General features: G+C 59.0%; 42 protein-coding genes, 1 tRNA gene and 3 pseudogenes (2 of these 46 running past the window's edge). 35 read left to right on the plus strand and 11 right to left on the minus strand.

Translation table 11 applies throughout. The features are described 5' to 3' along the window. From tviB to CR159_RS22230, 8 genes and pseudogenes are all read left to right on the plus strand, one after another. Nucleotides 1-1,045, plus strand: partial view of a Vi polysaccharide biosynthesis UDP-N-acetylglucosamine C-6 dehydrogenase TviB gene (gene tviB / locus CR159_RS10265; protein ID WP_102073858.1) — the 3' portion only. Its footprint begins 230 nt before the window's first position; the window shows 1,045 of its 1,275 coding nt (coding positions 231-1,275); the start codon falls outside the window, past its left edge; the stop codon is at nucleotides 1,043-1,045. A 23-nt stretch (nucleotides 1,046-1,068) separates the two neighbouring features. Continuing rightward, nucleotides 1,069-2,094: an SDR family oxidoreductase gene (locus CR159_RS10270; RefSeq protein WP_102073859.1), complete on the plus strand. Its 1,026-nt coding sequence runs from the start codon at nucleotides 1,069-1,071 to the stop codon at nucleotides 2,092-2,094. Between the two features lies 1 nt (nucleotide 2,095). After that, nucleotides 2,096-3,445 (plus strand): murein biosynthesis integral membrane protein MurJ, encoded by a 1,350-nt coding sequence (gene murJ, locus CR159_RS10275; RefSeq protein WP_102073860.1) that lies wholly within the window; start codon nucleotides 2,096-2,098, stop codon nucleotides 3,443-3,445. A 50-nt stretch (nucleotides 3,446-3,495) separates the two neighbouring features. Next, nucleotides 3,496-4,590, plus strand: a complete 1,095-nt coding sequence (locus tag CR159_RS10280; protein ID WP_102073861.1) for a glycosyltransferase family 4 protein — start codon at nucleotides 3,496-3,498, stop codon at nucleotides 4,588-4,590. Nucleotides 4,591-4,592: 2 nt separating this feature from the next. Beyond that, nucleotides 4,593-6,509, plus strand: a complete 1,917-nt coding sequence (gene asnB / locus CR159_RS10285; protein ID WP_102073862.1) for an asparagine synthase (glutamine-hydrolyzing) — start codon at nucleotides 4,593-4,595, stop codon at nucleotides 6,507-6,509. After that, complete coding sequence (locus CR159_RS10290; protein ID WP_102073863.1) at nucleotides 6,506-7,639, plus strand: glycosyltransferase family 4 protein; 1,134 nt, start codon at nucleotides 6,506-6,508, stop codon at nucleotides 7,637-7,639. The genes asnB and CR159_RS10290 overlap by 4 nt, the downstream gene beginning before the upstream one ends. After that, a pseudogene (locus CR159_RS22225) lies at nucleotides 7,636-8,655 on the plus strand (glycosyltransferase); the annotation flags it as partial. The gene CR159_RS10290 and the pseudogene CR159_RS22225, both read left to right, overlap by 4 nt. Nucleotides 8,656-8,856: 201 nt before the next feature. Continuing rightward, nucleotides 8,857-9,993: a glycosyltransferase family 4 protein gene (locus CR159_RS22230; protein WP_369406250.1), complete on the plus strand. Its 1,137-nt coding sequence runs from the start codon at nucleotides 8,857-8,859 to the stop codon at nucleotides 9,991-9,993. A gap of 64 nt (nucleotides 9,994-10,057) precedes the next feature. Here CR159_RS22230 and CR159_RS10300 read toward each other — a convergent pair whose 3' ends face one another. Continuing rightward, complete coding sequence (locus CR159_RS10300) at nucleotides 10,058-11,473, minus strand: phosphomannomutase/phosphoglucomutase (RefSeq protein WP_102073865.1); 1,416 nt, start codon at nucleotides 11,471-11,473, stop codon at nucleotides 10,058-10,060. 125 nt (nucleotides 11,474-11,598) lie between these two features. Here CR159_RS10300 and CR159_RS10305 point away from each other — a divergent pair, with 125 nt between their 5' ends. Then, on the plus strand, nucleotides 11,599-13,014 hold the full coding sequence (locus CR159_RS10305; RefSeq protein ID WP_102073866.1) for an FAD-binding oxidoreductase: 1,416 nt from the start codon (nucleotides 11,599-11,601) through the stop codon (nucleotides 13,012-13,014). Between the two features lie 499 nt (nucleotides 13,015-13,513). On the opposite strand, the gene fahA is transcribed toward CR159_RS10305, so the two are convergent. From fahA to mutM, 6 genes are all read right to left on the minus strand, one after another. Beyond that, entirely contained in the window at nucleotides 13,514-14,833 is a 1,320-nt protein-coding gene (gene fahA / locus CR159_RS10310; protein ID WP_102073867.1) for a fumarylacetoacetase, read from the minus strand. A gap of 21 nt (nucleotides 14,834-14,854) precedes the next feature. Then, on the minus strand, nucleotides 14,855-16,156 hold the full coding sequence (gene hmgA / locus CR159_RS10315; RefSeq protein WP_102073868.1) for a homogentisate 1,2-dioxygenase: 1,302 nt from the start codon (nucleotides 16,154-16,156) through the stop codon (nucleotides 14,855-14,857). Between the two features lie 22 nt (nucleotides 16,157-16,178). Then, entirely contained in the window at nucleotides 16,179-16,385 is a 207-nt protein-coding gene (locus CR159_RS10320; RefSeq protein WP_102073869.1) for a DUF2783 domain-containing protein, read from the minus strand. Then, the gene (locus CR159_RS10325) at nucleotides 16,382-18,079 is read right to left on the minus strand and encodes an FAD-dependent oxidoreductase (protein WP_102073870.1); all 1,698 of its coding nucleotides are present in this window, start codon (nucleotides 18,077-18,079) and stop codon (nucleotides 16,382-16,384) included. Before CR159_RS10325 ends, CR159_RS10320 begins: the two co-directional genes overlap by 4 nt. Before the next feature lie 56 nt (nucleotides 18,080-18,135). After that, nucleotides 18,136-19,089 (minus strand): MBL fold metallo-hydrolase, encoded by a 954-nt coding sequence (locus CR159_RS10330; RefSeq protein ID WP_102073871.1) that lies wholly within the window; start codon nucleotides 19,087-19,089, stop codon nucleotides 18,136-18,138. Between the two features lie 143 nt (nucleotides 19,090-19,232). Beyond that, nucleotides 19,233-20,060, minus strand: a complete 828-nt coding sequence (gene mutM / locus CR159_RS10335) for a bifunctional DNA-formamidopyrimidine glycosylase/DNA-(apurinic or apyrimidinic site) lyase (protein ID WP_102073872.1) — start codon at nucleotides 20,058-20,060, stop codon at nucleotides 19,233-19,235. A gap of 86 nt (nucleotides 20,061-20,146) precedes the next feature. Here mutM and CR159_RS10340 point away from each other — a divergent pair, with 86 nt between their 5' ends. The 17 genes and pseudogenes from CR159_RS10340 (at nucleotide 20,147) to CR159_RS10415 (ending at nucleotide 43,041) form a co-directional block, all read left to right on the plus strand. Then, entirely contained in the window at nucleotides 20,147-21,925 is a 1,779-nt protein-coding gene (locus CR159_RS10340; protein ID WP_102073873.1) for a tetratricopeptide repeat protein, read from the plus strand. Further along, nucleotides 21,922-22,509, plus strand: coding sequence for a lipoprotein insertase outer membrane protein LolB (gene lolB, locus CR159_RS10345; protein ID WP_102073874.1), 588 nt, complete (start codon nucleotides 21,922-21,924; stop codon nucleotides 22,507-22,509). Before CR159_RS10340 ends, lolB begins: the two co-directional genes overlap by 4 nt. Nucleotides 22,510-22,520: 11 nt before the next feature. Then, nucleotides 22,521-23,447, plus strand: coding sequence for a 4-(cytidine 5'-diphospho)-2-C-methyl-D-erythritol kinase (gene ispE, locus CR159_RS10350; RefSeq protein ID WP_102073875.1), 927 nt, complete (start codon nucleotides 22,521-22,523; stop codon nucleotides 23,445-23,447). Between the two features lie 2 nt (nucleotides 23,448-23,449). Then, nucleotides 23,450-23,526: transfer RNA gene (locus CR159_RS10355), tRNA-Gln, on the plus strand. Nucleotides 23,527-23,639: 113 nt separating this feature from the next. After that, a complete protein-coding gene (locus tag CR159_RS10360; RefSeq protein WP_199173285.1) occupies nucleotides 23,640-24,590 on the plus strand; it encodes a ribose-phosphate pyrophosphokinase in 951 nt (316 codons plus the stop codon). Between the two features lie 103 nt (nucleotides 24,591-24,693). Continuing rightward, complete coding sequence (locus CR159_RS10365) at nucleotides 24,694-25,299, plus strand: 50S ribosomal protein L25/general stress protein Ctc (RefSeq protein WP_102073877.1); 606 nt, start codon at nucleotides 24,694-24,696, stop codon at nucleotides 25,297-25,299. A gap of 110 nt (nucleotides 25,300-25,409) precedes the next feature. Further along, complete coding sequence (gene pth / locus CR159_RS10370; RefSeq protein ID WP_102073878.1) at nucleotides 25,410-26,006, plus strand: aminoacyl-tRNA hydrolase; 597 nt, start codon at nucleotides 25,410-25,412, stop codon at nucleotides 26,004-26,006. After that, a complete protein-coding gene (locus CR159_RS10375) occupies nucleotides 25,999-26,751 on the plus strand; it encodes a CPBP family intramembrane glutamic endopeptidase (RefSeq protein ID WP_233208251.1) in 753 nt (250 codons plus the stop codon). The genes pth and CR159_RS10375 overlap by 8 nt, the downstream gene beginning before the upstream one ends. Before the next feature lie 70 nt (nucleotides 26,752-26,821). Beyond that, nucleotides 26,822-27,913, plus strand: a complete 1,092-nt coding sequence (ychF, locus tag CR159_RS10380; protein ID WP_102073880.1) for a redox-regulated ATPase YchF — start codon at nucleotides 26,822-26,824, stop codon at nucleotides 27,911-27,913. A 242-nt stretch (nucleotides 27,914-28,155) separates the two neighbouring features. Then, a pseudogene (locus CR159_RS22325) lies at nucleotides 28,156-28,821 on the plus strand (tyrosine-type recombinase/integrase); the annotation flags it as partial. Nucleotides 28,822-28,842: 21 nt separating this feature from the next. Then, nucleotides 28,843-29,340, plus strand: coding sequence for a tyrosine-type recombinase/integrase (locus CR159_RS21850; protein ID WP_233208252.1), 498 nt, complete (start codon nucleotides 28,843-28,845; stop codon nucleotides 29,338-29,340). Between the two features lie 347 nt (nucleotides 29,341-29,687). Then, on the plus strand, nucleotides 29,688-30,749 hold the full coding sequence (locus tag CR159_RS10390) for a Fic family protein (RefSeq protein WP_102073881.1): 1,062 nt from the start codon (nucleotides 29,688-29,690) through the stop codon (nucleotides 30,747-30,749). After that, a complete protein-coding gene (locus tag CR159_RS10395) occupies nucleotides 30,746-34,060 on the plus strand; it encodes a helicase-related protein (RefSeq protein ID WP_102073882.1) in 3,315 nt (1,104 codons plus the stop codon). The genes CR159_RS10390 and CR159_RS10395 overlap by 4 nt, the downstream gene beginning before the upstream one ends. After that, nucleotides 34,053-37,994 (plus strand): Eco57I restriction-modification methylase domain-containing protein, encoded by a 3,942-nt coding sequence (locus CR159_RS10400; RefSeq protein ID WP_102073883.1) that lies wholly within the window; start codon nucleotides 34,053-34,055, stop codon nucleotides 37,992-37,994. The genes CR159_RS10395 and CR159_RS10400 overlap by 8 nt, the downstream gene beginning before the upstream one ends. 47 nt (nucleotides 37,995-38,041) lie before the next feature. Then, on the plus strand, nucleotides 38,042-39,598 hold the full coding sequence (locus CR159_RS10405) for an AAA family ATPase (protein ID WP_143705456.1): 1,557 nt from the start codon (nucleotides 38,042-38,044) through the stop codon (nucleotides 39,596-39,598). A gap of 117 nt (nucleotides 39,599-39,715) precedes the next feature. After that, nucleotides 39,716-41,587: an SIR2 family protein gene (locus CR159_RS10410; RefSeq protein ID WP_102073885.1), complete on the plus strand. Its 1,872-nt coding sequence runs from the start codon at nucleotides 39,716-39,718 to the stop codon at nucleotides 41,585-41,587. Next, a complete protein-coding gene (locus CR159_RS10415) occupies nucleotides 41,584-43,041 on the plus strand; it encodes an argonaute/piwi family protein (protein WP_102073886.1) in 1,458 nt (485 codons plus the stop codon). Before CR159_RS10410 ends, CR159_RS10415 begins: the two co-directional genes overlap by 4 nt. Before the next feature lie 4 nt (nucleotides 43,042-43,045). Here CR159_RS10415 and CR159_RS10420 read toward each other — a convergent pair whose 3' ends face one another. Both CR159_RS10420 and CR159_RS10425 read right to left on the minus strand, forming a co-directional pair. Then, nucleotides 43,046-43,909: an integrase domain-containing protein gene (locus CR159_RS10420; RefSeq protein WP_102073887.1), complete on the minus strand. Its 864-nt coding sequence runs from the start codon at nucleotides 43,907-43,909 to the stop codon at nucleotides 43,046-43,048. A 601-nt stretch (nucleotides 43,910-44,510) separates the two neighbouring features. Then, a complete protein-coding gene (locus tag CR159_RS10425; RefSeq protein WP_233208253.1) occupies nucleotides 44,511-45,662 on the minus strand; it encodes an STY4528 family pathogenicity island replication protein in 1,152 nt (383 codons plus the stop codon). 475 nt (nucleotides 45,663-46,137) lie between these two features. Between CR159_RS10425 and CR159_RS21855 the strand changes: the two genes are divergently transcribed. Both CR159_RS21855 and CR159_RS21860 read left to right on the plus strand, forming a co-directional pair. Continuing rightward, a complete protein-coding gene (locus tag CR159_RS21855; RefSeq protein ID WP_233208254.1) occupies nucleotides 46,138-46,599 on the plus strand; it encodes a DUF1016 N-terminal domain-containing protein in 462 nt (153 codons plus the stop codon). A 4-nt stretch (nucleotides 46,600-46,603) separates the two neighbouring features. Further along, nucleotides 46,604-46,822, plus strand: coding sequence for a PDDEXK nuclease domain-containing protein (locus CR159_RS21860; RefSeq protein ID WP_233208255.1), 219 nt, complete (start codon nucleotides 46,604-46,606; stop codon nucleotides 46,820-46,822). On the opposite strand, the pseudogene CR159_RS10435 reads toward CR159_RS21860, so the two are convergent. Further along, nucleotides 46,737-47,186: pseudogene (locus CR159_RS10435) on the minus strand (alpha/beta fold hydrolase); the annotation flags it as partial. The gene CR159_RS21860 and the pseudogene CR159_RS10435 sit on opposite strands and share 86 nt — an antisense overlap. 190 nt (nucleotides 47,187-47,376) lie before the next feature. On the opposite strand from CR159_RS10435, the gene CR159_RS10440 reads away from it, so the two are divergent. The 7 genes from CR159_RS10440 (at nucleotide 47,377) to serA (ending at nucleotide 57,529) form a co-directional block, all read left to right on the plus strand. Then, on the plus strand, nucleotides 47,377-48,885 hold the full coding sequence (locus tag CR159_RS10440) for an ABC transporter substrate-binding protein (RefSeq protein WP_102073890.1): 1,509 nt from the start codon (nucleotides 47,377-47,379) through the stop codon (nucleotides 48,883-48,885). 24 nt (nucleotides 48,886-48,909) lie between these two features. Beyond that, nucleotides 48,910-49,854, plus strand: a complete 945-nt coding sequence (locus CR159_RS10445) for an ABC transporter permease (RefSeq protein ID WP_102073891.1) — start codon at nucleotides 48,910-48,912, stop codon at nucleotides 49,852-49,854. After that, nucleotides 49,851-50,732 (plus strand): ABC transporter permease, encoded by an 882-nt coding sequence (locus CR159_RS10450; protein ID WP_102073892.1) that lies wholly within the window; start codon nucleotides 49,851-49,853, stop codon nucleotides 50,730-50,732. The genes CR159_RS10445 and CR159_RS10450 overlap by 4 nt, the downstream gene beginning before the upstream one ends. A 13-nt stretch (nucleotides 50,733-50,745) precedes the next feature. After that, complete coding sequence (locus CR159_RS10455; protein ID WP_102073925.1) at nucleotides 50,746-52,596, plus strand: dipeptide ABC transporter ATP-binding protein; 1,851 nt, start codon at nucleotides 50,746-50,748, stop codon at nucleotides 52,594-52,596. Nucleotides 52,597-52,621: 25 nt separating this feature from the next. Further along, the gene (locus CR159_RS10460; protein WP_233208256.1) at nucleotides 52,622-54,124 is read left to right on the plus strand and encodes an ABC transporter substrate-binding protein; all 1,503 of its coding nucleotides are present in this window, start codon (nucleotides 52,622-52,624) and stop codon (nucleotides 54,122-54,124) included. Nucleotides 54,125-54,300: 176 nt separating this feature from the next. After that, nucleotides 54,301-56,256 (plus strand): methyl-accepting chemotaxis protein, encoded by a 1,956-nt coding sequence (locus CR159_RS22160; protein WP_102073893.1) that lies wholly within the window; start codon nucleotides 54,301-54,303, stop codon nucleotides 56,254-56,256. A 73-nt stretch (nucleotides 56,257-56,329) separates the two neighbouring features. Continuing rightward, the gene (serA, locus tag CR159_RS10470) at nucleotides 56,330-57,529 is read left to right on the plus strand and encodes a phosphoglycerate dehydrogenase (protein WP_102073894.1); all 1,200 of its coding nucleotides are present in this window, start codon (nucleotides 56,330-56,332) and stop codon (nucleotides 57,527-57,529) included. 38 nt (nucleotides 57,530-57,567) lie between these two features. On the opposite strand, the gene CR159_RS10475 is transcribed toward serA, so the two are convergent. After that, nucleotides 57,568-57,671: the 3' end of an RrF2 family transcriptional regulator gene (locus CR159_RS10475; protein ID WP_102073895.1), read on the minus strand. Its footprint extends 352 nt past the window's final position; the window shows 104 of its 456 coding nt (coding positions 353-456); its start codon lies off the right edge, out of view — the gene reads right to left on this strand; the stop codon is at nucleotides 57,568-57,570.

A 57,671-nucleotide genomic window follows, 5' to 3' on the forward strand; every position in this document is an offset into this window, starting at 1 on the left:
CGTATTCATCGTCACTGTGCCTACACCCATCGACGAGTACAAGCAGCCGGATCTCACACCGCTGGTTCGCGCCAGCGAAACGATCGGCAAGGTTCTCAAGCGCGGCGACATCGTGATCTATGAATCCACGGTCTACCCGGGCGCCACCGAAGAAGAGTGCGTACCGGTTCTGGAACGCATTTCCGGTTTGCGGTTCAACGAGGATTTTTTCGCCGGCTATAGTCCCGAACGCATAAATCCGGGCGACAAATTGCACCGGGTCGCTACGATCAAGAAGGTGACTTCCGGTTCAACACCCGAGATCGCCGATCTGATCGATGCGCTCTATGCCGAGATCATTACCGCCGGCACGCACAAGGCGCCGTCCATACGCGTGGCCGAGGCGGCAAAGGTCATCGAGAACACCCAGCGCGACGTCAATATCGCGCTTATCAATGAACTGGCTCTCATCTTCAATAAAATGGGCATAGACACCCAGGCCGTTCTTGAAGCCGCCGGCACGAAATGGAATTTCCTGCCGTTCCGGCCGGGCCTGGTGGGCGGCCATTGCATAGGCGTGGACCCTTACTACCTTACCCATAAGGCACAGTCCATTGGCTACCATCCGGAAATTATCCTGGCGGGCCGCAGGCTGAACGATTCCATGGGCGGCTACGTGGTGTCGCAGCTGGTCAAGCACATGACCAAGCGTCGGATCCAGGTTCAAGGGTCACGTGTGCTGGTGATGGGGCTGGCGTTCAAGGAAAATTGCCCGGACCTGCGCAATACGCGTATTGTCGATATCGTGAGCGAACTGGGCGAGTACAACATCGACGTCGATGTCTACGACCCATGGGTCGATCCCGAAGCGGCCGTGCACGAATATGGCATTACACCTGTTGCAAGTCTGGAACCCGGGACCTACGATGGAATTATCCTTGCGGTGTCGCATGACGAGTTTGTGGCGATGGGATGCGAGGGCATTCGTGCCCTGGGTAAGGCCGAGCATGTGCTCTACGACCTTAAATATGTCTTGACCGCCAACGAATCCGATTTGCGGCTGTAATCCAGAAAGTGTAGAGGTGGACTATGAGTACTCGTTATCAAGAAGTCACGGCTAGCCTGCAGACCGATCCCAAGGTCTGGCTCATTACCGGATGCGCCGGATTCATTGGCTCCAATTTGCTTGAAACCTTATTGAGCATGGATCAGAAGGTCGTCGGGCTGGATAACTTCGCCACCGGACACCAGTACAACCTGGACGAAGTCCAGAAAACCGTTACGCCGGCGCAATGGGCCAACTTCCGCTTCGAGGAAGGCGATATCCGCGATCTAGACGCATGCCGCAAGGCGGTTACCGGGGTGGACCACGTATTGCACCAGGCGGCGCTGGGATCGGTGCCGCGTTCCTTGCAGGATCCCATCACGACGAACGACGTCAATATCAACGGTTTCCTGAATATGCTGGTAGCCGCGCGCGACGAAGCGGTCAAGTCGTTTGTTTATGCCGCGTCCAGCTCGACCTACGGCGACCACGAAGCCCTGCCCAAGGTCGAAGAAAATATCGGCCGTCCCTTGTCGCCTTATGCGGTGACCAAGTACGTGAACGAACTCTACGCAGACGTGTTCACGCGCTCCTACGGTTTTGGCAGTATCGGCTTGCGCTATTTCAATGTCTTCGGCAAGCGCCAGGATCCAAACGGTGCCTATGCTGCGGTCATCCCGAAGTGGGTGGCGGCCATGATACGTGGCGAAGACGTGGTTGTTAACGGCGACGGCGAGACCAGCCGCGACTTCTGCTTTATTGAAAATGTGGTCCAGGCCAATATCCTGGCCGCCCTCGCGCAACCCGAAGGCATCAATCAAGTCTATAACGTGGCGTTCAATGCGCGCACCAGCCTGACCGAACTCTTCGAGTACCTGGCCAAGGCCCTGGGCAACAACGGCATTGTTTACGACAAGCCTCCTGTTTACAGCGAGTTCCGTGCCGGCGATGTCAGGCATTCCCAGGCCGATATCAGCAAAGCGAAACAGCTGCTTGGGTACGAACCGGTGCACAATATTGTGCAGGGGCTCGAGGTGTCCATGCCTTGGTACACGCAATTCTTGCGTTAACTTGAAAAGCCTCAAACAGCGTCTTTCCGGCCTGCATTCCGACCACAGACGCATTGCACAGGGTGCAATGCGCGTGGCGTTTTTTTTGCTGCTTGGCAAAGCGGCGGGTGCATTCAAGGAAATGGCGGTCGCCTATCGCTATGGCGTGAGCGAAGTCGTCGATGCCTATCAGTTCACCATGACCATGGCGAACTGGCTGCCTGTCACCATTGTCGGCGCATTGTCGGTCGTACTGATTCCGGTACTGGTGCGTACGCGCGCGGAAGATCGCGCCAGCCGCGCGCGCTTCCTGGGCGAACTGCAAGGCTGGGTGATAGCCATCGGCACGGTGCTGGCCGTCTTTACTTACGTCGCATGGCCGTGGGTACTGGACCTTGCCGGCCAGGGCTTGCCGGCTGAAGCCAGGCAGATGAGTGCGCAGCTTACGTTGGCGTTCGCGCCGGCCGCCTTGTTGACACTTATGACCGGGATCAGCGCGGCACGGCTGCGTGCGCGTGAACGCCATATCAATACCTTGCTCGACAGCGTGCCGGCTGTGGTCATCTTGGTCTGGGTGCTGCTTGCCGCAACCGTCAATGACGTAGGACCGCTGTTGTGGGGAACGCTGGTCGGCTACCTGATCCAATCGGTTTGGCTGCTGTGGCTGGCGGCTCGTGCCGACGGCATGTGGGGCAGGCCGCGGCTGGGTCTGACTTCACACCAGTGGCCCGACCTGGTCAAGGCGGCGGGCGTGATGTTGATCGGACAAGTCGCGATGAGCTTTGTCGGCCCGATCGACCAGTACACCGCGGCCAATCTGGGCGCCAATGCCAACTCCACGCTGGGCTATGCAAGCCGCTTGCTGGCATTGCTGCTGGGCGTCGGTGCGGCGTCGGTAGGGCGCGCCGCTTTGCCTGTGCTGGCCGACATTCAAAGCCGCGGAGACGCCGGCCGGGCCAGGACTACAGCGCTCAAGTGGTCCGTGCTGATGTTGTTGGGCGGCGGCGTGGTGACCATTCTGGGTTGGTGGCTGGCCCCGTGGGGAGTTGCCTTGCTGTTCGAACGCGGCGCGTTCACCGCGCAGGATACTGAAACGGTGGCCCATGTGTTGCGGTGGGGCCTGTTGCAGATGCCGTTTTATTTCGGTGTGCTGATATTGGTGCAACTTCTGGCCAGCCAGAACCGCTACCGGATCATGGCTGCGATTGCCGTGGCTAATTTTATTTTGAAAGCCATCATGAACCAGGTCCTGGCTCCTGTCATGGGGCCGGCCGGCATCATGCTGGCAACCAGCATGATGTATGCCTTGTCCTATATCTGCTATGTTGTCGTGGCCTTGCGGCCGGCCGCCTTGACGGCCAAGTCCAATTAGTTTTTCCTACAGGTATTGTCTTGAGTTCTTCGCATTTCCAGCCTCATTTGATGATCGTTATTCACTCGCTGAGTGGAGGTGGAGCCGAACGTGTCGCGGCGGATCTCAGCGCTTACTGGGTGCGGCGAGGCTATCGCGTTACGGTGGTCACCCAGGCGGATGCCAGCACCGATGTCTACCCTTTGCACAATGCGGTCAAGCGTTATGCCCTGGGCACGGCGGCGTTCAGTACGGGCAAGCTCAGCGCCATCCTGGCCAATTTGCGCCGTGTATGGGCATTGCGCCGCCTCATCAAGCGCGAGCGTCCAACCATCGTGCTCGGCATGATGACGACGGCATCGATTCTGGCCATCGTGGCAGCCCGAGGCCAGCCTTGCCGGGTCATTGCCACCGAGCATACGCATCCGCCATCCCAGGAACTTCCAGAAATGTGGCTGCGCCTGCGCCGCTGGGCGTACCCCCAGGCCTCGGCGGTGGTTGCGCTTACCTCGGGCACGGCGGCATGGCTGGAAGAGCACGTGCCCGGTTCACACGTTACGGTCATTCCCAACGCCGTACGCTGGCCGCTGGATAATGACGAGCCCCGGCTGGTCCCGCCCGCCAGGGAGGGGCGTTACCGCTTGCTGGCGGCGGGTCGCCTGCATCCCCACAAGGGCTTCGACCTGCTCATAAAGGCGTTCCAGGCGGTTGCCCGGCACTTTCCGGAGTGGGACCTGGTCATACTTGGCGAGGGTGATGGCCGCGAAGCGCTGCAGGGCCAGATCGACGCCGCGGGGCTTGCCTCGCGCATCAGCATGCCGGGCCGGGCGGGCAATGTAGGCGAATGGTATGCGCAGTCCGACCTGTATGTGCTCAGTTCCCGTGTCGAGGGCTTGTCCAATACATTGCTCGAAGCCATGGCCACCGGCCTGGCGCCGGTCGCTTTTGACTGTGAGACCGGCCCGCGTGAAATCGTGCGCAATGGCATAGACGGCGTGCTGGTCAATCCACCGGAAGACGACGAGGCCCTGGCCGCCCATCTGTCCGACATGATGGCCCATCCTCAACAGCGGGAAGCCTATGCGCGTAGAGCCATCGACGTGCGCGACCGGTTTTCCACGACGCGTGTCATGGCGTTGTGGGGCCATTTGTTTGAAGCGAGCTGACTATGTGCGGAATCGTTGGTCTATGGGGCGGACTGCCCGACAAAGAAGACATTATCCGGAAAGGCTGTCGCCGCTTGCATCATCGCGGACCCGACAGCGAAGGCTACTGGGAAGACCAGGGCGCCGGCTTGGCGCTGGGCCACGTCCGCCTGGCCATCCTGGATCTGACGGCGGCTGGCCATCAGCCCATGGTATCGGCCTGCGGACGCTATGTCCTGATACTGAACGGGGAAATCTACAACCACCTCGACATGCGCGCCTCGCTGGAGAGCCGGGGCCACGCGCCCGCGTGGCGCGGCCATTCGGATACGGAAACCGTGCTGGCCGGATTTGCTGCGTGGGGCATCCAGAAAACCTTGCAGGCGTCCACGGGCATGTTCGCCATGGCCTTGTGGGACAGGCAGGAACGAACCCTGACGCTGATGCGTGACCGCATGGGCGAGAAGCCGCTGTATATGGGATTCGTGGCGGGCAACTTCGTGTTCGCGTCCGAGCTCAAGGCCTTGACCGATATCCCTGGCTTCGACAAACGCCCCGACCGCAGGGCGTTGTCCTTGCTGGTGCGGCACAACTATATTCCCGCGCCCTACAGCATCTATGGGGCTATCCGCAAGCTGGCGCCCGGTTGCTGGGTTCAGCTTTCCGAAGAGCAGCGCCAGCACGCCACGCTACCCGTATCGCAGCACTATTGGTCCGCGCAGGAAGTGGCCGACCAGGCACGCGCCCGTCCCTTGTCGTTCGGCACGGATGGCGAGGCAGTGGACGCCCTGGAGTCAGTGCTGGGCACCGCGGTGAAGGGCCAGATGATTTCCGACGTGGATCTGGGTGCCTTTCTTTCCGGAGGCATCGACTCGTCAATAGTCGTGGCCTTGATGCAAAAAAACAATGCGCAAGCGGTCAAGACATTTTCCATTGGATTCGACGAGCCGGCATATAACGAGGCCGAGCACGCCAAGGCAGTTGCCGGGCACCTGGGCACGGAGCACACTGAACTCTATGTCAGTTCCGCCGATGCCCTGGCCGTCGTGCCGGGCTTGGCGGCCATTTACGACGAGCCGTTTGCCGATTCATCACAGATTCCCACCATACTGGTCACGCGCATGGCGCGCCGCCATGTCACGGTAGCCTTGTCCGGGGATGGCGGCGACGAATTATTCGGCGGCTATTCCCGCTATTTCCGCGCCAAGCAGTGGTGGGACAAGCGTGAGGCCATGCCCGGCTTGTTGCGCATGCCTTTGGCTGCCGCGGCCGGTGTGGGCGCCGGCCTGCTGAGTGCAGGCCGCAGGCAGGACCAGTTCCAGAAACTGGCGCAAGTGCTGCGCGCTGATCACGCGGGTACTTTCTACCAGCAATTTGTGTCGTACTGGAATGATCCGTCCCAGGTCGTGATAGGTGCCGATGTGCCGGTCACCCCGTTTGACGAGTCGTCCGATGACGCCATTTTCGAGCGCATGATGCTGCTGGATGCGCTGACTTATCTGCCCGACGACATTCTTGTGAAAGTGGATCGGGCGGCCATGGCGAGCAGCCTGGAAACGCGTGTGCCGATGATCGATCACCATGTGTTTGAGTTCGCACAGCGCCTGCCGCGCGATTACAAGATACGCGACGGACAGGGCAAATGGCTGCTGCGCCAGTTGTTGTATCGGCATGTGCCGCGTCAGATGATTGATCGTCCGAAGAAAGGGTTTTCCGTTCCGCTGGCCGTATGGCTGCGCGGGCCGCTCAAGGACTGGGCAGCGGCTTTGCTTGACCCTGTACACCTGCGCCAGCAGGGTTTGTTCCATGCCGAGCCCATCGAGCGGAAGTGGCGAGAGCATCAGTCCGGTACACGCGACTGGAGTACCCACTTATGGAGCATCATCATGACGCAAGCCTGGCTTGAGCATACTCAGGCGTCCGATATGGGACAGCAATGAAAATACTGTTTTTCGTCAGTTCCATGCATGCCGGCGGGGCGGAGCGGGTGGCAGCGACATTGGCCAGCGCCTGGGCGCAGCGCGGTGATCAGGTCACGCTCGTACCCAGCTATACGAAGAAGGGCAGCCTTTTCTATCCCCTGGATTCCGGCGTGAGGTTGACCTGGCTGGCCGATCGCATGGGCTGGCTGGGCAAAACATGGTTCGCCAGTATTGCGAAATGGTTCGCGATGCGCCGGCTGATCAAGGAGACGCGGCCGGATGTCGTGATCTCATTCCTGACCAATGTAAATGTAATGGTGCTGCTGGCAGCGCGTGGGCTCGATGTGCCCACGATTGTGTGTGAACGCACCAATCCGTCGGTCAGCAGCAGCGCCGGCAAGGCCTTGGTCTGGCTTCGCCGGCACACTTACCCATGGGCAAGTCTGGTTACGGTGCAGTCCCAGGACAGCGTGACGCCTTTTCAGGAAATGGTTCCGGCTATACGGCGCATGACGGTGATTCCTAATCCCTTGCCGCCCGAATTGGCCGAGCCGGTAACGGTGCGCGACGCACCCGGACCCGGCCGGCGTCGGCTTGTGGCCATGGGCCGGCTGATGCCGGTCAAGCGTTTTGAACCGCTCATAAAGGCCTTTGCCACATTTGCCGAGGACTTTCCAGAGTGGGACCTGTATATCTGGGGTGATGGTCCGCTGCGGCCGGCGCTGATTTCGGTCGTGCAGGGGGCTGGCCTGGAGGAGCGCGTGTTTCTCCCTGGTCGTACCAGTTCGCCCTGGGAAGAGCTTGCCGTCGCGGATGTTTTTGTACTGGCATCCGAAGTAGAGGGGTTTCCCAACGTATTGCTGGAGGCGATGGCACTGGGCCTTGCATGTGTCACGGTCGATTGCCCCAGCGGACCGCGAGAGATCAGCCGCGACGGCAAGGACGCATTGCTGGTCCCCTTGGGCGACGATCAGGCCCTCGCCGGGGCCATGGTGCAACTTATGACCGACCCAGTATTGCGCGGCGTATTGGGCAGGCATGCAGCCCAGTCCGTTCGCGATCGTTATGCGTTATCTGAAATATTGCATCAATGGGACGGGCTTATTGCCAGCGTCCAGCAACCGAAAAGCCAGGAAGTCGAGGCATGAGTGATTACCAATACGTCAATCCAGATCCATTGCATGTGGTGCATATCATCACGGGTCTGGGGCAGGGTGGAGCGGAAACAGTGCTGCACCGACTGCTTACCGCAGATATCCAGAGCGACCGGCATTGCGTGATTTCCCTGGGCGGCGAAGGTGTCTTCGGTCCGCGCCTGCGCGAAGCAGGCATCGCCGTTTACGCGCTGAACATAAAATCGCCAATTGGGGCGGCCAAGGGCTTGTGGCGCTTGCACCGGTTGCTGCGGCATCTAAGGCCTGATGTCGTGCAGACCTGGATGTATCATGCGGACCTGTTCGGCGGAGTCGTAGCGCGCCTGGCTGGCGTCAAGGCAGTTGCCTGGGGCATACGCAATTCGGGTGCCGACCTGCACAAAACCAGTCGATCCGCCAAGGCCCTGGCATGGCTGTGCGCCCGCGTATCCAGGCTTGTGCCGGCAGTCATCGTGGCGTGCGCCGAGAATGCCGCCCAGCGCCATCAAAAATGGGGCTATCGGGCTGACCGCATGCTGGTTATTCCCAACGGCTACGATCTGACACGCTGGCAGCCCGATCTCGCCGCTCGCGCCGCCGTTCGCAATGAATGGGGCTGGACCGGCGATGAAAGCGTTATAGGCAGCGTGGCGCGCTGGAATCCGTTGAAGGACCATGCCAATTTGCTGGCTGCCTTCGCGCTCAGTGCGCAGCACGATCCGGCCTTGCGCTGCGTGCTGATCGGCCCGGACATGGATGCGTCCAACACTGAACTCATGACGTTGATCACCCGTCATGGCGTCGTCGACAAGGTGAAGCTGCTGGGCCGGCGCGAGGATGTGCCCAGGCTGATGAATGGACTCGATGTCCATGTGCTGTCGAGCCTTGCAGAAGGCTTTCCAAATGTGGTGGCCGAGGCAATGGCCTCCGGCGTGGCTTGCGTCGTGACCGATGTCGGTGATGCGGCGCGCATTGTCGGCGACACCGGCTGGGTGGCGGCGCCTCAGAATCCGCTGGCCCTGTCGCAAGCGCTGGACCAGGCTGCGGCCCATCTTGGTACCGAGGACATGGAACAGCGCTTGCGCGCGGGACGCGAGCGGGTGGGAAAACTGTTCAGCCTCGAGGCCATGGTGAATGCCTATCATGTGGTGTGGCGTCGACTGGCGGCCGATTATCCTGCCGCAAACCGCGCCACCCCGCGACCTTCCTATGCCCATGACGGACAGGCAGGCGTGGGCCGGGCGCCGCGATTGCTGTTTGTCGTCAACAATCCAGCATTTTTTCTTTCGCATCGCTTGCCCCTGGCGTTGGGTGCGCAAGAGGCCGGCTTCGACGTTCATGTCGCCACCATGGCCGGCGCCTCGGTGCCGGAGATCCTCAGTCATGGCCTCGTCCACCATATCGTTCCCATGTCGCGCAGCGGCAAGAATCCGGTTGAAGAGGTTCAGAGCATTTACGCAATATGGAAGCTGTTGAGGCGTGTGAGGCCCGATGTCATGCATGCCGTTACGATCAAGCCGGTGTTGTACGGCGGGATTGCAGCCAGGCTTGCCGGCGTGCCAGCCTACATTGCCGCTATTTCAGGTTTGGGGTTCGTGTTTAGCAAGCGCGATGGAGGTTTTGATTTCCTGCGGTCAGCCGCGACTGTGCTGTATCGCCTGGCATTGGGGCATCCGAATAGCCGTGTAATCTTCCAGAACGCCAATGATCGCGATGTACTGCAGGATGCCAAGGTGGTCAGGGCCGGCCAGGTCGTACTGATACGCGGTTCAGGCGTGGACCTGGATGCGTTTCAGGCGACCCCCGAACCCGAAGGGCCGCCTGTGGCCATCATGGCGGCGCGACTGTTGCAGGACAAGGGCGTAATGGAATTCGTGGAAGCGGCACGCCTGACGGCTGGTCATGCCAGCGGCTTGCGCTGGTTGCTGGTGGGCAGCCCTGATCCCGGCAATCCTGCCAGTATCAGCCAGGGCGAGTTTGACCGCTGGAGCAAAGAAGGGGTCGTCGAATGCCTGGGCGAGCGCTCCGACATTGCAGCCTTGTACCAGCGTTCGCATATCGCCGTGCTGCCGTCTTATCGCGAAGGCTTGCCCAAATCGCTGGTGGAGGCCGCGGCTTGCGGTCGCGCCGTGGTAACCACCGACGTTCCAGGGTGCCGGGATGCCATCGAGCCGGGCGTGTCGGGGTTGCTGGTGCCGGCGCACAATGCCAGGGCGCTTGCCGATGCCGTGGTCAGCCTGGCGTCGGACGACGCCCTGCGCCGCCGGATGGGGGAGGCAGGCCGGCTCTTGGCGGAACAGGAATTCGACATCCATAAGATCGTGCAAAAGCACGTCGACCTGTACCTGCAGTTGAGTCGGCCCGCGTAGGGCGCCCCGCCTAGGGCGGCCTGCGTAGGGCAGGCTGGCCCGGCGCGGGCCAGCCTGCCACCCTTTAGAAAGGCAGGGCAATGTCGGGAACCAGCGTGGTCAGGGCCGCGCGGAATTCCGCCTTGATCTCGTCCAGGGCTTCCTGCGTATCGCCTTCGAAACGCAGGACCACGACCGGTGTGGTGTTCGACGCGCGCGCCAGGCCGAAACCGTCTTTATATTCGGCGCGCACTCCATCGATGGTGTTGATGCTGGCCGCTTTCGGGAATTGCGCTTCCTTTTGCAGCCGGCTGATCAGGGCATGGGGCTCGCCTTCCCGCATTTCCAGCTTGAGCTCGGGCGTGGAGATGTCTTGCGGCAGCGCTTCAAGCAGGGTGGATGGCTGTTCATGGCGCGAGAGGATTTCGAGCAAGCGTGCGCCTGTATAGAGACCATCGTCAAAGCCATACCAGCGTTCTTTGAAGAAAATGTGGCCGCTCATTTCCCCGGCCAGCGGAGCACCGGTCTCGGCCAGCTTGGCCTTGATCATCGAGTGTCCGGTTTGCCACATCAGTGGCTTGCCGCCCGCCTCGTCGATGGCGCGCGCAACGTGCCGGCTGCATTTCACGTCGAAAATGATGGTGGAGCCGGGCTGGCGTTGCAGGATATCGAGCGCGTAAAGGATAAGCTGGCGATCCGGCCAGATGATTGCCCCCGACTTGGTCACGACGCCCAGCCGATCGGCATCGCCGTCAAAGGCCAGGCCCAGCTCGCAATCCGTTTCTTTCACGTGGCGGATGAGGTCTTCCAGGTTATGCGGGTCGGCGGGGTCGGGATGGTGATTGGGGAAGGTGCCGTCCACGTCGCAAAACAACTCATCGACCGTACAACCCAACGCCTTGAATAGCTGCGTGGCGACGACGCCGCCCACGCCGTTGCCGCAATCAATGGCAATCTTCATGGGGCGGGACAGTTTTACATCGCTACTCACGCGCTCCACGTAGGTATCCAGCAGTTCAAGCGTGCTGCGACTGCCTTGCGTGGCATGCGTTGCGCTTGCGTCCAGGCGCGTCATGATCTGCTTGAGCCCCTGGATATCATCGCCGTGCAGCGTCTTGCCGCCCATCATCATCTTGAAGCCGTTGTAGTTGGACGGATTGTGGCTGCCCGTAATGGCGACACCAGAGCCGGTTTTTTCGACGTGCGTGGCGAAATACACCAGCGGCGTCGGCACCATGCCGACGTCGATAGTATTGATGCCGCCTTGCATCAAGCCGTTTTGCAGCGCCAGGGACAAGTCTGGACTGCTTAATCGGCCGTCGTAGCCCACGACCAGCGTGGTGATGCCTTCGCTGCGCGCCCGCTCGGCCAAGGCCAGGCCCAGCAGATGGGCAAATTGGGGGTTGAGCTGTTCGGGTACGGTACCGCGAATATCGTAGGCTTTGAATACGGCGCTGGGCAGTGGCTGGGAGTCGGTCACGATGTATCCTTGAAAAATCATGTGTGTTGGGTTCGATTATGGCGGATTCCTGTCGCCGATGCCGGATCGCCACAGGCCTGGTCATAGCGCGAAGGTATCTGTCCTAAAATAGACGTCCTGGCATTTTATTCGCAAGAAGGTTGACGATGAGTCGAGTAGACGAACTAGTACAGTTGTTGGGCCAACAATACGTATTGACGGGTGACGATGCAGAACCCTATATCGTTGATTGGCGCGGTCGCTATAGCGGCAAGGCGCTCGCCGTCGTCAAGCCCGGCTCGACCGACGAGGTTGCGCAAGTGGTGCGGTGGTGCGCTGCCAACAAGATCCCCATGGTGCCCCAGGGCGGCAATACCGGCCTGTGCGGAGGCGCTACGCCGGATTCAACCGGCCAGGCTGTGGTCCTGTCGCTGACACGTCTCAACCAGGTGCGCAGTGTCGATACCGACAACGACACCATGGTGGTCGAGGCCGGCTGCGTGCTGCAATCCGTGCAGCAAGCGGCTCGCGATGTACAGCGTCTCTTCCCCTTGAGCCTTGCGGCCGAAGGCAGTTGTACCGTGGGCGGCAACCTGGCTACCAATGCGGGCGGCACACAGGTTCTGCGCTACGGAAACACGCGCGATCTCGTGCTTGGCGTTGAAGTGGTTACTGCGCAGGGTGACATCTGGCATGGCTTGCGCGGTCTGCGCAAAGACAATACCGGCTATGACCTGCGCAATTTATATATCGGCAGCGAAGGCACGCTGGGCATCATCACCGCGGCCACCGTAAAGCTGTATCCCTTGCCGGTAGCCCAATGCACGGCACTGCTCGCGCTGAACTCCGTCGAAGACGCCGTGTCGGTATTGTCGGCCGCACGCAATGGTTTCGGCGCGGCGCTTACCGGCTTTGAGCTTATCGCGGGGAACTGCCTTCAAGGCGTGGTCGAATGCTATCCCCAGCAGCGGATTCCTTTCGAAGGCGACGCCGCCCGCATGCCGTGGTACGCATTGCTTGAGTTATCGGACAGCGAAAGCGCCGAGCATGCGCGGGAACGTTTTGAGACCGTTGTAGGCGCCGCCATTGAGGCTGAATTGGTGCAGGATGCCGTGATTGCCGAAAACATTACGCAAAGCAAGGCGCTCTGGCACCTGCGTGAAAGCATACCCTTGGCGGAAAAAGCGTTCGGCAAGAGCATCAAGCACGACGTTTCTGTTCCCGTTTCACGTATGGCGGAATTTGTGCAAACCACCAATGCAGCCCTGCAGGCCAGTTTTCCGGGCATACAGCATGTCATCTTCGGGCATCTGGGTGATGGCAACCTGCACTATAACGTGGCCAAGGGCCAGGCCCGCACTGAAGAAGATCTCCTGGCGCAGCAGGATGCTGTGTACGAATTGGTACACGACAGCGTTCATCAATTTGGAGGTTCGATCAGCGCCGAGCACGGCGTGGGGCAGTTGAAGCGCGACGCCTTGCCGCGCTACAAGGATCCGGTCGAACTGGCGCTGATGCGGCGCATCAAGCAGGTGCTGGATCCGGACGGCCTGATGAATCCCGGGAAGATGCTGATACCGTAATTCTGGCGCCTAATGCGCGGTAATGCCGCGCGAAGGCATTGGGGACGGCTTTTCGTTCTTAAGAAAGGCGAGTGTGTCGGGCTCTGTTCCGGCTTCGCGCGCTACGCCCCTGTTGCCAGGGGTACCCGTTTCGGTCAGCCCCATCGAGGCGGCCGCGGAACTCGCCCGGTCGGGCCAGTGGCCCGACACCCGCCGGGCTCAAGCAGCCGCGGCCTTGCCTCCTCGATGGGACTGACCGAAACGGCGTGCGCGAGGCGCCTGCACAGCCCCCGACACACCCGCCTTTTTGCTTGAGCGAAGCTTAGACCAGTCCACTAACCACCGTGCACCTTAAGCCGTAAGGCCGGCAAGTTTCCTATTGCGCAGTTGTCCGGGCTGCCGCCATCCACCCCGGACAACGTCTTTAGAGCCAAACAACGTCATCAGAGCCGGGCAACGTCATCGGATCAAGACAACGCTACGAAAGCAATGTGCCGTAAACACTTGGACCCAAAGTGCACTAGAACTTGGCGGGCAGCACGGTGCCCGCACATTCGCCCAGGCTGATGGTCGGGTAGCCGGGCTTGCTGCATTTTGCCCGCAAGACGACTTCGTCGTTGTCCTGCAGGAAAAGGCGCTCTTCGCCCCACGGCAGCTTGACCGGTTCTTTCCCACCCTGATTCAGTTCCAGCAGCGAACCTTCCTGCCCCTGATCGGGACCGGACAGGGTTCCGGTGCCCAGCAGGTCGCCCGGCTGCAGATTGCACCCATTGACCGTATGGTGCGTGAGCAATTGCGCGATGCTCCAATATGCTTCCTTGAAGTTGCTGCGGCAAAGAAGGGCGGGTTCGGCATTGTCGGCGCGCGACTGTTGCGTGCTGAGCAATACGTCCAGGCCGATATCGAACGCGCCCGCCGCCTTGTTGTCGTCGGAAGTCAGGTAGGGCATGGGCTGGGGATCGTCGGCATTGCGCTGGAATGCGGTTCGGAAGGGTGCGAGCGCTTCCAGCGTGACTATCCACGGAGAAATGGTGCTGGCGAAATTCTTGGCAAGGAACGGGCCTAGAGGCTGATATTCCCAGGCCTGCAGATCGCGCGCGGACCAGTCGTTCAGTATGCAGAGTCCGAATACATGAGACTCGGCCTCGGTAATGGGAATGCGCTCACCAAGATCATTGCCCTGGCCGACAAATATGCCGAGCTCGAGCTCGAAATCAAGGCGTTCGCACGGCCCGAAACCGGGAGTGCCGTCTTCGGCGCCAGGGCGCGTCTGGCCTACCGGACGGGCAAATGCCTGGCCCGATACACCGATGCTGGAGGCGCGGCCGTGGTAGCCGATAGGCACCCATTTATAGTTGGGGAGCAGCGGATTGTCGGGGCGGAACTGTTTGCCGATGGCCGTGGCGTGATGCAATGAAATGTAGAAGTCGGTGTAGTCGCCAATATGCGCGGGCAGCGCAAATTCAAGGTCTGACTGATTGTGCAGCATCGGTTCAAGCGTGCTTTGCAAGGACGAGTCCGTTCGCAACGCACGCGAGAGTTCCAGGCGCAGTGCCGACCAGTGCGCCTGCCCGAGGGCCATCAAGGCGTTCAGCTGGGTTGCCTGGCAGGCGTCGAGTGCTTCCTGGGCGATGCCGGTAAAGGGCTGGATTCTGGCAAGCGCTGCCAAGTCGAGCGCTTGGTCGCCAATTGCCACGCCGGGGCGAAACGCCTGTGAACTGCCGGCTATGCGGAATACCGAAAACGGTAGGTTCTGAATAGGGAAGCCATTCTCGGCGACGTTGGCTGAAGCGACCCAGCTTTGCAGGGAGGGGTCGTGCGTTTCATTCAAATAAACCATGTAGGTAAATGTCCTTGATCGTTACGGTTTTGCCGGGTCGAAGTGTTTCTTGAATCCCGACCATGCCGTATCGTAATCACTTTGCAGCGTGCTTGACGACAGGGCGGCGGTCGTGGGCCGTATGACGCGGCGTGTTTCGAACATGAACGCCATGGTATCGCGTATGTAATGCGGCTGGCTGATGTCGGCGTTGGAGGCTTTCTCGAACGTGTCGACATCGGGACCATGGGGAGTCATGCAATTGTGCAGGCTGGCGCCTCCGGGCGAAAAGCCCTCGGCCTTGGCATCGTACACGCCCTGGATCAGGCCCATGAATTCGCCCGCAATGTTGCGATGGAACCATGGCGGGCGGAAGGTGTTTTCCATGGCCAGGACGCGCGGAGGAAATATGGCGAAATCCATGTTAGCGGCGCCCGGTGTGTCCGATGGTGACGTCAGCACGGTAAAGATGCAAGGATCTGGATGATCGTAGCTGATTGAGCCTATGGTGTTGAAGCGGCGCAGATCGTATTTGTAGGGGGTGTTGTTGCCATGCCAGGCGACGACATCGAGTGGCGAGTGAGGCAGCGGGGTACGCCAGAACGCACCTGTAAATTTGGCGATGAGTTCGAAATCGCCTTCGACATCTTCGTACCAGGCCACAGGGACCTGGAAATCGCGCACGTTGGCCAGGCCGTTGGACCCGATGGGACCCAATTCCGGGGGGCGCAACACCGCGCCGAAGTTTTCCAGCATATAGCCGCGAGCCGTCGCATCCCGCAGTTCTACACGGAAGCGCACGCCGCGCGGTATGACGGCGATCTCGCAAGGCTCGATGTCGATAAGACCCAGCTCGGTGGCCAGGCGCAGGCGGCCTTCCTGCGGCACGATCAGCATTTCGGCGTCGGCATTATAGAAATAACGATTTTCCATGGAACGATTGGCCGCATACAGATTGATGCTGACTCCGCTCAGGTCCTCGCTGTTTCCGTTCCCGGCCCAGGTGGCCATGCCGTCGAGAAAGTCGGTGGGTTCGGTGGGAATGTCGGCCGGGCTCCAGCGCAGTCGATTTGGCGTGACCGGTCCGTCGCCAAACTGCTGCGTCCAGGACCGGGCGCCGTCAAAAGGCTCGAACGGCTTTTGCAGCGCTGCGGGGCGTATGCGATACAGCCAGGATCTACGGCCTTCCGCACGGGGAACGGTGAAGGCCGTTCCCGATAGTTGCTCGGCGTAGAGGCCATAGGGGCAAACTTGGGGCGAATTGCGGCCTACCGGCAAGGCGCCCGGCAAGGCTTCTGTTGCGCAATTGTTGCCGAAGCCGGTTTGGTAATCGAGTGTACTCATTTGAATGGCTCCTGAGTGGGCTTTAATCCGTATGTTCAACAGTGGCGCGCGCCTTGGCTAGTGCGTCGCCGATCACATTCATATCGCCAATGTGATTCGAGAGCAGCAAGACCAGGGCGGCGTTCATGGCGTGACTTTGTTCGAGGCTAAGATCGCGGTGCGCATCGATAAGACGCTCGTAGAATTCATCCGGCACGGCGAAGTTCGACTGAGTGGAAAGTGGTGTCATTGGGTCACCGCCTGAAGCGTGCATGTGGCGCGCTGTAGCGCGGCGAGAATTTGCGGCGTATTGACGTGCCGCCAGCGCGCCGCAATATGCTGGTCGGGGCGCAAGAGATAGCAAGCGCCATCCCGGACGTCGTAGCGCCGGTCCAGAATCGCATCGTGGTCTATCACGGCCAGGAAGCCCGGGGGCGCCGAGGCGGCAAGATTACGGTGCAGTACCAGGACGATGTTCACGCGAACGGAGAGGTCTTGCAGGCTGGCAAGTTCCAGCAAAGCTGCGGCGCTGGGCACGGCGGTTTTGCAAAACACGGCCACTGTGAAACCGTCACGCAGATGGCTAAGCCACCAGCCTGGTTTGCCGTTGACCGATACAGGGCCATCCGGAGCGACGGATCCCGGCGCGACGGCTCCCAAGGGAAGGGTAGCGGAAAACTCGTCGTCGTCCGCGGTATTCAGGCTGGAATCACTATATGAATAAGGCAGGGAAAGCCGGCCGCTGTTGACGAGCTTGCGGGCGAATTCGTAATGATTCGCCAGCCTTAGCGTGGTATTCCTGAACAGCAGGCTGATTTCGCTTTTGGGTGTTATGAAATCGGTGGACCGTGAGGAACAAAGAATGTTTTCGTCCGCCGCCTGCTCGCGTTCGCTGGCGTAGGTATCCAGCAGTGATGCCGGCGAGAACCCGCGCAGCACCAAGTCCAGTTTCCAGGCAAGATTGTCGGTGTCTTGAACACCGCTATTCGCGCCACGCGCGCCAAAGGGCGATACGCGGTGCGCGGCATCGCCGGCGAAGAGCAGGCGTCCGTGGCGGAACTTGTCCATGCGTTCGCAGGCAAAGGTATAGACGCTGACCCATTCGAGCTCGAACTGGGCATCTGGGCCCAGTAGCGCACGGATGCGCGGTATGACTTTTTCAGGCTTGGTCTCTTCGGCGGGATCGGCGTCCCAGCCCAGCTGGAAGTCGACGCGCCATACATTGTCTGGCTGGCTGTGCAGCAGGACTGACTGATTCGGATGAAAGGGTGGATCGAACCAGAACCAGCGCTCGTGGGGGTAATCAGCTTGTGTCTTGATGTCTGCGATAAGAAAGCGGTCGCGGAATATCCGTCCCCGGCTTTCCTGGCCGATCATTTTTCGTATTGGCGAGCGGGCGCCATCGCAAGCGACCAGCCAGTCCGCGATTAGCGTGTAGGAACCATCGGGTGTGTCTACAGTGAGCTCGACATGGTCGTCATGGTTTTGCACCGCCGACGCCCTGTGTTTCCAGCGCAGCTCGATGTTGGGATTGTTGGCGGCCTGTTCGTAAAGAAAACCTTCGCAATAATATTGCTGCAGGTTGATGAAGGCAGGACGGCGGTGCCCGGGTTCGGGCAGAAGATCAAAGCTCCAGACCTCTTTGTCCTTGAAATACACCCGGCCCACATTCCACGATATTCCTTTTTGGACCATGCGCTCGCCTACGCCCAGGCGGTCCCAGATATCCAGCGTGCGCTTGGCGAAGCAGATGGCGCGAGAGCCGGCGGAAAGGCGGTTATCGTCGTCGATGACCACGACTTTGTGCCCGTGCGCGGCCATGTCCAGTGCCATGCTGAGCCCGACCGGTCCGGCGCCGACTACCACTATGCCGTGCCGATCGGGTGCCTGTGCCGGATGCGCCTTGTATTCAAACTCCAGGGCTTGATAGTCGATGTCTCCCACCGTTGCTCCTTGTGTTGGTGGCTGCTCGTTATTATTTTGACGCGTTCAGACGGGAATCAGCCTTCCAGCTGCTTCCACATTTCGATGTCGCGTTCCGCCGTCCAGATGCGTGGGTCGTCGTGGCCGGTAGCTTCGTCGTAAGCGCGTGAAACGTCGAAGGGCATGCAGTGGTCGAAAATGACCCAGTCGGCGTAGCGCGGCTTCATGAAGTCGTAGGTTTCACGGTAGATGGCTTTCAGGTCCTTGCCTGCCGCGACCCCACTGTTCACGCAGGAGTACAGGTCGGTGAGGAAGGCGCGCGTGCCGGCCAGGCCCTTGCGTACTTCATCGGCCGATTTCAGTGCCGGGCCGCGGCCAGGTACCATTTTTTCAGCATTGAACTCAGCCAGTGTGTCGAGGGTATGCGGCCATTCGCGAAAATAGCAGTCGCCGGCATAAGGGGTGGACTGATACTCGACCAGGTCGCCGGCAAATAGAATGCGCTGTTCCGGCAACCAGGCGATGGTGTCTCCCTTGGTGTGGCCGCGGCCTACCTGGAGGATCTGGACTTCGAGGTTGCCCAGATTTACGGTCATTTCACCATCGAAGGTAATGGTGGGCCATGTGAGGCCCGGTGGTACCGATTCGACATTGCGGAACAGGCGTGGGAAACGGCCGATTTCGCTGGCTTTGTCTTGTTCGCCGCGCTCAACGATAAGGTCGTAGGTGTCACGGCTGGCGATGATTTCCTGAGCGTTGTAGGCCGAGGCACCCAGTACGCGCACGGCATGGTAGTGCGACAGCAGGATGTATTTGATGGGTTTGTCGGTGACTTCCTTGACACGCCGGATTACGTCTTGCGCCATGATGGGCGTGGCCTGGGTGTCGATCACCATGACGGCGTCGTCCCCAATGATGATGCCGGAGTTCGGGTCGCCTTCCGCTGTGTAGGCGTAGGCGTTGTCGGACAGCTTTTCGAAAGACACGACCTTTTCATCAAGGTCGGCGTGCGAGGCAAATTGTTTGCTCATGGGAATGGAGTCTCCGTTTGGTTGGTAAAAATATATCTCACTATTCGTTTATATGCAATACGTTCGTTATAGGCGAATCAGCGGATTCGCCGGCTCTAATCGACCCAGTGGTGTTGCAGCACCTACAGGAAACCTGCGGTTCTTCATCGTCGTTGGCATTTTGGACAATAGTAGGTAGCGCGCTGCCCCTGGACAATGCGTTTTATCGGCGTCGCACACACGTTGCAAGGCTTGCCTGCTTTTTCGTAGACTGCTGCATAAATGTCGAAATAGGCGCCGGGTTCGCCGGTGGCATTAACATAGTCGCGCAAGGTGCTGCCACCCGACTCCAGCGCTTCGCCCAGCGTCTGCCGTATGGCGGCCACCAGCCGCTGGCAGCGCTCCAACGAGACGGTTCCTGCGGCGGCAAGGGGATTGATGCGGGCACGGAACAGCGATTCGGATGCATAAATATTACCGACACCGACCACGATGGTTCCTGCCAGCAGGGCCTGCTTGATCGAAAGGGTCTTGCCGCGCAACCGCTGGTGCAGGTAAGTGCCGGTGAACAGCGGGTCGAATGGCTCGATACCCAACTTGTGCAGCAGGGCGTGCGAGGTGATCGGCCCGCTTGCCGCGTCATGCCAGAGGATTGCGCCAAAGCGGCGCGGATCATGCAGCAGGAATCGTGCATGGTCGAAAAGCCACTCGGCGTGATCATGCTTGCGGCGCGGCTCATCGAGGCTTGCGCGTCGCAACGATCCCGACATGCCCAGATGTATGATCTGTGTGCCGTGGTCAAAATTAATCAACAGATATTTGCCGCGACGCTCGCAGCTGACGACTTCGTGTCCGCTGATGGTCTGCTCGATATCAGGCGGGACGGGCCAGCGCATGCGGGGCTCATACACCAGAAACTGCTTTAATACATGGCCCGGCATAATCGTCGCTATTCCGCGACGGGTAGTTTCGACTTCTGGTAGTTCCGGCATAAGGGGGTGATAACATCCTTAAATCTGAGTGTGTAATTTTGCCATCTGACGCTTTAATTCAGGCGCAGCGGCGGTGGTCCTCTTTAATGAAACGTCAAATTCCCCTGCTGTTCATACTGTTTGCGCCTGTCTTTGCATCGTGGTCTGCTCCAGCCCATGCGGCCCAGACCGTCAAGACACCCGAGCAGGTTGAACAGATACGCTTGCGCGCGGGCGAGCTTCCCGCGGTCAAGCTTACTGCCGATACGCTTTATCGGATACTGGCCTCCGAAATCGCTGCGCAGCGCGGACACTTCGATATGGCCAGCCAGACGCTGCTCGATCTAGCGCGCGAGACCTCGGATCCGCGCCTGGCCAAGCGGGCGTTCCAGATATCCATGGCGGACCGCGACTTGGCCCGCTCATTAAGCGCGGCGCGCGAATGGGCCTTGCTGGCGCCCAACGATCCTGAAGCCGTAGCTTCGTCGCTGGCACTGGCGGCATCCAATGGTCAGACTGCCGGCCTGGCAACAACGTTGCGGACGCGCATCGAACAGGCGGACAACAAAGAGCAGGCCATCATCCAGGCTGCGACCATTGTCGGCAAGATGGCTGATAAACGTGTTGCGCTGGAAGTGATGGAGCAGTCCTTGCCGGCTTCCCTGCGGTCCTTGCCCATTGCGCGCCTGGCTTTGTCCGACGCGGCCTGGGCGGCCGCCGATGCCGTCCAGGCCCTCGCCGAAGCCCGGCAAGCGCTTGCGCTGGACCCGGATTCCGAGATGGCCGCACAGCGCATTCTCGAATACGGCCTTAAAGTGGACTCCGCGGCGGCCGTTCGCGAAACGCAGGCCTATATCGCCAAGCATCCCGATAATCGCAAGCTGCAACTGATGCTGGTCAATCGCCTCGTCGAGCAGCGTGATTTCGATGCAGCCCTGGCGCAGGTCGACGCCATGCGTCAACATGCGCCCGAAGATTTCGACCTTCTGTATACCGAGGCCGAGGTGCACATGCGCGCCGGGCAATTTCCGCAGGCCAAGGCGCTGCTCGAGGAATACATCAGTGTGCAGACGCAGCGGCGCAAGTCGATCAATGACAAGGCCAGCAATGCCGTTGCCGATGCCTCCGACGCTCGCCTGTTGCTGGTTCAGATCGCCGAGAAGGAAAACAAGCTGGACGAAGCGATTGTCCAGCTGGACCTCATCGACGACAGCTCGCTGCGTTTTCAGGCCCAAGTCCACAAGGCTGTGCTTCAAGCCAAGCAGGGCGATCTGGCGCAGGCGCGCCGCAGCATCAATAGGCTCAAGCCGCAGGACCACCACGAGCGCTCGGTTCTCGCCCTTACCCTGGCGTCCATCTATCGCGAGGCGGGCCGCAGTGACGCGGCGGTCGAGACCCTGGTCAAGGCCGATGCCGAATTGCCGGATACGCCCGAAATCAAGTACGACCTGGCCATGCTCTACGAACGCCAGGGGAATATGGAAAAGTTCGAAGCGCTCATGAAGCGCGTCATCGAACTCGACCCCAATAATGCCAATGCCTATAACTCGCTGGGCTATACCTACGCCGACCAGAATCGCCAGTTGGACGAGGCGCAGGACTTGCTGGAACGCGCCCTGGAGCTCGATCCGGACAACCCATTCATTCTCGACAGCGTGGGCTGGTATCTTTACCGTAGCGGCGACTACGAGGCGGCCCTGGAATACTTGCAACGTTCCTACGAGCAGCTGCCAACGGCCGATGTTGCCGCGCATTTGGGCGAAGTATTGTGGGTCACCAAGCGCAATGACGAAGCCCGCCGCATTTGGCGCGCGGGGATGGAAGACGATCCAAAAAACCCAACCTTGCTCGGCACGCTCAAGCGGCTAGGAGTCACGCTTAAATGACGGTTTCGCTGTTCACGTTCGCTCGCGTCCGATGGTTATGCGCCGCCCTGGCTTGCATGGTCCTGGCGGCCTGCGCCACGCCGCCAAGAACCCCTGGCACTGCGTCCGGTGCGTCTTTCGACCGCAGCGGGCGCTTCGCATTAAGCGTGAGCTATTCGGATGGCAGGCAAGAGGCGGTGCAAGGAGGCTTCTCTTGGCACGACACAGGAGCCATGCTGATGCTGGACCTCGCCAATCCCCTGGGTAATACCCTGGCGCGCGTGCAGGTGGAACCTGGCAGCGCAACGCTCATCCGCAGTGATGGCTCGACGGAGCAGGCCCAGCATCCCGATGCGCTGGTGGAACAGGTCCTTGGCAGTCCGATTCCCGTCGCCGGCCTGCGCGATTGGCTGCGGGGTGATACCGGCAGCGATACGCTGCAGGACCTGCAGACCAACCCCCAGGGCAAGCCCACCTCGTTCACCCAGAATGGCTGGCGGGTGCAGCTGTCGCGTTACGATGCCATGGGCCCCGCCTTGCTGCAGCTCAATCGCAACGATGCCAATCGGACCATCAGCATGCGTCTTGTCGTGGATGGCGGCTGAGTAAAGCGTCCATGGCTTTATACGATGTTCCGGCCCCGGCCAAGATCAATCTATTCCTCCACGTGACGGGGCGCCGTGACGACGGCTATCATCTCCTGCAGACGGCCTTTCGTTTCATTGGCCTTTACGACACGCTTGATTTCGACTTGCGTGATGACGGCCAAATAGTGCGGGAAGGCGAGCAGATCGCCGGCTTGGCTGCCGACGATGACCTGGTCGTACGTGCTGCCCGCGCATTGCAGGACGCGACCGGTACAAAGCGTGGCGCGCAGATACGCTACACCAAGACAATACCTTCGGGTGGCGGCCTCGGTGGCGGTTCCAGCGATGCCGCGTCGACGCTTATTGCGTTGAACCGGCTATGGCAAACGAATTTGTCTCGTTCCGACTTGATGCGCCTGGGCCTTGCACTGGGCGCCGACGTGCCGGTGTTCATACACGGGCAGCCCGCCTTTGCCGAAGGAATAGGCGAGGTGCTTACTCCTGTGGAGCTGCCGGAGCGTGCGTATGTGGTGGTGCAGCCAACACAGAATGTGCCGACGCAAGGGGTATTTTCTTCCCCCGATTTGACAAGAGATTCGCCTTCGGTCACAATATCGGTCTTTACTGATTGGCACACGATCAGCGCAACAGAAAACGGCAACGTGGTCGCCGGTTTTTTCGGGCGCAACGATCTGGAATCAGTGGTTCTTGCGAAGTATCCGAAGGTCGGCGCGGCGGCAGCGTGGCTTGCACGACAAGGGTTAAACGCAAGAATGACCGGATCCGGGGCCTGCTTTTTTGTTGAATTTGTAACGATCGAGCAAGCAGCAGTGTGTCAACAGCAAATTATCGGTAGAATGCTGAATCGTGAAAACGACGACGCGGCGGTAATTCAAAATGCCTGGGCTTGTCCCGGTTTGTTTGAACATCCGCTACGACACTGGACAAGCAGTTGAATTGGGGAATCGCCAAGCTGGTTAAGGCACTGGATTTTGATTCCAGCATGCGAAGGTTCGAATCCTTCTTCCCCAGCCATTTTTTCAAGCCACACAGGCTTGCAGTCAACGTAAAGCTGTTGAGTCGGCCCCTAACGGCGGTGCTGGTCAGCAGCTTTTTTGTTTAACGCAACGCCAAACTTAGCGTCCATCATGACACACGACAGATTCATGATTTTTACCGGCACCGCTAACACGCGGTTAGCGGTCGATGTTGCAAATCACCTTGATATGTCGCTCGGAAAAATGACAGTAGGTCGTTTCTCCGACGGCGAGGTCATGGTCGAAATCAATGAAAATGTTCGCGGCAAGGACGTCTTCGTATTGCAGCCTACGTGCGCTCCGACCAACGATAGCCTGATGGAAATCATGGTTATGGTCGATGCCCTGCGCCGTGCTTCCGCTGGCAAGATCACTGCAGCCATTCCTTATTTTGGTTATGCCCGGCAAGACCGCCGGCCGCGTTCCGCCCGCGTCTCCATATCGGCCAAAGTCGTGGCCAATATGTTGCAGGTGGTGGGCGTCGATCGCGTCATGACCATGGATCTGCACGCAGATCAAATCCAGGGCTTTTTTGATATTCCGGTCGATAATATCTACGCCGGTCCGCTTTTGCTGGGCGACATCTGGCGCCGCAACTACCAAGACCTGGTGGTCGTGTCCCCGGATATTGGCGGCGTTGTTCGCGCCAGGGCGCTGGCCAAGCAGCTTGAAGCCGACCTGGCCATTATCGACAAGCGTCGTCCACGCGCCAATGTTTCCGAAGTCATGAATATCATCGGCGAAGTCGATGGCCGTACATGCGTCATCATGGACGACATGGTCGATACCGCCGGGACCTTGTGCAAGGCGGCTCAGGCCCTTAAAGAGCGCGGCGCCGTCACGGTCTATGCCTATTGCACGCATCCCGTGCTGTCAGGTGGCGCCGTACAGCGCATTGCCGAGTCCGAACTCGACGAACTGGTCGTTACCGACTCGATCCCGCTTTCGGAAGCCGCGCGGGCATGCAAGAAAATTCGCCAGCTCTCCTGCGCGTCATTGCTGGGCGAAACTATATTACGCATTTCCCACGCCGAATCGGTCAGTTCCCTTTTCGTCGACTAAATCAATACCGTTGCCTGCTGGTCGCGGCAGGCAACAGTCGTTCGCAGCCTTCAGGCTGCGTTTTCCAACGGGCATAAAGCCCCCCAAGTCTTTGGAGTTTTCCATGAAATTCAACGCCACTTCGCGTAGCGATAAGGGTACGAGTGCGAGCCGCCGCCTGCGCCACGCTGGCCGTGTTCCAGCCATCGTTTATGGCGGTACCGCCGAGCCTGCAAGCATTGAGCTCGACCACAACGAGATCTATCACGCTCTGCGCAAAGAATCGTTCCACGCTTCCATTCTCAGCATGGAACTGGACGGCAAGTCGCAACAGGTTTTGTTGCGCTCCGTGCAATGGCACCCGTACAAGCAATTGGTGCTGCACGTCGATTTCCAGCGTGTCGATGCTTCGCAATCGTTGACGACCAAAGTGCCTTTGCACTTCATCAATGCCGAGAAGTCGCCGGCCGTCAAGCTCAGCAGCGCCATCATCAGCCATGTGTTGACCGAAGTTGAAGTCGTGTGCCTGCCCGCCAATCTGCCCCAGTTCATCGAAGTCGATCTGGGTGGGATGCTTGCCGGTACTACGGTGCACATGTCCGATATCGTTTTGCCCAAGGGTGTGGTGCTTACCGCCCACGCCGGCGAAACCAGCCCCGTCGTGGCCAATGCCCACGTGAAGGGTGGTAGCGCAGCGGCAGACGAAGAGGCCGCTCCAGAAGCCGAGTAATTGGCCAGTCCCAAGCAAGGTACCGATGCGGCACTGATCGGACCCTTGCGCGGCAAGACCCCTGCCTAGCGTAAGCTGACAGGGGTTTTCTTTTATTGCAGGCATGATTCATGACCCCACCCATACGCCTTGTTATCGGCTTAGGAAATCCTGGCCCGGAATATGAAACGACGCGGCATAACGCCGGCTTCTGGCTGGCGGACCACTTCGCAGACGACCTTAGGGCCGACTTTGCCCTGGAGAAAAGCTTTTCAGCATGGGTGGCCAAGGGGCGCTTTGGGGGCGAGACCGTCATCATCGCCAAGCCGACGACCTTCATGAACCGCTCGGGCCAGGCGGCCGGTGCGTTGATGCGCTTTTACAAGCTTGTTCCCGAACAGGTCCTGGTCTTGCACGACGAGCTGGATCTTATGCCGGGCAACGTGAAATTGAAACAGGGCGGGGGGCATGCGGGACATAACGGATTGCGCGATATACAGGCGGCATTCTCCAGCCCCGCATTCTGGCGTTTGCGCCTGGGAATAGGGCATCCTCGCACCCTGGGACTGGCGCAACAGGTCGCCGCCTTTGTGCTCAATATGCCGAGGCGCGATGAGCTGCAGGAAATCGAGTCGGCAATCGATCGCTGCCGCGCGGTGATGCCCGCGCTGCTGCGCGGCGAATACCAGCAGGCCACCAGCCAATTGCACGAGGCAAATTGTGCCTGATCATTTTCGCGGCGAATTGCGCGATTTTTTTCGCTTTATCTTGCGTCCGCGATTCGGACCGCGCTTGCCTGGCCGCCATGCCGGGGACGGATGGTGGGAAGACTGGTTTCCAGGCTTGCCGGTAGGGCGCTTATTCAAGTGGGCCTGCTTCCTGTGGGCAGTGAACCTGGTGTTCCTCGGACCGATTGCGGTCATGGCGGCAGGCGCAGGGGGCGCCACGCATCGCCTGGATATCCACAATATTCCGTGGCTGCAGGCGCTGCTGTGGGCGCCGATCGTTGAAGAGCTGGTGTTTCGCTACGGCCTGCGACGCCCGGCCCTGGCATGGTGGTTGGTCCCGGCAGCCGTGGGCGCCATGTTCATGGGCGCCACGTGGTGGGCCATGTTGCTGGTCGGCGTTATTCTGGCGCTTTGCTGGCTACCCTACGTGCTGGGCATGGCGTACACCCGACGCAGCATGCCATGGCGTTACCGACTGGCTTACCGCCGATGGTTTCCCTGGATATTCCACCTGGCATCGTTGCTGTTTGCCGGCGTGCACCTGTATAACTTCAATCTGCATCAGACGCCCTTGTGGTTGATGCCGTTGCTGGTTCTGCCTCAGTGGCTGACGGGCCTGGTCTTGTCCTGGTTGCGCGTAAAGCGTGGAATAGGCGCCAGCATGCTCTTGCACGCAATCTTCAATGGCGGACCCCTGCTGCTGGTATGGCTGGTGCTGCGCTTTGTGCCTGAAATGGCGGTGTAATCCGCGATCAAGGCATTCCGACCTACAATAGTGGGCGTTTTTGTTCATTTCTTTATATTCCAGGACACTCATGGCTTTGCAATGTGGCATTGTTGGTTTACCCAACGTCGGAAAATCAACCCTTTTCAACGCGTTGACCAAGGCTGGCATTGCCGCCGAAAACTATCCTTTTTGCACGATCGAGCCTAACGTCGGAGTGGTGGAAGTACCTGATTCGCGTTTGGCCGCCTTGGCGGAAATTGTCAAGCCCGAACGCATACTTCCTGCCGTCGTCGAATTTGTCGATATCGCGGGCTTGGTGGCTGGTGCATCCAAGGGTGAAGGACTGGGCAACCAATTTCTCGCCAATATCCGTGAAACGGATGCCATCGTGCACGTCGTTCGCTGCTTCGAAGATGAAAACGTCATTCACGTCGCCGGTACGATAGACCCGCTGTCCGATATTGAAGTGATCAATACCGAACTGGCCCTGGCCGACCTTGGCGCCGCCGAGAAAGCCTTGCATCGCCACCAGAAGACGGCGCGTGCGGGCGACAAGGACGCCATCAAGATGGTTGCCCTGCTTGAAAAAGTCCTGCCCGTGTTGAACCAGGCACGCCCGGTACGCTCAATGGGCCTGGATGAAGACGACATGGCCTTGCTTAAGCCCTTGTGCTTCATTACCGCCAAGCCATCGATGTACGTCGCAAACGTCAAGGAAGACGGGTTCGACAATAATCCGCACCTGGCGGCGGTGCAGAAATATGCCGAGGCGGAAAACGCGCCGGTCGTGGCCGTGTGCGCCGCGGTCGAGGCCGATATCGCCGACCTCGATGAAGAAGACAAGGCCGTTTTTCTGGCCGATATAGGCATGGACGAGCCGGGCCTGAACCGCGTCATCCGCGCTGGGTATCGCCTGCTGGGCCTGCAAACCTACTTCACCGCCGGCGTAAAGGAAGTCCGCGCCTGGACCATACACGTAGGCGACACGGCGCCCAACGCCGCCGGTGTGATCCATACCGATTTCGAGCGCGGCTTCATTCGCGCCCAAACGATCGCTTTTGAAGACTTCGTCGCCTTCAAGGGTGAGCAGGGCGCCAAGGAAGCGGGCAAGATGCGCGCCGAAGGCAAGGAGTATGTCGTCAAGGATGGCGATGTGTTGAATTTCCTGTTCAACGTTTAAACGTGTGATCAACGTCTGACGATTTTTGCTGGATCTCGGTGGCGCTCAGTAGCGCTTGGTGGATAGTTTGACCCGTTTTAAATCAACGGGTTGCATAAACAATACGGTCTGCTGAGCGTTCCTATTGTTCATCGAGGTCCAGAAAATTAGGGGGTAGCGTTGGGGGTACTCGTGTTCAACCGTGGGGGTACATCTCCCCGCAGTGGAGTCCAACGATGCCCTAAAATCTACTCACCGACCTCAAGGTTAGGTCGGCCAAATCGACTGATCGAGACTGGAAACTTTCAGACGGCGGGGGCTTGTTCCTGCTGGTCAAGCCCACCGGCGGCAAGCTCTGGCGGTGGAAGTACCGCCTGCAAGGCAAGGAGAACCTCTTTGCCATTGGCGGCTTTCCCCAGGTAAGCCTTGCGGAGGCTCGCGCTGCCCGCGAGAAAGCGCGTGCCTTGGTCAAGCAAGGTATCCACCCTGCGCATGATCGGCAGCAGGTCAAGCAGCGCAACTTGGAAGTGCTGGAGGAACGCAAGCGCGCAAAGGAAAGCTCGTTCGCCAAGGTGGCGCAGGCTTACCTGGCGGAGATCAAGCCTGTCTTTGCGCTCAGTTCCTACCGCACGAAAGAATCCCGCATCAGGAAGTACCTGTCGCCCAAGTTCGACGGGATGCCGATGTGCGATATCGGCGTGAAGCAGATTCGCCCGTTACTGGAGGAATGCAAGGCTCATGGCGCGTGGGCGGCCATCCATGTCAAAGGTGATCTTTCGGCGATCTTTGAGTTTGCGGTGGTGCGGGGGCTGGTCGAGGCAAATCCAATTCCCAGCCTGCGCGGGCTGCTACGCGTGCCGTTCAGCGAGAGCAAGGCGGCGATGACGCGAGAGCAAATCCAGAGGTTCTATCAGGAGTTGCGCGGCTAGCGGGGCTATCCGGAAACCTCTTTGTGTCTGCGGCTGATTGCGCTGACCGCCTGCCGTCCAGGGGAAGCGGCGGATGCCGAGTGGGACGGGTTCGACTTTGAGGATGCACTGTGGCGTCGGCCTGCGGCGAAGATGAAGGCGCGGCGTGACCATGTCAGTCCGTTGTCCACGCAGGCCATAGCGGTGCTGAAAGACTTGCAGCACATCACGGGTGGCGGGCGCTATCTGTTTCCACACCGAAGCGGAAAGGGCTTCACTACGCCCAACCGGCTCACCTACGCGATGCGCGACATGAACCTGGGCCGGGGTACGACGCCGCATTGCTGGCGGACGACCTTTTCGACCTGGGCCAATGAGAACGGATACCGGCCCGATGCGATCGAGCGGCAGCTTGCCCATGTGGAAAGCAACAAGGTTCGGGCGACGTACAACAAGGCGCTGTTGCTGGATCAGAGAAGGACACTGTTGCAGGATTGGGCGGACTATCTGAGTGCGGCGGAGGGCAGCGGCACGGCATAGGGAAGAGTTGGCTGGGTGTTGCAGAACCAATGGACAGGTGGGGCCTTTTCCTTTTCTGGGTAGGGCCGTTGCCCCTTGAGGGCCGTTCCCTTGCCATTTGCCTTTGCCCGAGGCTGGGCGCTGGCAATGGGGTAAACAATGAATTAAATCGGGTAATTTCGAATTGATTGCCCTTTTTGGATTCATGTCGCCCATTTCCTTCTTGGTCAGCCATGCCAGCCCCTCGCGACCCAGTCCAATGTTCAGGAAATGCGGTAGTCAAACACCAATAATGAGGCATTTTTAGAGATACTACCCCATTTGGAGGCTATAATTACCCCATTTACACAGCCTGGGCTTACATTTCCATGCACTCGCTCACACCCGAGTACCTCGCCGCGCTTCGCTTCGATGGCACCCAGGCCGCCACGTTGCGCACGCTGGGCGAGTACCAGGGCAAGCAGCAACTCTACGCTGCGCAGTCGCCCGAAGCCCTCAAGGGGCTACGCCAGATCGCGGTGGTGGAGTCCACCGAGTCGTCCAACCGGCTGGAAGGTGTTGTCGTAGCGCCCTCGCGGTTGAAGTCTCTCGTCATCCGCAACGCAACGCCAAAGAGCCGTTCCGAACAGGAGATCGCCGGCTACCGTGATGCCCTGGCGCTGATCCACGAGTCTGCCGCGCACATGCCCTTCAGCGAGGGCGTAGTGCTGCAACTGCACACCCTGCTGTACCGCTATATGCCGCAGGCGGGCGGGCGCTGGAAGGCTACCAACAACGACATCATCGAGCGTCACCCAGACGGCACTTCGCGTCTGCGCTTCCAACCAGTCGCTGCGCACCTGACGCCGATGGCAATGGCCGATCTGACCCGGTACTACGCGACCGCACTGGATCAGCACCTGGCCGACCCCCTGGTACTGGTGCCGCTGGCGATGCTCGACTTCTTGTGCATCCACCCTTTCCCGGACGGTAACGGTCGCATGTCCCGCTTGTTGACCTTGCTGCTGCTCTACCACTTCGACTATGTAGTGGGTCGCTACATCAGCCTGGAACGCATCTTCGAGGACACCAAGGAAGGCTATTACGAGACGCTGGAAGCCAGCTCGCAGGGCTGGCACCAGGGGCAGCACGACGTCAAACCCTGGCTTGATTACTTCTGGGGTGCTTTGCTACGGGCCTACCGCGAGTTTGAGGAGCGTGTCGGCACCATCGAGCGTGGCCGCGGCAGCAAAGGCGACCGCGTGCGCGCGGAAGTCCTGGGACGCACTCTGCCGTTTTCGATTTCCGAAATTGAAGAAGCTTGCCCGGGCGTGAGTCGGGACATGGTGCGGCTGGTGCTGCGGGCGATGAAATCAGAAGGATTGATCGAGTCAACAGGCAAAGGGCGTGGCGCAAAGTGGCTTCGCACCAATCAATCGGGTGAGAAATGAGTACTCAAAGAAACATTATCAGCCATGGCATTCGCGACAACCACACCCGTGGCAAGGTCGCCGACTTTCTCGCCGAGAAGATGGCCGCAGGCAGCCGCCTCTCCGTGGTATCCGCCTACTTCACCATCTACGCCTACGATGCGTTGTCCAGCCAGCTTGATGAGATCAACCATCTGAACTTCCTGTTCGGCGAACCCCGCTTCATCGCTTCGCTCGACCCGGACAAGACCGACAAGAAAGCCTTCAAGATCGAAGACGAAGGCCTGGAATTGGCCAACCGCTTGCAACAGAAGGAAATCGCTCGTCGCTGCGCCGCATGGCTGCGCGACAAGGTCGATATCCGCTCAGTCCGCCAAGCCAACCTCTTGCACGGCAAGCTCTATCACATTGACGATGGCCGACGTGAACACGCCCTGCTGGGCAGTTCCAACTTCACCCGGCGTGGTCTCGGCCTGTCCGACACGCCCAACATAGAACTGAACCTCGTTGTCGATGGCGACCGCGACAGGGCCGATCTCAAGCAATGGTTCGATGAAATCTGGGGCGACGAAAAATTGGTTGCCGACGTCAAGGCCGATGTTCTGGGCTACCTGGAGCAGCTTTACGTTGATCATGCGCCGGAGTTCGTCTATTTCAAAACGCTCTATCACGTCTTCGAGCGCTTTCTGTCCGGGCAGGAAGCCGACGCCGCATTGTTCGACCAAACCGCCATCATCGACACTGACATCTGGAAGGCCTTGTTCGACTTCCAGAAAGACGGCGTCAAAGGCGCCATCCACAAGATCAACCAACACAACGGCTGCATCCTGGCCGACAGCGTGGGCCTAGGTAAAACCTACTCGGCATTGGCGGTCATCAAGTACTACGAGTTGCGCAATCACCGCGTGCTGGTTCTATGCCCCAAGAAGCTGCGCGACAACTGGACCGTCTATCTTGCCCAGAACAACAGCGAACTCAACCCCTTCCTCAAGGATCGATTCGCCTACACAGTGCTCTCTCACACCGACCTGTCGCGTGACAGCGGTCGCGTAAATGGCATCGACCTGGCAACGCTTAACTGGGGCAACTTCGACCTGATCGTTGTCGACGAATCGCATAACTTCCGCAACAACACCAAAGGCAAGCGCGACGAAGATGGTAATCTCATCAAGAAGAGCCGCTATGAGCGGTTGATGGATGACATCATCAGGTCTGGGGTCAAGACCAAGGTGTTGCTGCTGTCCGCAACCCCGGTCAACAACGACCTCAAAGACCTGCGTAACCAAATCTACTTCGTCACCGAAGGGCGTGATACCGCCTTTTCGCAGAGCTTCGGCATCAACAGCATCAAGGACACGCTTACGGTCGCCCAAAAGACCTTCATGGAATGGGCCAGGCGCTCAGGCGAGCGGGATGCTCGTGACCTGATGGAACGGCTTTCAGCCGGATTCTTCACCCTGCTGGACGAACTCACCATCGCCCGTTCGCGCAAGCACATTCAGAAATACTACAAGTCGTCGATGGCTCAGATCGGGCAGTTTCCGAAGCGCAGAAAGCCGGAGTCCGTGTTTTCCGAAATCGACCTCAAAGGCCGCTTCCTCTCTTACGACAAGTTGAACGACGAGATCGACAACTACCAGCTTTCCATCTTCAAGCCGTCCAAGTACGTGCTGGAAGCGTTCAAGGCGCAGTACGAAGACCATCGCGTCCAGAACTTCAGCCAGGAGAACCGCGAGAAATTCCTCATCGGCATGATGAAGGTGAATTTCCTCAAGCGCCTGGAAAGCTCTGTGCGCGCCTTCGCCATCACCATGGAGCGCACCGTCAGCAAGATCGAAGACCTGGAAGAGCGGCTCAAGCAGTTCCTGCAACATCAAGCCGAGATGGCGGAAGACATCCAGCCCGATTTCTTCGCGGAACCGGCAGAAGAAGACGAAGAACTGGCCCAAGCCTTCCAGGCCGGTACCAAGCTCAAGTACCGCATGGAGCACATGGACGTGGCCTCCTGGCTGGCCGACCTGGCCACCGACAAGCAACAGCTTTCGCTGCTGGCCGACGCCGCCCAGGCCGTCGATGCCGCGCGCGACGCCAAGCTGGCCGAACTCAAGCGCCTGATCGAACACAAGGTGCGCCACCCCAGCACTAACACGCTGGGCGAAGGAAACCGCAAGGTCATCGTGTTCTGCGCCTTTGCCGATACCGCTGCCTACTTGTACGAAGAACTGGAAGACTGGGCACGCAACACGCTAGGCATTCACATCGCTCTGGTGTCCGGCGGCGCACGCCCCAACCGCAGCACCTTCGGGCAGGCCGAATTCACCCGAATCCTCACCAACTTCGCCCCCCGCGCCAAACAGCGGGCCAAGATGAAGTCCATGCCGCAGGACGGCGAAATCGACCTCCTCATCGCCACCGACTGCATCTCCGAAGGCCAGAACCTGCAGGACTGCGACTACCTTATCAATTACGACATCCACTGGAATCCGGTGCGCATCATCCAGCGCTTTGGCCGCATCGACCGCATCGGCAGCCTCAACCCGGCCATCCAGCTCGTCAACTTCTGGCCCACGCCGGATCTGAACAAGTACATCAACCTCAAGAACCGTGTCGAAGCGCGCATGGCGCTGGTAGACATCGCCGCCACGGCGGAAGACAACATCCTGCAAGCCGAAGACCTGGAAGACCTCATCAAGCAGGACATGCGCTACCGCGACAAGCAAATGCTCCGGCTCAAGGACGAAGTGCTGGATCTGGAAGACTTCAACGAGTCCGTCGCACTGGGTGAATTCACGCTGGACGATTTCCGCATCGAGCTGGCCACCTACATCGAGGCCAACCGCGAGAAGCTGGAAGAAGCGCCCTACGGTCTCTACGCCGTGGTACCGCCGCACGCGGAATACAGCGCCATCAAGCCCGGCATCATTTACTGCCTGAAGCAGCGTATCGACGCCGCTGGCAACGAAGCAGTGAACCCGCTGCAACCCTACTTCCTCATCTACATCCGCAGCGACGGCGAGGTGCGCTACAACTTCACCGCGCCCAAGCAGGTGCTGGAAATCTTCCGCGCCGTTTGCCAGGGCCAGAACGAACCGCACGCCAAGTTGTGCAAGCTGTTCGATAAAGAGACCGTCCACGGGCAGGATATGAGCCGCTACAGCGGCCTGCTCGACAAGGCGGTAGCTGCCATTGCCGCGCAGTTTGGGCGCAAGAACGCAGGAAATCTCTTTTCAGGGCGTGGTGGCAAGCTTGCCGATGCGGCGAAGCAAATCCAGCAAACCAACGATTTCGATCTCATCACCTGGCTGGTGATCAAGGACGTGAACAATGTCTGACAACTCCGCCCTTCGCCAATCCATTCAGGACGCACTGCAAAACCTCGCCAGCCAGTCGCTGGCAACAGGTGCCATCACTCTGCTCAACACCTTGGGCTACAGCAGCGATAAAACGGCAGAACTGGGTAGCACCGCAGAAGCGCTGCTGAGCAGCATCGAACAGTTTCGTCCTGAACTTGGCAGCATCAACCGCGCCAAGGTGCATGCCAGTCGCTGGAAGTCCTGCGCTTTCCTGTTCCAGCTCACCAACGACGAGATTCCTTCTCTGGCTCTGGGGCAAGCACCTGTAGGCTCAGATGGCAAGCTGACACAAGGCCAGATCGAGTCCTTCGTCTTTCTTGCCATCGATCTGCAAGGCGAGGGTTGGTCACGCAGCCAACTGGCAACCATCGCACGCGAGTTGAACAAGCGATTCCCCATGCCGGCCATCTTCCTGTTCCGTCAGGAAGAGCTGTTTTCACTCGCGGTGATCGACCGGCGGCAAAACCTGCGCGATGCCAACCGCGACGTCATCGACAGCCGCATCACCGTCATCAAGGATGTGCGCCTTACCGCACCTCACCGTGCGCACATAGACATCCTGGCCAGCCTCGCCTTGGTGAATCTGGGCGACAAGCGCCGGCCCGGCAACTTCCGCGAGCTGTATGACGCCTGGATCGACACGCTCTCCACGCAGAAGCTCAACAAGGATTTCTATCAACAACTGGCTTGGTGGTACATGTGGGCTGTCAAGGAGGTGGAATTCCCAAAGGGCGGCGGGCCGGATCGCAATGCCATTGGTGTCATCCGCCTGCTTACGCGCCTGATCTTCGTCTGGTTCATCAAAGAGCGCGGTCTGGTTCCCAATTCCCTGTTCGAGCGGGAAGCATTGCGCGGCCTTCTAAAGCAGGCGCCCGATACCGCGCCGGATGAAAGCAACTACTACCACGCCATTCTGCAAAACCTGTTCTTCGCCACTCTCAACCAGGAGATGGGCAATGACCGTCGCTGGGCCAAAACCGGTAGCGGCATGAAGGGCGACTACCTCATCTCGCTGGTCTATCGTCATCAGGACGCCTTCAAGCACCCTGAAACAGTGCTGCAAGACTACTTTGCCCACGTACCCTTCCTCAACGGCGGCCTGTTCGAGTGTCTGGACGAACAACTTACGGATGAGGAACTAGCGCGCCGTCCGGAACTGAAAGAGCTTGTGGTGCGAGAAGGTAAAGGCTGGGTACTGCGCATAGACGGATTCTCACGTCGCCCCGATGCCCAAGCCAAATTACCGAACAAGCTCTTTTTCGGCGGCACGGATGATGCGGCGCTGAACACCGAGTTCGAGACCAAGGGCAGGCGTTATCCGGTCAAGGGCCTGATAGACCTGCTCGACAGCTACAAATTCACCGTGGACGAGAACACACCGCTGGACGAGGAAGTAGCGCTTGACCCCGAACTGCTGGGCAAGGTATTCGAGAACCTGCTGGCCAGCTACAACCCGGATACCCGCAGCACCGCCCGAAAACAGTCCGGCAGCTTCTACACACCGCGAGAAGTGGTGGACTACATGGTGGATGAGGCGCTCATCGCCTATTTCACTCGCCATCTGCCCGATGGCGAACAGCGCGAACAGGATTTACGCCAGTTGCTCTCCCATGTCGACACGGAGCACGCTTTCAGCGAAGCAGAGGCCGACGCGCTGGTGCTCGCCATCGAGCAACTCAAAGTACTCGATCCTGCCTGCGGCTCTGGCGCCTTCCCAATGGGCGTCTTGGCCAAGCTCTTCGTGGCTTTGAAAAAACTCGATCCTGACAACCACCGCTGGCGCGACCAGAACCTGGCCCCGCTGCAACAACGTCTAGCCTTGGCGAAGAAAACACCCGACCCCGTGCAGCGTGATGCTGAAATCGAAGATGCCGAAGCCGCGCTGGAAAAGCACAAGAAAGACTTTGCCGACCCGGCCTATGCCGACTACACCCGCAAGCTCTATCTGATCGAGAAGTGCATCTTCGGCTCGGACATCCAGCCCATTGCCGTGCAGATTGCCAAACTGCGCTTTTTCATCGCTCTTATCGTCAGCCAGCCCATAGACCGCAGCGAGCCCAACTGGAATATCACCCCGCTGCCTAATCTTGAAACCAAGATCGTCGCTGCTAACACCCTGTTCGGCGTGCCGCGCCACGGCGCGCAAGGCTCGCTGCTGGATGACCCCGCCATTGCGGAAAAGGAGGCCGAGCTGCGTGATGCCAACGCCGCGTACTTCACTTCCCGCACACGTGCCACCAAGAAACGCCGCAAGGAAAAGGTGCAGAAGCTGCACGAGGAACTGGTGACTTTGCTCAAACGCGATGGTTTCGTCACCGCCCGTGATGCCGAGCGCATGGCGCGCTGGGATCCGTTTGACCAGAACCGCTACGCCGGCTTCTTTGACGTGGAATGGATGTTCGGCATGCCACGTGCGCAGGACAACTCCGAAGCGGTGTTCGACATCGTGATTGCCAACCCGCCCTATGTGCGGCAAGAGGAAATCAAGGAGCTCAAGCCTCTGCTGAAGGATGTTTACAAATATGAGTGCTACACCGGCACGGCGGATTTGTTCGTCTATTTCTACGAGCGTTCTGTTAAGTTGTTGAAGCCGCAGGGCGTACTTTCGTTTATCACGTCCAACAAGTGGTTTCGTACCAAGTATGGCGAAAACCTGCGCCTGTTCATGGCTACGCATACGCGGCTGAAGAGCATCATTGATTTCGGCGATGAAGCAGTATTCACGGCGATTGCCTATCCAACCATTGTGATTGCCACGCGGCGTGAGAAGCCTCTGAATCCGCCACCAGACTCTGATCAGGTGCGCGCCTTGAATTGGACGCAAGAACACCCAGTAGAGGAGTTTCCAGCAGTTTTCCAAAGTGCAGCTTTCGACGTGCCGCAAGCAAAGCTGGCAAAAGCCAGTTGGCAGCTTGAGCCTGCGGGAAAACGGCAACTTTTGGAGCGTGTGACCAGCTCGGGCACGCCCCTGAGAAAGTATCTTGGCTCAAGGGTTTCGCGTGGCATCACGACCGGACTCAACGAGGCGTTTGTCATTGACGGCGAGACACGAGCAAGACTGATTGCGGAGGACGCAAAATCTTCGGACATCATCAAGCCGTTCATGCGCGGGAACGATGTGAAGCGGTGGCGGCCAAACTTTGATGACAAATATCTGATCAAGATCGAATCTTCAGACAATGTCCCGCATCCTTGGAGTGGGAAAAAGGACACCGAGGCCGCGAAGGTGTTTGCAAAGTGCTATCCGGCTATTCACGCACATTTTGAAACCTACCGGCAAGCGATGATTAACCGCTACGACCAAGGAAAATATTTTTGGGAACTGCGCGCTTGCACTTACTGGCAAGAGTTTGAACAGCCAAAAATTGTTTCGACGAAGGTGTCTATAGAGCCAACGTTTTCACTGGACAACAAAGCACATTATCTGGGCAACACGGCCTATTTCATTCCGGCAGGTGATGATCGACTGTATCTGTTAGCGCTGTTGAACAGCAGCGTGTCGGCCTACTACGCCAGAGGGCGCTTTGTCGGAAAGCAGAATGGTTACTACGAGGTGCAGCCGGATGCTCTGGAGGCTTTCCCGATTCCATCGGCAACCGTGCAGCACAAGGCGGTGCTAGGCGTCGCAGCCAACTGCGTTTTGGCGACCAGTGACCCGCAATACGAGCAGCTCATCAACGGCCTCGTCTTCGAGCTGTTTTTCCCAGATGAGCTGCACGCCGCAAATATTCGCCTGTTCGATGCCTGCGAGAATGCCGGCGTCGGCAAACTGGCAAACCTCAAGGACAAGGCGCTTGTCACCGCCTCCACGGAGCTGGCCGGACGCATCTTTGCCACCGACCACCCCATCTACGCCATGCTTTTCGACCTGCAAGCCCTGGAAGTGGTGCGCATCATCGAGGGCAAGGAATGAGCGCAGAGGCCACCGACATTGCGCCACCGCCCGCCGCGCCTGTGCCCTTGCGCATTAAGCGCCTGGCGCTCACTGACTTCCGCGCCTTCCCCGGTCCAGCGCCCGCGCATTTCGATCTGGATGGCAAGAACCTGCTGGTGTATGGCGAGAACGGGGCGGGCAAGTCGTCGGTCTTTCATGCGCTTTCCGACATCTTCTCGCTCAAGCGAAGCAGAAGCCTCCGCGTCTACAAGAATGTATTTTCAGGAGAACCGGAAACGAGCTGCGCGGTTGAGGTTGAGTTCAACGATGGTGCGCCAAGTGCAAAGTGGTTCATGCAGGCAGGTTCAGGCGCGATCGGAGCCGCGCCGTTCGGTAGCCACGCCATCGGCGGCGCAACGTCGGCCCGTGAGCGACACCCCGCCACAGTTGCAGGGGGTAACGACACACGTGTGACGCAGGCTGCTCTGCGCAGGGCTGCACTGGACTATCGCGCCTTGCTTGATACCAACTACAAGCAGGGCGATGGCGCAATCAATCTGTTCGACATCGCCTTGGAAAAACTGCTGGTCGACTTTCCAGTGACGGTGGCTGGCGGAACAACGCAAACCATTGGCGAGTTGTGGAGGGCGGTGGAACAAGCAAAGCCAGCCAAACATACCAAGACCGCGTTGACTAAGGTGAATCAGGCTTGTGCTGATTTCAACAGTGGTTTCAATCAAGCCTTGGTCGCGCTGCATCCGCTGGTTGGCGCTTTGCTTGGCGACTTGATCGGCACGGATGTCGCCGTTGCTCCGTTTGCGTTCGGCGGCGTGACGTATACCGCAGCCTACTACAAGCGTGATCGTGAAATTGCTGGTCGCTCACTCACATTGAGCGTGAGCTATCGTAACCATACGCTTTCTATACCTCAGCACTTTTTGAACGAAGCACGCCTCTCTGCGCTTGGTTTGGCTATCTACCTCGCCGGTCGGTTGGCTTGCACGCCTACGGCCAACGCCACGGCCTTGAAGTTGCTGGTGCTGGACGATGTGCTAATTGGCCTCGACCATTCCAACCGTCTGCCGATGCTGGATGTACTCAACACGAAGTTCGCCGATTGGCAGATCGTGCTGCTCACCCACGACCGCAACTGGTTCGACCTTGCGCGTTCGCACCTGCCCGATGCCAACTGGAAGTGCGTGGAAGTGTATGAAGGCAATGGCGCTGCAACAGCCCCCATCCCCATCGTTCGCCCCACACAGAACAGACCGGCACGCGCTCTGCTAGACAAGGCCAAGGAACTGGTTCAGACGCCGTATGTGGAGGCCGCCGCCAACTATGCCCGTCAAGCATTCGAGCTGGGTGTTCGCACGGCCTGCGAACTGAAGAAGATCGAGATGCGCTACTGCACCGATCCCAAGGCACATCAGGCGCAGGACTTTCTGGACAAGCTGAAGCAATGGCCCGGTTCCGCAAGCGTATCCAAAGCTGATTGGGATGCAGCGCTCGCGCGCTTGGAAATGCTGAAGAACGTGGTCATGAACCCCTACTCGCACCCGAGCGCCCCCAACATCCCCAAGCAAGAGGTCGAACAGGCAATCGCTGCTGTTGATGACTTCTTGAAGCTGGCAGCGAAGAAATGAATAAATCTGCACTAATTCTATGGCTGCGCGGTACGACGGGTACTTGGCGTAACGATGTTGCGAGCAGCTACAGCAGGCTGATGAAAATCTAGAAGTAGCGCCAATAAGGACACTTGAATGATCAAGACACTGACGGGACCACAATTTTCCAGCACCTTCTGCTTGAGGCCTGAGCAGTTTGCCTGGTTCCTCGGTGCCGGGGCTTCGGCCGCAGCCGGTATTCCGACCGGCTATTCAATGATCCTGGACTTTAAGAAGCGCTTGTTCTGCCAACTATCCAGGATCAGTCTCCGTGAAGTAGATGCCAACGATCCGCTATGGCAACAGCGCATCGACTTGTTCTTCAGCACACGTTCGGAGTTGCCGGCACCTGACGATCCCACTGAATACGCAAGGGCTTTTGAGGCGATATATCCGACTGCGGCAGACCGCCGTACCTGCATAGAGCAGGCGGTCACCAGAGGTACACCGTCCTTTGCCCACCGCGTACTTGCCGCACTGTTGACAACCCGCCGGATTCCTTGCGTATTCACGACCAATTTCGACCAGTTGGTCGAGACAGCGACCACCCTGACCGACCAGTTGGTGCCAGCTAACGAGCGCGCAAACATGACGACTGCCGCCATTGACAATGCCGAGCGTGCCGAACGCTGCCTGCGGGAGTCAAGCTGGCCATTTCTAGCCAAGCTGCATGGCGACTTCCAGTCAGTTGAACTGAAAAATACGACCGAAGAGTTGAGGGAGCAGGATGTTCGGATGCGACGCGTTCTCGGTGCCGCCTGCGCACGTTTCGGGCTTGTGGTAGTCGGCTACAGTGGCCGCGACGAATCGGTCATGGCTGCGCTAACCGAAGCATTGGCGCAACCGAATGCCTTTCCAGGCGGGATTTATTGGGTAACGCGTTCGGCAAGCTCTGTTCTGCCTGCTGTCAGTGAGTTACTTGAGAAGGCTGCCCAGTCGGGTGTGACAACAGCGATTGTCGAATCGCCCACGTTCGATGAATTAGCCGGAGACATCATCGACGGAATAAGCCTGCCGCCGGTTTTGTTGCAGCATGTTCAGGAGTCGAGACCGACCCAGATACTGGCAGAGCTGCCATTACCTGCTCGGGAGCAGCGCAGTTTTCCAGTGCTGCAGTGTTCGGCGATCCCGATCCTCTCTATGCCCAAACAGGCGCGTCGTATTGAGATCAATACCGTAATCACGACGGTTCGTGCCCGGGAGCTGGTTCGTGATGCGAAAGCAAGGGCTGTGGTAGCCAGTGTTGGTCGTGAAATCGCCGCTTTTGGTTCCGACGCGGAATTGCTTAGGGCGTTCGCACCTGTCGGAGGAAAGATCGCTGGAACCATTGACCTTCATCCCGATACCGATAGTTGGGCGCTGGGATTGCTTTACGACGCCTTGACTTGGGCAATTAGCAGAGGCAGGCCCTTGTTGCCGCGCTTGAGGCGCAAAGGGCATGCGATCATCGTGGCAAGCGGCCTGCCAACGGATAGCCCGGAACGGGTGGCAGCGCGCAAAGAGAAGTTGTCACACCTCCGGCAAGCGTATTCAACACCGTTGTCGGGAACGGTGGAGGGGTACGGCTATCCCTTCAGCGAAGGGGTGCAAATTCGGCTGGATTGCGTGGCGAATCGCTGGTGGTGTGCATTCGAGCCGTTTACTTATGTTGAACTGCCTCGCACGGAGGCCGGTGATGGGGCGAGTCATGACGAAGGCGATGACAACGTCGCATCTTTCGTGCGCCGTGCAAATCCCATCATGGATTGGCAGCGTGAACGATGGGCAGGACGACGAAACAAGGAATGGGCACGAATCATTGCGGGATGGGCGAAACTCTTGCCGGGCAGTCACGATGGTGTCGTCAAAGCCATTAGCCTCAGGGAGGACTCAGGGCCAGGGCAGGATGCGGAGTTTCGACTGTCGCCAGTGACTGCGTGGAGCCGGCCAAGCCACGACCATGATTATTTTCAACGGAGCGGGCGATGAGTGCAGACTATAGCGCATCGAAGTTGCCGCCCTTCTCTCTGCTGGAAGAGCCGCTGCTGACCTTCAATACGGAAGACACTTCGCTGGACGTGAACCCCTTGCGGGGAATCGTTCAGCATGGTGCGTACAGTAGTTCGATCTTTCCAACTTACACACCTGAACTTCGTATTGCGACGGTAGGCCCGGTCGGTGGCTGGAACAACCTTCGCACATTGGTCAATACGCTGCGATCCAGCCACGCGCCTTCAGATCGAAAACAGTATGTACCGGCGTTCCGTGGCTTCGAAAATACATTCAATGTTCCTCTGGTCGCTGCCAAAACCGGAGAAGCGCATGTCAAGCTGCCGGATGATGTTGGGTCTTTGGGGCCGGAAGGCCCGCCGCATATCCGTTTACTGCACGCGTTGCGTACGGCGATGCAACGCCTGGCATTGGTACGTGATCACTTCGATGTCGTACTGGTACATCTACCGGATGCTTGGCAGATTGCATTTCGTACACCTGGCTTTGATGCGCACGATGCACTCAAGGCAATAGGTGCGGGGCACGGTATTCCCACCCAAGTCATCAACGATCGCGTTTTCACATTTGGTTATAAGGCTTCATTGGCGTGGCGTCTGTCCATTGCACTCTATGTAAAGGCTGGCGGCATTCCTTGGAAGTTAGCTCCATTGAAGGGCGTCCCCGAGAATACGGCATACATCGGATTAGCCTATGCACTGAGGGGAAATCCGCAAGAAGCGCATTACGTGACCTGCTGCTCGCAGGTTTTTGATGCTGATGGCGGGGGCATGCAGTTCGTCGCCTTCGAGGCGCGTGATCCCGTCAAAGACGTTGATGAGGCGCGCCGAAATCCATTTCTTAGTCGAAGTGACATGCGTGCGGTGCTTGCGCGGAGCCTGACCCTTTATCAAAGTCGTAATGGAGGCATGCTGCCACGCCGTCTGGTCGTCCATAAGACCACATCGTTCAAGCCAGAAGAACTGGAAGGTGCGTTGGATGCGCTCTCCGCTATTCAGGAGGTTGAGTGTGTCGAAGTGGCCAGCAACGCCGGATGGCGAGGCGTTTGGTTGCAAGAAAGCCGCAATCCCACGCCGCAGAGGAAAAGTGAGCCTGATGGTTACCCTGTGCCGCGAGGCGCAGTGATGCAGCGTTCGGGGAAGTCAGCGCTAGTTTGGGTTGCTGGCAATGCACCTCGTGCAGCATCTCGTGGCGATTATTACCAGGGTGGAAAAAGCATTCCGCGCCCAATCAACATCGTGCGATACGCGGGCATCGGGCCGATTGAACTGACTGCATTCGAAGCGCTTGCTCTGACAAAGATGGACTGGAACAACGATGCGCTTTACGACCCAGTTCCGGTCACGATTCGGTATTCACAACGGCTGGCAAGAACCATTGCGAATGTCCCAACACTGCCAGGAAATGCTTACGCATACCGGTTGTTTATGTGAAGTACTAGCGCCCACAGTAGACCGATACGATCCCTGTACGATTGTGGCCAAGCTCCTTGCTGATGCGTTCGCGAGCTTCGGTGTCGCGTAAGCGTTGTGACATTGTCAGCGATTGGCGTTGCGGTCCGCCTGCCGCTGGAGCTTTCCAATCCGTCAAGGCTTCATAGCGACTTTGAGCATACTGATGGCGTAGTCCATGCATATGGCTCAGACCTGCCGCCTTGCACTGCCCATCGTAGACGTGCCGTTGCTGGATGTAGGTCTTGTTTGCCGGGATCAATGATCCTGTGCCTGCCAGGTGGTGTGCTGCCTGGAGCGCGTCGCGTTGCTCTGTCGTGGTGATGGGCACAGTTCGCTCCCGGCCACCCTTCGTCCACGACCCCTTGAGGGCGATGTGGTCGCCCCGATCTGCATAGCTGGGCTGGAACTTGATCGCCTCCTCCCGGCGCAATCCGAAGGCGGCCTGTAGCTGAAGGCTCATGCGCACATGGGCATCGGTGACCTGTCCAAGGCCTGTGCCCAGTTCCCGGGCCTTGCTTACGTTGGTCACATAGCGGCGCTCGGCCACGCCAAGCTGCGTATTGTCCGCCGGCAAGATGCCAGACTTGCCGATCTTCTCGACCCACCAGCGCAGGTGAGAGAGCCGATTCTTGATGGTGCCGGACGACAAGCCTTCGCCCTGCCAGCGTTCCAGCAGCGCCTGGACGTGCTTGCCCTTGAGCGACGAGGCCTTCATCTGCCGGAAACCGGCCTCGCGTAGTTGCCGCGCAGCCAGTGCGAGAGAACGCATCCGGTCGGCCTGCGTGGTGTAGCTACCGTCACGGTTGCGCTGGCAAAGCTGCCGCAAGGTGTAGGTCAAGTCGTCCATCTTCCGGCCTCCAAGCCAAGCGCCGTACTGCGTTGTCCTGAAATTCAGTGGTTAGTGTTGGTGCCAACTCGCCAAAGCGAGATCCCGTGAGGGCAAGGGCATGGTGTTCAGGAGACACCAGAGCCTCGAATGAGGCGTCCGTCTTGCTCCCTGCTGGAAGCCCGGACGGAGGTACTACAAGAAGAAAGTGATGCGAATGTGGACAAGTTCTCCTATGAAGTGAGTGGGATGAGAAATGCAGCGGGAGCCCTGCGCGTTGCACAGGGGCAATTGCCGCAAAGGACAGTGCGCCAGGCGGCGCGGTAGGGATGAGTTCAAACAGACGAAGAAGGCTCCGCCCGGGGTAGGGCCGGTATGCGGTCGGAGCCTGGGCATACCTGGGGTGGCTCCACCCTGTCGGGCCAGCGCTTGCAGGAACCTGCGCTGTTGGGGTTGCCGATGTACGAAGCCCATCGGTCTTGGCAACTGCCCGGTCAGTGTAGGGCGGCCATCATCATGTCTGCCGCACGCAATAGGATTCGGTATTCGCCCGCATTGTTGCGGGCGTGAGCGGGGGCGTCACTGCGGCGTGCAGTGACGCCCCGTTTCTCGGCAGCATTTACTACGCAGGATGCGGCTGCCATCCCCTGGCCTGCATTGCCTGCGCTGCGATGTCCCCAGCGTTCGTCGAGGCGTTCATGATCTTGCGGATGTTGGCGATGTGCGCCAGGGCGGTTTCACGCGATGCCGGTTGCGCAGTCGGTGCCGGGTGGGCTTCGGTGCGCGGTGGAGCTGCAGGCCGATTCTCGGCAGTCCGCGGGGTGGCAGACGCCTCCTTGCGTCCTGCCCACGGACGGAACTCGCCCGCAAAAACGCGCTTCACCAAGGCGAAGAAGTAGGCCACGACATTGCGCACGGTGCCGCTCTGGCTACGTGCCTGCAATTCGTCGAGCACTTCCTGGCGATGCTGCGGCGGCAGCCGCCGCAAGGCGGCCTGCACGTCCTTTTGCTGATCTGCCTGGGCATTGCTCAGGCAAGGCGGCAAGCTCACCGACTGCGATGCTGAATCGCCTTCGCGCGCGCGGTACGTACGTTCTTTTTTATACATATACGTCTTATACGTACTGTCCTGCTCAGCCGTCATGTGGCGAGCGTGTTCGGTCTGTTGCGGAACAAGCGTGCTGCCAGCGGAATCGCCAGACAATGGCAGTGGGTCGGCTGCCTCGCTCGCCTGCGACGGCGGCGTAGGGGGCAAATCATCGTCATCGTGACGCTGATCGTGGGCCGCAATGGAAGCGGCTTCAGGTGCCTGCGCCAGCGTTGCCTGAATGTGGACAGCCACCCGATCCACCTGGTTGTTTTCGTGGCCGATAGACGCTTGCAGAAGCGCGGACAGGCTGGCATCGAGCGCGCAGGCTTGTTGGAAGTCCAGGGTGCTTTCGTGAACCTGATACAGCTCGCTGAGCACATGGCCGGTAAGGGGATCGCGTTGCTGGCCCACCAGACTGATCCACCCCGTCAGCCGAAGCACGACGAGAACGCGCCGGGCCGTCTCGTACCCGGCCCGCTGCCCCAGCGGGGTAGAGGTGAGATAGCGGCGCAACTGCCCCAGGTTCGCCAGCGGGCTGATGCCTTCCGCAGAGCGCAGCATGCGCAGAACCTGCCAGCCATTGCGCTCCAGCGGTGTGAGGCGGGCGTCGAGCATGAGCGCGGCCGGCGTGGTGAAGAGGGCGTCCTGCCCCAGCGGGTTGTGGCGGGTGTGATGGTCTGCCATGAGAGTTCTCCAAGGTATGGGCCACGGCGGCCCGTTTCCCTGCATCTCATCGCGTACCGTTCCATGCGTCAGCCAACAATGCGGTCTGCGCCATACCCGTTTTATCCGGCAGGCGCAGCGTTGGCATCCGCATCCAAACTGATCTATCATCCCGATACCCCCTTGGGGGTACAACTGGGGGTACTTCCAGCGATTCCCACGAAGGCCGTGGCCCGATTTCCCCGGGAAACCTAGTGTTCACGGGCCTTTGCCAACCGATCAATGTTTGACCGTGGCGGTGAAAGAAGTCTGCACGGAAGGCCATCGCCTGAACGGATTGAACGGTGTCAGGCCGGCGGCAGCGATACGAATGTAGGTAATCGATTTGCTAAATGGGGTAAACTACACTGTGATTACCCCATTTACGTGTTCCGATGATGATCGTCACGCGCTGATACAATTGTCGGTTCAGTATGTGATTGGAGCTTGTTTGATCATGCACTGCATTGTCTGTGTCCGACATCAAGCAGCGCGTCCGCCATGTCCACACGCGGGCCATGCTGTCGGTCAACGCGGAAAAGGCTTTTCAGAGCGCAACATCAAGCGCATGCTGGCCTTTTACCGCGAGTATCCGCATCTAGACGTCAGCACCGGGAGTGCAGGGAATGTGCCACAGGCTGTGGCACAAATCGCCACCAAGGAAAAAGGGCCACAGGCTGTGGCACAAAGGCAGCAGGAGCCCGCAGCACCACCGGACGCCGCGTCGGCGTTCCCGCCCGAGCTGCTGCGGTCGCTGCCATGGGGCCACTACGCCGAGCTGATCGCCAAGGTTAAGGACCCGGCCACGCGCCGGTGGTACATGCGCGCTGCTATCGAGAACGGCTGGAGCCGCAATATTGTGCTAGTGCAGATCGAAATCGCCGCACACCGGCGGCAGGGCCAAGCCGCGAACAAGTAACGTCGTGGACGACAAGCTGCGCCACGACACCGATAAGCCCACCATCGGCCTGATCCTGTGCCAGCAATCCAACCGCGTGCTGGCCGAATATGCCTTACGCGGCGTGGACAAACCTATTGGCGTTTCCAGCTTCGAGCTTACCCGTGCCCTGCCGGACACCCTGCAAACCAGCCTCCCCAGCATCGAACAGATCGAGCGCGAACTGGGAGGCGAACATGAATAAGCCCACCGCCGAACCCGATTTCCTCTTTTGAGAGATCGTCCCAATAAGCCTTCAATGCAGCGTATTTCGGGCCGAAGGCATCCTCGTAGATGTCGCCGTTCTGGATGATGCAGGCGGCAATCCGCTCGGGGTTCCGAATAGCCAGTCTTAAACCGATCTGCGAGCCGAAATCATGCAAGTAGATTGCAAATCGCTCGACCCCCAGGCACGCGACAAATCGTTCGAGGAAGCGTGCGTAGCCGTCAAACGTATAGGGAAAGTGATCGGGCGTGGCACTGTAACCACAGCCCGGGAAGTCGGGCGCCAGCAGTCTCCATCGGTCGCTGAGCGCCGCCATATAGTTGCGAAACTCATAGGATGAACACGGATAGCCATGCCAGCCTGATTGTCAATCTGTTGCGACTGTCGGGTCTATTGTCGTGCAATCTGAAACCAATTAAAAGAAAAAGCGAGGAGCAACGGTACAAAACTGGATTGATGTAATAGTAGTTTGATAGTAGCGTACAGGGCTGGCGTATTGTCATAGTCGAACAAGCCACTCTGGAGACAAGAGAATGAAAAGAATGACGCTGCTGCTTGGGAGCCTGTTGCTCGCCACCGCTACCGCGGGCCAAGCCCAGGAATTGCGCATCGGCATGCAGGACGACCCGGATACCCTCGATCCGCATCGCTCCCGCACTTATGCCGCGCGTATTGTGTTTACCTCGATGTGCGACAAGCTGGTGGATATTGACGCCAAGTTGCAGTTCGTGCCACGGTTGGCCGAGTCCTGGTCCTGGAACGAAGACAATACGCAACTGACCTTCAAGTTGCGCAATGACGCGGTTTTCCACGACGGCACAAAATTCGATGCGTCGGCCGCCAAAGCCAATCTGGACCGTGCGCTCACACTGCCTGCCAGCCAGCGCAAAAGCGAACTGGCTTCGGTCAAGCAGGTTGATGCGCCCGATCCCGCTACCCTGGTCATTACCGTGAATCAGCCCGATGCGACGTTGTTGGCGCAGCTCTCGGATAGGGCGGGAATGATGCTGTCGCCCAAAAGCTTCGAAGGCGCCGACAGTGCTTCCGATGTCGGCCGGCAGCCCGTTTGTTCCGGGCCGTACAAGTTCGTGGAGCGTGTCCAGAACGACCGTATTGTTCTGGAAAAATTCAATGAATACTATGACGCCAAAGACTTCGCCTTCAGCAAAGTCGTCTTTTTGCCGATACCCGATTCAACGGTACGGCTGTCCAATCTGCGTTCCGGCGGTATCGAGATACTCGAGCGTCTGAATCCGTCCGATGTCCCCCAGGTGAAGGACGATTCCAATCTTGAGTTGAACTCGGTCAATGGCTTGGGCTTTCGCCAGTTCATGTTCAACGTCAACAATGGCGAGCGTTCCAAGACCAATCCGTTCAACGACAAGCGTGTCCGGCAAGCCTTCCAGCTGACCATAGACCGCCAGGCCATAGGTGACGTAATCGGCGGCGGTATTTTCCCTCCGGCGCAGCAGCCATTTCCTCTTGCCAGCCCTTATCTCAGCGACAAGTTTCCTGTCGTCAAGCCTGATATCGCCAAGGCCAAGGCGCTGCTGAAAGAGGCAGGCATGGAATCTCCCAAGGTCGAACTCACGTTTGCGAACAACACCATCGAAGCGTCGACTGCCGAGATGGTGCAGGCGATGGCGGCCCAGGCAGGATTCCAGGTCAGCCTGCGTCCCACTGAGTATGCCGCAATGCTCGCGGATTCCGCCAAGGGCAATTTCCAGGTCGATATGCGGGGATGGTCGGGACGGGTGGACCCTGACGGCAATATTTATTCCTTCGTTACCTGCAAAGGCACGCTGAACGACAGCAAATACTGCAATCCCAAAGTGGATGAGCTTTTGAACAAGGCGCGCACGGTGTCGGACCAGGCCAAGCGCAAAGCGATCTATGACGAAGCCCAGACGATATTGCAGGAAGACCTGCCCAGCATGTATATCTATTATCAGCCCTGGCCTTTTGTTACCCACAAGAAAGTGCAGGGCTTCGATCCTTATCCCGATGGCATGATCCGACTGCGAGGCGTTTCATTCAATTGATGGGCAACAGCGGGGCTCCAGGTCATGTTCAAACTTATCTTGCGCCGTATCATCGTGGCGATACCGACATTGATCCTGGTATCGATCGTCATCTTCGGACTGCAAAAGATACTACCCGGAGACCCAGTCCTGGCCATGGCCGGCGAAGAACGGGACCCTGCCGTTCTTGAGTTCCTGCGCGAAAAATATCGCCTGAATGATCCCTTGCCGGTGCAGTATCTGGCCTGGGTCAAGGAGGTGGGGCAGGGCAATCTCGGCGTGTCGCTGCGCACCGATATTCCGGTGACCACGCTGGTCAAGCAGAAGTTGCCGGTTACCATCCACCTTGCAGTCATGGCCATGTTCTTTGCCATTATCGTCGGGATCCCACTGGGGATTCTGGCCGCGGTGCGCAAGGGCAGCAAGGTCGAGTTCGGTGCGAACCTGTTCGCCCTGTCGGGCATGTCGATTCCCAATTTCTGGCTGGGTATTGTCATGATCATGGTGGTGTCGGTGTGGCTGAAATGGCTGCCGGCTTCGGGCTACGTGTCGCCAGGCACGGATTTCTGGCTGTCGTTCAAGACCATACTGATGCCATCGCTGGTGCTGTCCACGGCAATCAGTGCGTATCTCATGCGCCATACCCGATCAGCCATGCTGGAAGCGCTCAGCGCCGACTATGTCAGGACCGCGCGGGCAAAAGGGGCTTCCGAACGCATTGTTGTGCTGCGCCACGCCCTGCGCAACGCCTTGATGCCTATCGTCACGCTGGTGACCATACTGTTTGGCGAGCTGCTGGCCGGTGCGGTGCTTACCGAGCAGATCTTTGGCATCCCGGGCTTTGGCAAGCTGCTGGTCGACGCAGTCTTTAATCGCGACTACGCCGTCGTGCAAGGTGTGGTGCTTTGTATCGCCGTGGGCTTCATTGTGCTGACGCTGGTTGCCGATGTGCTTTATATCCTTGTCAATCCAAGACTGAGGTACGCATGAGCGCGCAGGCAGCCAGTGCACCGCAGGCTCCGGCGCCCCGTGGTCGCCGCAATCGCTCATGGCAGAAATTCAAGCATAATCGCTCGGCCATGCTGGGCGCCGCTATCGTGTTGTTCTTTGTGCTGGCAGCTTTGTTTGCCCCCCTTATTGCCGGCTATGACCCTTCCCAGGTAAGCTTCACGGCCATACGAAAATCGCCGTCTCTCGCACACTGGCTGGGCACCGATGAACTGGGCCGCGACATACTCAGCCGCCTTGTGTTTGGCGCCAGGGCTTCGCTGCTGGCCGGCATGTGTTCGGTACTTATTGCCCTGCTGGTCGGTATCCCTTTTGGCTTGCTTGCGGGCTACTTTGGCGGAATTATCGACGGCTGCATTTCGCGCGCCACCGAGGCTTTGCTTTCCATTCCCTTCCTGATTCTGGCCATTGCGCTGGCCGCCTTCCTGGGCCCCAGTCTTGTAAACGCAATGATAGCCATCGGGGTATCGGCCGCACCGCTGTTCATCCGGCTGGCACGCGGGCAGGTGCTTGCCATCAAGAATGAAGATTATGTGCAGAGCACCCGGTCGCTGGGCGCCTCGAATACGCGTATTGTGCTGCGCCACATCCTGCCCAACATCATGCCAGCCTTGATTGTGCAGGCCACCATTATGATTGCCAGCGCCATCATCGCCGAAGCCAGTCTGTCTTTCCTTGGCCTGGGCCTGCAGCCGCCGAATCCGTCGTGGGGCTCCATGCTCAACACGGCCAAGAATTTCATGACCCAGGCCCCCTGGATGTCGATTTTTCCCGGCACGGCAATATTCCTCGTGGTGTTTGGCTTCAACCTGCTGGGCGATGGCTTGCGTGATGCGCTTGATCCGCGCCAGGATCATTAACAGGATGCGCATCATGGACGAGCAAGGCGTTATCCAGGTTTCGGGCCTGACAGTCAGTTTCAAGACACCCGACGGAGCGGTCCAGGCGGTCAGGGACCTGTCCTTCCATGTCAGCCGGGGCGAGACGCTGGCTATCGTGGGCGAGTCGGGGTCCGGCAAGTCTGTCACTTCTTTATCGTTGATGCGCTTGGTCGAGTTTGGCAAGGGCCGCATAACGCAAGGCGAAATCCTGCTGCGCAGGCGCGATGGCAGCGTGCTGGACCTGGTCCATGCGCCGGAAACCGAGATGCGCAAGATCCGTGGCGACGATATCGCCATGATTTTCCAGGAACCCATGACCTCTCTGAATCCCAGTTTTCCCGCTGGCGACCAGATTGCCGAGGCCTTGCAGCTGCACCAGGGAATGGACCGCGCCGCGGCCAGGGCGGAAACCCTGCGCTTGCTCGAGACGGTGCGTATTCCCGACGCCCGGGCCGTGCAAGATCGCTACCCGCATCAACTGTCTGGCGGCATGCGCCAGCGCATCATGATCGCCATGGCCTTGTCCTGCAAGCCGCAAGTGCTGATCGCCGACGAACCCACGACGGCGCTCGACGTCACCATACAGGCCCAGATTCTGCAGCTGATGCGCCAATTGCAGCAGGATATGGACATGGGGGTCATTTTCATTACGCATGACATGGGCGTGGTGGCCGAGGTGGCCGATCGCGTGATGGTCATGCACAAAGGCAGGAAGGTTGAAGAAAACAATTCCGACGACTTGTTTTACCGGCCCACCCATCCCTATACCCGGGCGCTGCTGTCTGCGGTTCCCCGGCTGGGATCCATGCAAGGAAGCAGCGAACCGGCGCCATTTGCCTTGCTGGACCAAGGCGTATCAGATGCCGCTGCCGCGGCTTCCTCTCAGCGGGACAGTACCGCCCGATACGACGCCGGGCCGCTGCTCCAGGTGGACAAGCTGGTAACGCGCTTTGATATCGCCAGCGGCGTCTTCGGCCGGGTGCGTCAGCGCGTGCATGCCGTCGAGCAGGTCAGCTTCGACCTCTATCCCGGCGAAACCCTGGCTATCGTCGGCGAATCAGGCTGCGGCAAGACCACCACAGGCCGTTCGCTGGCCCAGCTGGAACGCATACGCGGCGGGAAAATCCTGTTCGAAGGCGAGGACATCAGCGGCTTCCGGGGCGGCCAGATGCAGGCCTTGCGCCGGCATATCCAATTTATTTTCCAGGATCCATTCGCCTCGCTGGATCCACGCGTCACCATCGGCTATTCCATTATGGAGCCGCTGCTGATACATGGCGTGGCCAAAGGGCGGGAAGCCGCAGAACGCGTACGCTGGCTTATGGAAAAGTGCGGCCTGACGCCCGATATGGCTGACCGCTATCCGCATGAGTTCTCAGGTGGGCAACGGCAACGTATATGTATTGCGCGTGCGCTGGCCCTGAATCCCCGCGTCGTGATTGCCGACGAATCGGTATCGGCGCTCGATGTGTCGATACAGGCACAGATCGTGAATCTGCTGCTGGACCTGCAGCAGGAACTGGGTCTTTCCATTTTGTTCATTTCTCACGATATGGCGGTGGTCGAGCGCATCAGCCATCGCGTCGTGGTCATGTACCTGGGGCAGGTCGTTGAAATTGGCCCCCGGCAAGCGATCTTCGAGAACCCTCAACACCCGTATACCAAAAAATTGATGGCGGCCGTACCGGTTGCCGATCCTGCTTTCCGTCATCGCACGCATTCCCTGCTGGTCGATGAAATTCCCAGCGTCGTACGAAGCGTACGCGACGAACCCGTAGTCCAGCCTCTTGTTCCAGTCAGTGCCGGCCATTTTGTCGCGCGGCATCCCATAGGCGTTTATTGAAGTCTCAGCTCATCGGAGATTCATTGTGTATAAAACCCCAATCAAGCTTGTACTTTTAACCGGACTGCTTTTCTCCAGCGTTGCATGGGGACAAACGACGTTGCGCATAGGTTTGCAGGACGATCCCGACCAGCTGGATCCGGCGCGCGCAAGGACTTTTGTCGGACGCATCGTGTTTGCCTCCCTGTGCGACAAGCTGGTCGACATTACGCCTGAACTGGAATTTGTGCCGCAACTGGCCACGCAATGGTCGTGGCCGGACAATAAAACGCTTAAGTTCACCTTGCGCGAGAACGCGGTGTATCACGACGGTACGCCAATAGACGCTGCATCGGTAAAGGCGAATCTTGAGCGAGCCAAGAATCTGCCGGACAGCAACCGGAAAAGCGAGCTGGTGACGCTGGCCAGCGTGGATGCGCCCGACGCCAGGACAGTCGTGCTGCATTTGACCCAGCCCGATGCCTCCTTGCTGTCGCAGTTGTCCGACCGCGCCGGAATGATGCAGTCGCCCGCCAGTTTCAATAAGGATCCCGGCAAGAACCCTGTATGTTCGGGGCCTTATCGCTTCAAGAGCAGGGTGCAGAACGATCACATTACGCTGGAAAAATTTGCCCAGCACTGGGACGCGGCCAACTATCACTTCCAGACCGTTGTGTTTCGTCCTGTCCCCGATGCCACGGTACGCTTGAACAACATGCGCTCGGGAGGGCTTGATATCGCCGAGCGGCTGGCGCCTGCGGATGCGCAAACAGTAAAAGACGATCCGAACCTGAGCTTCATGCCGGTTACCGGCCTGGGCTTTCAAGCCATCTCGGTGAACTTCGCGAACGCTCCCCGGGCGGACAATCCCTTCGCGAAGGATGCACGCGTGCGCCAGGCCTTTGATCTTTCCATCGACAGGGATGCCATCAATCAGGTGGTCGGCATGGGGCTGTATCAACCTGCGTTCCAACCCTTCCCGCCGGCGAGCTTTGCCTACGACAAGAGTGTCGAGCGCAAGGGCCGCGATGTCGAAAAGGCTCGCGCCCTATTGAAGGAAGCAGGGCTGGATCGCGTGAAAGTCGAAATCTCTTTCGGAAACAATACCATCATGCAGCAGGTGTTTGAACTGATACAAGCCATGGGCAGCGAGGCCGGCTTTGACATCAGCCTGCGGTCCATGGAGTTCGCCGCGTTGCAATCCACCATGGCCCGCGGCGACTTCGAGCTTGCACAGGCGGGATGGTCGGGACGTGTTGATCCCAGTGGAAACGTATTCCAGTACGTGTCCTGCAAGGGCAGCCTGAATGACGGCAGGTTCTGCGACGAAACAATGGACAAACTGCTCAACGACGCACGTGAAGAACTGGATGTCGAAAAGCGCAAGGTGCTGTACCGCGAATTCTTGAATCAAATGCGCGCCAAGCACCCGATTTTCTATACTTATTATCTGCCGTGGACTTTCGGCGTGCAGAAGCGGGTGCAGGGTTTCGTACCTTATCCGGATGGCCTGGTTCGCCTGAAGGATGTCACGTTGGCGGGGCAGTAAGCGCTACGGTCCCGGGTTAATCCAGGGCGCTTGATAAACGTCAAAGAGATGAGGCGCGGCGGGGCGACTTGCGTTCGCAGCCGGGTCCTGTGCGGCTTACAATTCCTTTCATTCCTTGTTGTGCTGCATTTCGTGGCCATCGCGGAATTCGGTACAAACGGAAAGGATGGCAAGTAATGCGTGGCCTCATAGCGAATTTGAAACTGTGGCAGAAATTCGCCCTCATTGGCGCTCTGGCACTGGGGATGCTGGCTGTCCCTACGACGCTGGTGGTGAAATCACACCTGGATGCAGTCCGCATGGCGCTTGCCGACGCCAGCGGCATTGCGCCCTCGGGCGACGTGCTCAAGCTCCTGCGGCTGACTCAACAACATCGCGGTTTGTCGGCGGGCTTCCTGGCCGGCAATATGGACCAAGGCCGGGCTCGGCAAGCGGCGCAAGGCAAGGTCGATGAAGCGTTCAATCTGACCGCGCAAAGCCTGTCCTTGAATCTGGACGACGCCTTGCTCGTGGCAGACCTCGAGAAGATCAAGGGAGAATGGCAAGCCCTGGCCACGGCCGTCAGCGGCAATGCGGTCAGCGGACCGGAAAGCTTCGCCCGCCATACGGCATTGATCCAGAAGCAGATGGGACTACTCGAACGTATCCTGGAGACGTCCGGCCTGGAGTTTGCGTCAGATCCCGCCAGTCATTATTTGATCAGCGCCGTGTTCGGCAGCTTGCCCGAATTGACTGAAAGTATGGGCCAGGCGCGCGGTCTGGGCATGGGCATTCTGGTCAAAGGCGAGGCAACGCCGGCGGAACTCATTCGCATCAGCGTGCTTGACAGCCGCGCGCAGCATGCTTTTCGGAATACCTATGCCAGTTTCGGCAACGCTGCCAACGATGCCGGCCTGAAGCAACTTATCGCCGGCCCTGTCGCAGCAGCCCGCAAGGCGGCCGAGCAAGGCATGGCAATGCCGGGCGAGAAAATCGTGCAGGCAGCCCGCCTGGATGCTCCGGCGCAGGACTATTGGGATGGCATGAGCAGCGCCATCGACGCCCAGTTCGACATGATGCGCATTGCCTTCACAATTCTTGCAGACAGAATTGCAAACCAGGTCAGCGAGACGCAACAGGCCTTGTGGATCATGGTCGGAGTCATGGTGGCATTGGGTGCCGCGGCTTTCCTGATCAGCTTGATGGTGGTGCGCACGACGGTTGCGTCAATAGGACGCTCGCTGCACATTGCCCAGACCGTCGCGAGCGGCGACCTGACGTCGATCATAAACGCTTCCACCACCGACGAAACGGGATTGCTGCTGCAGGCGCTGAGCCGCATGAACACCAGCCTGACCGGTATCGTGACCCAGGTGCGCAGCGGCACCGACAGCATCGCCACCGCGTCCAGCCAGATTGCGGCCGGCAATATCGATTTATCGGCAAGAACCGAAGCGCAGGCCAGCTCGCTGGAAGAAACCGCCGCCTCGATGGAGCAGCTGACGAGCACCGTCAGCCAGAACGCCGGCAATGCGCACATGGCAAATGAGCTGGCGCTGTCCGCGTCGGCGGTGGCGGTCCGTGGCGGCGCCGTCGTCAGGCAGGTGGTCGACACCATGGCTTCGATTCATGTTTCCTCGCGGCGCATCGTCGATATCATCGGCATTATCGACGGCATTGCTTTCCAGACGAATATCCTGGCGCTGAATGCTGCAGTGGAAGCGGCGCGCGCGGGCGAGCAAGGGCGCGGATTTGCCGTGGTCGCGTCCGAAGTGCGCAGTCTGGCTCAGCGGTCCGCGGCGGCGGCCAAGGAAATCAAGGATCTCATCGACGAGTCGGTGAACCAGGTCGGCACAGGCAGTGAATTGGCCAGCGTGGCAGGGCAGACCATGGACGAAGTTGTAACGAGTATCAAGCGCGTGACGGATATCATGGGCGAAATTACGGTGGCCAGCCAGGAGCAGACTTGCGGGATCGAGCAAATCAACCAGGCTGTCGCGCAGATGGATCAGGTGACGCAGCAGAATGCGGCCCTGGTTCAAGAGGCGGCCGCCGCGACGCTGGCGCTGCAGGACCAGGCCAACGAACTGGTCTCGGCAGTGAGTGTGTTCAGAACACCGCCCAGCCCGCACATGACCTTGTCCCTGCTATAAACAGGGCTGCGCAGGTGCCAAACGCGAAGATGCGTCACAATACTGTTTTGGTGTTTGCCGGAGCCTTGATTTAATGACCCGTATTGTCCTTTTTGAAAACATTCACCCCAGTGCAAAAGAAGTCTTTGTAGCGGCAGGATTCAACGACATTGTCACGCACGCGTCGTCGCTGCCCCCACAGGCGCTTGCCGAGGCATTGCGTGGCGCCAGCCTGGTAGGCATTCGTTCCCGTACTCACCTGGACGCCGCGCTGTTGTCAGAGGCCGTCGACCTGAGGGCCATCGGTTGTTTCTGCATCGGAACAAATCAGGTTGACCTGGACACCGCCATGCTGCATGGCGTACCGGTATTCAATGCACCTTTCTCAAACACGCGTTCGGTCGCTGAAATGGTGCTTGGCGAAGCCATCCTGCTGTTGCGCCGTATCCCCGAAAAAAATGATCGCGTGCACCATGGCCATTGGGACAAAACCGCCGATGGCGCTTTCGAAGCGCGTGGCAAGACGCTGGGCATCATTGGTTATGGCAATATCGGGTCGCAGGTCGGTACCCTGGCCGAGGCGGCCGGCATGCGGGTCATTTTCCATGACGTAGAGGCCAAGCTTCCCTTGGGCAATGCCCGTCCCAGCACGGCCTTGCTCAAGCTGCTTGCGCAGTCCGATGTCGTAACCCTGCACGTGCCTGGCGGCAAGGCTACCCGCAACATCATGGATGCCACGACCATCGCCGCCATGAAGCGTGGTTCCATCCTCATCAACGCCTCGCGCGGTACGGTGGTCGACATCGACGCTCTGCACGACGCGCTCGAGTCGGGCCACCTTTCCGGCGCTGCCATCGATGTGTTCCCTACCGAACCCAAAGGCGTCGATGAACCGTTGAATAGTCCATTGATCGGTATGCGCAACGTGATCCTAACGCCGCATATTGGCGGTAGTACCCAGGAGTCCCAAGAGAACATTGGTCGCGAAGTGGCTGAAAAGCTGCTGCGCTTCGTACTAAGCGGAACCACCAAAGGCGCGGTCAACTTCCCTGAAATTCCGTATCAGGAAGTGGCCGGTACGGCGCGCATTCTTCATGTGCACCGAAATCTGCCGGGCGCAATGGGTACGCTCAGCAACATGATGGCCGAGCATGGCCTGAATATCGTTAGCCAGCAATTGCAGACCCGGGGCGCTATTGGTTATGTTATCTCCGACGTCGAAGGCAACGTTGACGATACGGTAATTTCCGTATTGCGGTCGCATCCGATTACGGTGCGCTGCGACTTGGTGTAAGCCTGCGCGGCGTGAGCGCCGGTGGCGCTCACGCTGGGCTACGTCATGTCGACCAGTTTGATCGTATGTTCGGACCGCGCGGGTCCGCATCCGGCGCGTTCCGGCAGAATGTCGGCCAGCGTATAGCCGTCCAGATGATCCA

Origin of the sequence: Pollutimonas subterranea (assembly GCF_002849655.1) — a bacterium.
In the GTDB taxonomy this organism is placed as follows: Bacteria; Pseudomonadota; Gammaproteobacteria; order Burkholderiales; family Burkholderiaceae_B; genus Pollutimonas; species Pollutimonas subterranea.

What these genes read in the sequence shown, in the direction of transcription:
- CR159_RS10270 (WP_102073859.1), top strand. Translation starts at nt 1,069, where the DNA reads ATGAGTACTCGTTATCAAGAAGTCACGGCTAGCCTGCAGACCGATCCC.
- CR159_RS10280 (WP_102073861.1), top strand. Translation starts at nt 3,496, where the DNA reads ATGATCGTTATTCACTCGCTGAGTGGAGGTGGAGCCGAACGTGTCGCG.
- asnB (WP_102073862.1), top strand. Translation starts at nt 4,593, where the DNA reads ATGTGCGGAATCGTTGGTCTATGGGGCGGACTGCCCGACAAAGAAGAC.
- CR159_RS10290 (WP_102073863.1), top strand. Translation starts at nt 6,506, where the DNA reads ATGAAAATACTGTTTTTCGTCAGTTCCATGCATGCCGGCGGGGCGGAG.
- CR159_RS10300 (WP_102073865.1), bottom strand. Translation starts at nt 11,473, where the DNA reads ATGATTTTTCAAGGATACATCGTGACCGACTCCCAGCCACTGCCCAGC.
- CR159_RS10305 (WP_102073866.1), top strand. Translation starts at nt 11,599, where the DNA reads ATGAGTCGAGTAGACGAACTAGTACAGTTGTTGGGCCAACAATACGTA.
- fahA (WP_102073867.1), bottom strand. Translation starts at nt 14,833, where the DNA reads ATGGTTTATTTGAATGAAACGCACGACCCCTCCCTGCAAAGCTGGGTC.
- hmgA (WP_102073868.1), bottom strand. Translation starts at nt 16,156, where the DNA reads ATGAGTACACTCGATTACCAAACCGGCTTCGGCAACAATTGCGCAACA.
- CR159_RS10320 (WP_102073869.1), bottom strand. Translation starts at nt 16,385, where the DNA reads ATGACACCACTTTCCACTCAGTCGAACTTCGCCGTGCCGGATGAATTC.
- CR159_RS10330 (WP_102073871.1), bottom strand. Translation starts at nt 19,089, where the DNA reads ATGAGCAAACAATTTGCCTCGCACGCCGACCTTGATGAAAAGGTCGTG.
- mutM (WP_102073872.1), bottom strand. Translation starts at nt 20,060, where the DNA reads ATGCCGGAACTACCAGAAGTCGAAACTACCCGTCGCGGAATAGCGACG.
- CR159_RS10340 (WP_102073873.1), top strand. Translation starts at nt 20,147, where the DNA reads ATGAAACGTCAAATTCCCCTGCTGTTCATACTGTTTGCGCCTGTCTTT.
- lolB (WP_102073874.1), top strand. Translation starts at nt 21,922, where the DNA reads ATGACGGTTTCGCTGTTCACGTTCGCTCGCGTCCGATGGTTATGCGCC.
- ispE (WP_102073875.1), top strand. Translation starts at nt 22,521, where the DNA reads ATGGCTTTATACGATGTTCCGGCCCCGGCCAAGATCAATCTATTCCTC.
- CR159_RS10360 (WP_199173285.1), top strand. Translation starts at nt 23,640, where the DNA reads ATGACACACGACAGATTCATGATTTTTACCGGCACCGCTAACACGCGG.
- CR159_RS10365 (WP_102073877.1), top strand. Translation starts at nt 24,694, where the DNA reads ATGAAATTCAACGCCACTTCGCGTAGCGATAAGGGTACGAGTGCGAGC.
- pth (WP_102073878.1), top strand. Translation starts at nt 25,410, where the DNA reads ATGACCCCACCCATACGCCTTGTTATCGGCTTAGGAAATCCTGGCCCG.
- ychF (WP_102073880.1), top strand. Translation starts at nt 26,822, where the DNA reads ATGGCTTTGCAATGTGGCATTGTTGGTTTACCCAACGTCGGAAAATCA.
- CR159_RS10390 (WP_102073881.1), top strand. Translation starts at nt 29,688, where the DNA reads ATGCACTCGCTCACACCCGAGTACCTCGCCGCGCTTCGCTTCGATGGC.
- CR159_RS10395 (WP_102073882.1), top strand. Translation starts at nt 30,746, where the DNA reads ATGAGTACTCAAAGAAACATTATCAGCCATGGCATTCGCGACAACCAC.
- CR159_RS10400 (WP_102073883.1), top strand. Translation starts at nt 34,053, where the DNA reads ATGTCTGACAACTCCGCCCTTCGCCAATCCATTCAGGACGCACTGCAA.
- CR159_RS10410 (WP_102073885.1), top strand. Translation starts at nt 39,716, where the DNA reads ATGATCAAGACACTGACGGGACCACAATTTTCCAGCACCTTCTGCTTG.
- CR159_RS10415 (WP_102073886.1), top strand. Translation starts at nt 41,584, where the DNA reads ATGAGTGCAGACTATAGCGCATCGAAGTTGCCGCCCTTCTCTCTGCTG.
- CR159_RS10420 (WP_102073887.1), bottom strand. Translation starts at nt 43,909, where the DNA reads ATGGACGACTTGACCTACACCTTGCGGCAGCTTTGCCAGCGCAACCGT.
- CR159_RS10425 (WP_233208253.1), bottom strand. Translation starts at nt 45,662, where the DNA reads ATGGCAGACCATCACACCCGCCACAACCCGCTGGGGCAGGACGCCCTC.
- CR159_RS21855 (WP_233208254.1), top strand. Translation starts at nt 46,138, where the DNA reads ATGCACTGCATTGTCTGTGTCCGACATCAAGCAGCGCGTCCGCCATGT.
- CR159_RS10440 (WP_102073890.1), top strand. Translation starts at nt 47,377, where the DNA reads ATGAAAAGAATGACGCTGCTGCTTGGGAGCCTGTTGCTCGCCACCGCT.
- CR159_RS10445 (WP_102073891.1), top strand. Translation starts at nt 48,910, where the DNA reads ATGTTCAAACTTATCTTGCGCCGTATCATCGTGGCGATACCGACATTG.
- CR159_RS10450 (WP_102073892.1), top strand. Translation starts at nt 49,851, where the DNA reads ATGAGCGCGCAGGCAGCCAGTGCACCGCAGGCTCCGGCGCCCCGTGGT.
- CR159_RS10455 (WP_102073925.1), top strand. Translation starts at nt 50,746, where the DNA reads ATGGACGAGCAAGGCGTTATCCAGGTTTCGGGCCTGACAGTCAGTTTC.
- CR159_RS22160 (WP_102073893.1), top strand. Translation starts at nt 54,301, where the DNA reads ATGCGTGGCCTCATAGCGAATTTGAAACTGTGGCAGAAATTCGCCCTC.
- serA (WP_102073894.1), top strand. Translation starts at nt 56,330, where the DNA reads ATGACCCGTATTGTCCTTTTTGAAAACATTCACCCCAGTGCAAAAGAA.